Source organism: Rhizobium sp. ARZ01 (assembly GCF_014851675.1).
Lineage (GTDB): Bacteria > Pseudomonadota > Alphaproteobacteria > Rhizobiales > Rhizobiaceae > Mycoplana.
Genome location: NZ_JACVAE010000005.1, coordinates 1 through 57,671 on the forward strand (window position 1 = coordinate 1; position 57,671 = coordinate 57,671).

44 protein-coding genes and 2 pseudogenes (1 of these 46 running past the window's edge) are annotated in these 57,671 nt (G+C 59.6%); 24 read left to right on the forward strand and 22 right to left on the reverse strand.

The window, feature by feature from the left end; translation table 11 throughout:
- The 3 genes and pseudogenes from IB238_RS22465 to nirK all read left to right on the forward strand — a co-directional run.
- A pseudogene (locus IB238_RS22465) lies at nt 1-248 on the forward strand (dihydrolipoyl dehydrogenase); the annotation flags it as partial.
- A gap of 178 nt (nt 249-426) precedes the next feature.
- Nucleotides 427-1,799: pseudogene (locus IB238_RS22470) on the forward strand (ISNCY family transposase).
- Between the two features lie 466 nt (nt 1,800-2,265).
- On the forward strand, nt 2,266-3,342 hold the full coding sequence (gene nirK / locus IB238_RS22475) for a copper-containing nitrite reductase (RefSeq protein WP_192252561.1): 1,077 nt from the start codon (nt 2,266-2,268) through the stop codon (nt 3,340-3,342).
- A 134-nt stretch (nt 3,343-3,476) separates the two neighbouring features.
- Here nirK and IB238_RS22480 read toward each other — a convergent pair whose 3' ends face one another.
- The 7 genes from IB238_RS22480 to IB238_RS24995 form a co-directional block, all read right to left on the reverse strand.
- Nucleotides 3,477-3,836 (reverse strand): EF-hand domain-containing protein, encoded by a 360-nt coding sequence (locus tag IB238_RS22480; protein ID WP_192252564.1) that lies wholly within the window; start codon nt 3,834-3,836, stop codon nt 3,477-3,479.
- A gap of 112 nt (nt 3,837-3,948) precedes the next feature.
- Complete coding sequence (locus IB238_RS22485; protein WP_192252566.1) at nt 3,949-4,446, reverse strand: SRPBCC family protein; 498 nt, start codon at nt 4,444-4,446, stop codon at nt 3,949-3,951.
- Nucleotides 4,443-4,640 carry a DUF2933 domain-containing protein gene (locus tag IB238_RS22490; RefSeq protein ID WP_192252568.1) on the reverse strand — a complete coding sequence of 66 codons (198 nt, stop codon included), beginning with the start codon at nt 4,638-4,640 and terminating at the stop codon, nt 4,443-4,445. The genes IB238_RS22485 and IB238_RS22490 overlap by 4 nt, the downstream gene beginning before the upstream one ends.
- A complete protein-coding gene (locus tag IB238_RS22495; protein WP_192252571.1) occupies nt 4,637-6,874 on the reverse strand; it encodes a copper-translocating P-type ATPase in 2,238 nt (745 codons plus the stop codon). The genes IB238_RS22490 and IB238_RS22495 overlap by 4 nt, the downstream gene beginning before the upstream one ends.
- Nucleotides 6,875-6,887: 13 nt before the next feature.
- Nucleotides 6,888-8,360 (reverse strand): multicopper oxidase domain-containing protein, encoded by a 1,473-nt coding sequence (locus tag IB238_RS22500; RefSeq protein WP_192252574.1) that lies wholly within the window; start codon nt 8,358-8,360, stop codon nt 6,888-6,890.
- A gap of 564 nt (nt 8,361-8,924) precedes the next feature.
- Nucleotides 8,925-9,146 (reverse strand): heavy-metal-associated domain-containing protein, encoded by a 222-nt coding sequence (locus tag IB238_RS22505; protein WP_192252577.1) that lies wholly within the window; start codon nt 9,144-9,146, stop codon nt 8,925-8,927.
- Between the two features lie 627 nt (nt 9,147-9,773).
- The gene (locus IB238_RS24995; protein WP_192252580.1) at nt 9,774-14,678 is read right to left on the reverse strand and encodes a hypothetical protein; all 4,905 of its coding nucleotides are present in this window, start codon (nt 14,676-14,678) and stop codon (nt 9,774-9,776) included.
- 400 nt (nt 14,679-15,078) lie between these two features.
- On the opposite strand from IB238_RS24995, the gene IB238_RS22515 reads away from it, so the two are divergent.
- The gene (locus IB238_RS22515; protein WP_192252582.1) at nt 15,079-15,951 is read left to right on the forward strand and encodes a hypothetical protein; all 873 of its coding nucleotides are present in this window, start codon (nt 15,079-15,081) and stop codon (nt 15,949-15,951) included.
- Between the two features lie 526 nt (nt 15,952-16,477).
- On the opposite strand, the gene IB238_RS22520 is transcribed toward IB238_RS22515, so the two are convergent.
- From IB238_RS22520 to IB238_RS22570, 11 genes are all read right to left on the reverse strand, one after another.
- Complete coding sequence (locus tag IB238_RS22520; protein ID WP_192252585.1) at nt 16,478-18,097, reverse strand: AMP-binding protein; 1,620 nt, start codon at nt 18,095-18,097, stop codon at nt 16,478-16,480.
- A gap of 505 nt (nt 18,098-18,602) precedes the next feature.
- Nucleotides 18,603-19,805, reverse strand: a complete 1,203-nt coding sequence (pcaF, locus tag IB238_RS22525; RefSeq protein WP_192252587.1) for a 3-oxoadipyl-CoA thiolase — start codon at nt 19,803-19,805, stop codon at nt 18,603-18,605.
- 5 nt (nt 19,806-19,810) lie between these two features.
- Nucleotides 19,811-21,772, reverse strand: a complete 1,962-nt coding sequence (locus IB238_RS22530) for a 3-hydroxyacyl-CoA dehydrogenase NAD-binding domain-containing protein (protein WP_192252590.1) — start codon at nt 21,770-21,772, stop codon at nt 19,811-19,813.
- 9 nt (nt 21,773-21,781) lie between these two features.
- Entirely contained in the window at nt 21,782-22,177 is a 396-nt protein-coding gene (locus tag IB238_RS22535; protein ID WP_192252593.1) for a RidA family protein, read from the reverse strand.
- Entirely contained in the window at nt 22,155-22,583 is a 429-nt protein-coding gene (locus IB238_RS22540) for a thioesterase family protein (RefSeq protein WP_192252596.1), read from the reverse strand. The genes IB238_RS22535 and IB238_RS22540 overlap by 23 nt, the downstream gene beginning before the upstream one ends.
- Nucleotides 22,584-22,592: 9 nt before the next feature.
- Entirely contained in the window at nt 22,593-23,780 is a 1,188-nt protein-coding gene (locus IB238_RS22545; RefSeq protein ID WP_192252599.1) for an acyl-CoA dehydrogenase, read from the reverse strand.
- 14 nt (nt 23,781-23,794) lie between these two features.
- The gene (locus IB238_RS22550) at nt 23,795-24,976 is read right to left on the reverse strand and encodes an acyl-CoA dehydrogenase family protein (protein ID WP_192252602.1); all 1,182 of its coding nucleotides are present in this window, start codon (nt 24,974-24,976) and stop codon (nt 23,795-23,797) included.
- A gap of 2 nt (nt 24,977-24,978) precedes the next feature.
- Nucleotides 24,979-25,827 (reverse strand): enoyl-CoA hydratase family protein, encoded by an 849-nt coding sequence (locus tag IB238_RS22555; RefSeq protein WP_192252605.1) that lies wholly within the window; start codon nt 25,825-25,827, stop codon nt 24,979-24,981.
- Nucleotides 25,824-26,600 (reverse strand): SDR family NAD(P)-dependent oxidoreductase, encoded by a 777-nt coding sequence (locus IB238_RS22560; RefSeq protein ID WP_192252608.1) that lies wholly within the window; start codon nt 26,598-26,600, stop codon nt 25,824-25,826. The genes IB238_RS22555 and IB238_RS22560 overlap by 4 nt, the downstream gene beginning before the upstream one ends.
- A complete protein-coding gene (locus IB238_RS22565) occupies nt 26,597-28,924 on the reverse strand; it encodes a bifunctional salicylyl-CoA 5-hydroxylase/oxidoreductase (RefSeq protein ID WP_192252611.1) in 2,328 nt (775 codons plus the stop codon). Before IB238_RS22565 ends, IB238_RS22560 begins: the two co-directional genes overlap by 4 nt.
- A gap of 218 nt (nt 28,925-29,142) precedes the next feature.
- Nucleotides 29,143-29,667 (reverse strand): MarR family transcriptional regulator, encoded by a 525-nt coding sequence (locus IB238_RS22570; protein ID WP_246723795.1) that lies wholly within the window; start codon nt 29,665-29,667, stop codon nt 29,143-29,145.
- 825 nt (nt 29,668-30,492) lie between these two features.
- Between IB238_RS22570 and IB238_RS22575 the strand changes: the two genes are divergently transcribed.
- The 12 genes from IB238_RS22575 to IB238_RS22630 all read left to right on the forward strand — a co-directional run bounded on the left by IB238_RS22575 (nt 30,493) and on the right by IB238_RS22630 (nt 42,975).
- Nucleotides 30,493-31,617, forward strand: a complete 1,125-nt coding sequence (locus IB238_RS22575; RefSeq protein WP_192252614.1) for a porin — start codon at nt 30,493-30,495, stop codon at nt 31,615-31,617.
- Between the two features lie 259 nt (nt 31,618-31,876).
- Nucleotides 31,877-32,254, forward strand: a complete 378-nt coding sequence (locus IB238_RS22580) for a cupin domain-containing protein (RefSeq protein ID WP_192252617.1) — start codon at nt 31,877-31,879, stop codon at nt 32,252-32,254.
- Entirely contained in the window at nt 32,254-33,678 is a 1,425-nt protein-coding gene (locus tag IB238_RS22585) for an aldehyde dehydrogenase family protein (protein ID WP_246723796.1), read from the forward strand. Before IB238_RS22580 ends, IB238_RS22585 begins: the two co-directional genes overlap by 1 nt.
- Before the next feature lie 4 nt (nt 33,679-33,682).
- On the forward strand, nt 33,683-34,888 hold the full coding sequence (locus IB238_RS22590; protein WP_192252623.1) for a hypothetical protein: 1,206 nt from the start codon (nt 33,683-33,685) through the stop codon (nt 34,886-34,888).
- A gap of 2 nt (nt 34,889-34,890) precedes the next feature.
- Nucleotides 34,891-36,318: an FAD-dependent oxidoreductase gene (locus tag IB238_RS22595; RefSeq protein ID WP_192252626.1), complete on the forward strand. Its 1,428-nt coding sequence runs from the start codon at nt 34,891-34,893 to the stop codon at nt 36,316-36,318.
- Nucleotides 36,319-36,516: 198 nt separating this feature from the next.
- Nucleotides 36,517-37,599, forward strand: coding sequence for an ABC transporter ATP-binding protein (locus IB238_RS22600; protein WP_192252629.1), 1,083 nt, complete (start codon nt 36,517-36,519; stop codon nt 37,597-37,599).
- Between the two features lie 2 nt (nt 37,600-37,601).
- The gene (locus tag IB238_RS22605) at nt 37,602-38,528 is read left to right on the forward strand and encodes an ABC transporter permease (protein ID WP_192252632.1); all 927 of its coding nucleotides are present in this window, start codon (nt 37,602-37,604) and stop codon (nt 38,526-38,528) included.
- Nucleotides 38,521-39,318, forward strand: coding sequence for an ABC transporter permease (locus tag IB238_RS22610; protein ID WP_192252635.1), 798 nt, complete (start codon nt 38,521-38,523; stop codon nt 39,316-39,318). Before IB238_RS22605 ends, IB238_RS22610 begins: the two co-directional genes overlap by 8 nt.
- Before the next feature lie 44 nt (nt 39,319-39,362).
- Nucleotides 39,363-40,382: an extracellular solute-binding protein gene (locus IB238_RS22615; RefSeq protein WP_246723821.1), complete on the forward strand. Its 1,020-nt coding sequence runs from the start codon at nt 39,363-39,365 to the stop codon at nt 40,380-40,382.
- 160 nt (nt 40,383-40,542) lie between these two features.
- Nucleotides 40,543-41,244 carry a TetR/AcrR family transcriptional regulator gene (locus tag IB238_RS22620; protein WP_246723797.1) on the forward strand — a complete coding sequence of 234 codons (702 nt, stop codon included), beginning with the start codon at nt 40,543-40,545 and terminating at the stop codon, nt 41,242-41,244.
- A 567-nt stretch (nt 41,245-41,811) separates the two neighbouring features.
- The gene (locus tag IB238_RS22625) at nt 41,812-42,366 is read left to right on the forward strand and encodes a helix-turn-helix transcriptional regulator (RefSeq protein ID WP_192252642.1); all 555 of its coding nucleotides are present in this window, start codon (nt 41,812-41,814) and stop codon (nt 42,364-42,366) included.
- Nucleotides 42,367-42,369: 3 nt separating this feature from the next.
- On the forward strand, nt 42,370-42,975 hold the full coding sequence (locus IB238_RS22630; protein WP_192252645.1) for an XRE family transcriptional regulator: 606 nt from the start codon (nt 42,370-42,372) through the stop codon (nt 42,973-42,975).
- Nucleotides 42,976-43,154: 179 nt separating this feature from the next.
- On the opposite strand, the gene IB238_RS22635 is transcribed toward IB238_RS22630, so the two are convergent.
- Entirely contained in the window at nt 43,155-44,090 is a 936-nt protein-coding gene (locus tag IB238_RS22635) for a LysR family transcriptional regulator (RefSeq protein WP_192252647.1), read from the reverse strand.
- 290 nt (nt 44,091-44,380) lie between these two features.
- Between IB238_RS22635 and IB238_RS22640 the strand changes: the two genes are divergently transcribed.
- From IB238_RS22640 to IB238_RS22680, 8 genes are all read left to right on the forward strand, one after another.
- Nucleotides 44,381-45,145 (forward strand): ABC transporter ATP-binding protein, encoded by a 765-nt coding sequence (locus IB238_RS22640; RefSeq protein ID WP_192252650.1) that lies wholly within the window; start codon nt 44,381-44,383, stop codon nt 45,143-45,145.
- Entirely contained in the window at nt 45,142-45,984 is an 843-nt protein-coding gene (locus tag IB238_RS22645; RefSeq protein WP_192252653.1) for an ABC transporter permease, read from the forward strand. The genes IB238_RS22640 and IB238_RS22645 overlap by 4 nt, the downstream gene beginning before the upstream one ends.
- Nucleotides 45,985-46,003: 19 nt before the next feature.
- Nucleotides 46,004-47,116, forward strand: a complete 1,113-nt coding sequence (locus IB238_RS22650) for an ABC transporter substrate-binding protein (protein ID WP_192252656.1) — start codon at nt 46,004-46,006, stop codon at nt 47,114-47,116.
- A gap of 229 nt (nt 47,117-47,345) precedes the next feature.
- Nucleotides 47,346-48,335, forward strand: coding sequence for an MDR family oxidoreductase (locus IB238_RS22655; protein WP_192252659.1), 990 nt, complete (start codon nt 47,346-47,348; stop codon nt 48,333-48,335).
- A 135-nt stretch (nt 48,336-48,470) separates the two neighbouring features.
- Nucleotides 48,471-49,283: an enoyl-CoA hydratase/isomerase family protein gene (locus IB238_RS22660; RefSeq protein ID WP_192252661.1), complete on the forward strand. Its 813-nt coding sequence runs from the start codon at nt 48,471-48,473 to the stop codon at nt 49,281-49,283.
- Between the two features lie 53 nt (nt 49,284-49,336).
- The gene (locus IB238_RS22665) at nt 49,337-50,818 is read left to right on the forward strand and encodes an AMP-binding protein (RefSeq protein ID WP_246723823.1); all 1,482 of its coding nucleotides are present in this window, start codon (nt 49,337-49,339) and stop codon (nt 50,816-50,818) included.
- Nucleotides 50,819-51,328: 510 nt separating this feature from the next.
- Nucleotides 51,329-54,751, forward strand: coding sequence for a molybdopterin cofactor-binding domain-containing protein (locus IB238_RS22675; RefSeq protein ID WP_192252667.1), 3,423 nt, complete (start codon nt 51,329-51,331; stop codon nt 54,749-54,751).
- 154 nt (nt 54,752-54,905) lie between these two features.
- Complete coding sequence (locus IB238_RS22680) at nt 54,906-56,318, forward strand: aldehyde dehydrogenase family protein (protein WP_192252669.1); 1,413 nt, start codon at nt 54,906-54,908, stop codon at nt 56,316-56,318.
- 248 nt (nt 56,319-56,566) lie between these two features.
- Here IB238_RS22680 and IB238_RS22685 read toward each other — a convergent pair whose 3' ends face one another.
- From IB238_RS22685 to IB238_RS22695, 3 genes are all read right to left on the reverse strand, one after another.
- Complete coding sequence (locus IB238_RS22685; protein WP_192252672.1) at nt 56,567-56,950, reverse strand: cytochrome c; 384 nt, start codon at nt 56,948-56,950, stop codon at nt 56,567-56,569.
- A gap of 73 nt (nt 56,951-57,023) precedes the next feature.
- Nucleotides 57,024-57,464 (reverse strand): cytochrome c, encoded by a 441-nt coding sequence (locus IB238_RS22690; protein ID WP_192252675.1) that lies wholly within the window; start codon nt 57,462-57,464, stop codon nt 57,024-57,026.
- Nucleotides 57,457-57,671, reverse strand: partial view of a methylamine dehydrogenase light chain gene (locus IB238_RS22695; RefSeq protein ID WP_192252678.1) — the end only. The gene runs 328 nt beyond the window's last position; 215 of the gene's 543 nt are visible here — the last part of the coding sequence; its start codon lies off the right edge, out of view — the gene reads right to left on this strand; it ends in the stop codon at nt 57,457-57,459. Before IB238_RS22695 ends, IB238_RS22690 begins: the two co-directional genes overlap by 8 nt.

Genomic DNA, 57,671 nt, shown 5'->3' on the forward strand with positions numbered 1-57,671 from the left:
GCAAGGCGATCGCGCTCGGCGAGGACCAGGGCATGGTCAAGACGATCTTCGACAGGAAGACCGGCGAACTGCTCGGCGCCCATCTCGTCGGCGCGGAAGTAACCGAATTGATCCAGGGCTTCGTCGTGGCGATGAACCTGGAGACGACCGAAGAAGAGCTGATGCACACGATCTTCCCGCATCCGACGATCTCGGAAACGCTGAAGGAAAGCGTACTCGACGCCTATGGGCGTGCGTTAAATGCCTGAGGCTGAGGACGGTTGGCTCAACAGACCGATTGCTGATGAGCATCGACTGGTGGAACGTCTTGGTTCCATAAATAAAGCTTATCCAATTTAGGTAATGTAGCCGCAAAGTTAGAATGTCCTGATTCTGTAAAGTAAGAATGTCACTCTCCCCGGGCTTTGATGACCTGGGAGATTGCGGATGGGATTGATTGCGATGAGCGAACGCGACCTGCAGCGGATCGAGGTTTTGTCGAAAGTGACCGCCGGGCGCATGACGTTGGCGTCGGCGGCGCATGTCCTGGGCTTAAGCACGCGCCAGGTGCGTCGTCTGCTGGATCGGATCAGCACTGGCGGTGCAGCGTCGATCCGGCACAAGGCGATCGGCCGGCCATCGAACAATCGGATTTGTCACGGCATGCGCGATTATGCCATGGCGATCGTGCGCGAGCGCTATGTGGACTTTGGTCCGACGCTGGCGGCCGAGAAGCTTGCCGAGCGTGATGGTCTGACGGTGTCGCGCGAGACCCTGCGCCAATGGATGGCGGATGCCGGCCTGTGGCTGTCGCGCAAGCAGCGGCGGACGTTTCATCAGCCACGATTGCGGCGCGAGGCCTATGGTGAACTGGTGCAGATCGACGGGTCGGAACATCACTGGTTTGAGGATCGCGGGCCGCCGTGCTCGCTTCTGGTGTTCGTCGATGACGCGACCGGCAAGCTGATGCAGTTGCGGTTTGTACGATCGGAAAGTGCGTTCAGCTATTTCGAGGCGCTCGAGCTCTATCTGAAGGCGCATGGGGCTCCAGTCGCCTTCTACTCCGACAAGCATTCGGTGTTTCGGGTTGCGAAGAAGGATGCCAAGGGCGGCCAGGGCATGACCCAGTTCGGGCGTGCACTCTCAGAGCTAAACATCGAGATTCTTTGCGCAAATTCTAGTCAGGCCAAAGGCCGGGTTGAGCGGATGAACCGGACGCTACAGGACCGGTTGATCAAGGATCTGCGCCTCGAGGGCATCTGCGGCATGGACGAGGCAACGCTTTCCTGCCTCGGTACATGGAGCGCTATAACCGCCAGTTTGCCATTACCCCTGCCCGATCTGATGATCTGCATCGGCCGCTGAACCTTGCCCCGGATCGGCTGCGCGACGTCCTGTGCAAACGTGAGCAGCGTTATGTCGGTGCCCAGTTGACGTTTTCGTTCGAGCGCCAGCGGATCATGCTGGAGGAGACCGAGGTGACGCGCGGGCTGGTCGGTCGCTATGTCGAGACCTACGCGCTTGCCGACGGCAGGCTGGATGTGCGCTGGAAGGGGCATTCCCTGCCCTACAGAATATTCGACAAGGACCAGCGGGTGACGCATGCGGCGATCACCGAGAACAAGCGGCTCGGTGATGTCCTGGCCTACATCAAGGAGCGTCAGGAGCAGCAGAAGCAGCCGGCCGTGAAGACGAACAGCGAGAAGATTGGCTATAAACCGCGGGGCCGCAAGCCGGGCAAGAGGACGGATTTCATGAACGACCCCGTGGTGATCGCACGACGCGAGAAGGCACTTTCCCGAATTGATGCTGCGGAATGATCCGCGGCGCGAAGTCTCAAAGCTAGAGCCGAAGGGGTGCCGTTCACGCCCCGATCTGATCTTGCAACCGGATCAGCCGGTCAGATCGGGGCTGGTCATCGTGCCATGCGACGGCTCAAAGTGACATTTCTACTTTGCGCCAACGCGGACAGTTCAACTTCGCCGCCACAACATATTGATTTAAAAGAATAAAGTTGACGATGCGCTTTCCCTTCTAACTAGGAATTTGTAGATCAGAGCAGATGGCCGCTTATGCCCGGAAGCTGCCGTTGGCGGTCTAGACGCGAATGAGCGCTTTGCGCCCCATGTCGGCCGTAGAGACAAGCTTGGCCGCTGCCCGAAAGCAGACGTCGCCAGCGACAAGGCTTCGTATTCGCGAGTACTTGCCCTACTTGCGGTAACTCAAAGAAGGCGACATCGCGGAGCTGTTGAACTGCGCAGTACACGCAACGTTTAGGGATTTCCGATGACCAACTTCCGTAGATATTCACCTTTGGGCGTGACACTGGCGCTTCTCTCGGCGACGGTTGCCCCGGCCTTCGCCGGAGGCTCCCACGACCATCCGGCCGAAAACGGGACTGCCGCTGCTCCGCTTGACATTGTCCGGGCGGCCACTGACCTGGCGCGGCCAGTGGAGAGGAGCGCCCCCGAAACAATCAAGGTCAATCTAGACACCGTCGAGGTGACCGGCAGGCTGGCCGACGGAGCAAGCTATCACTTCTGGACATTCAACAAGAAAGTCCCTGGCCCATTTGTTCGCGCACGGGTGGGCGACACGATCCAGGTGGAACTCACGAACCTGGCTGATAGCAGCGAACGCCATAGCGTCGACTTCCATGCCGTGACCGGCCCCGGCGGTGGGGCCGTAGCGACGGATGCCGCACCAGGAGAAACGAAGGGATTTTCGTTCAAGGCGCTGAAACCAGGCCTTTACGTTTATCACTGTGCGGTGCCGCTTGCGGCGCAGCACATCGCCAACGGCATGTACGGATTGATCCTCATCGAGCCGGAGGAGGGCCTCCCGCCTGTCGATCGGGAGTTCTACGTCATGCAGGGCGAGGTCTACACGTCACAGGCATACGGCTCAAAGGGGAAATTGACCGAGAACCTCGACAAGCTGATGGCGGAAGTCCCGGAGTACTATGTGTTTAACGGAGCCGCCAACGCGCTGACCGGCGACAACGCTTTGACGGCCAAGGTCGGCGAGACGATCCGCATCTACTTCGGGGTCGGCGGGCCGAACAAGACATCGAGTTTCCACGTGATCGGTGAAATCTTTGACAAGGCCTACCAGCTCGCGTCGCTGACGACGGAGCCATTGACAGACGTGCAAACGATCACCGTGCCGCCAGGCGGCGCATCGGTGGTCGACATGACCTTGGACGTTCCCGGTGAATACGTACTGGTTGACCATGCCTTGTCGCGGGCGGCGCGCGGTTTGGTAGGCAAGCTGGTTGTGGAGGGCGAAAGCCAGCCAGCACTGTTCCAGGCCGCGTCGTTTACGCCCGACGAAACGCAGCCCACCACGCATAGCTCCCACTGATAATGGGGCTGGGGTAGGAGGACCGCCTCCTACCCCGCTACACGGGTCACAGACATCTCCGCCGCCAAAGTGCGGCGCGTGTTTCCGATGGTTGGTTCGAAAGCCTGGCGGTCCTCACGTGGCCGCGCCAATTCTCATTGACCCTGCATAAAGGTCTGCATCTCTTCCAGCGTCACCTTGCCGTCCTTGTTGGCGTCCACGCTGTCGAAAATGCGTTTGTGGACTGCGGTGACCTCTTCAAACGACAATGCACCGTCGCCGTCCGTGTCCGCTACAGCAAACATGATTTTCATCATGTGACCGCGCATCGGACCCATGGGCATCCCGCCCATCATACCCTGCATTCTGCCGCCCATCCCCATTCCGGGCATCTGGCTTTGCCCTGCCTGCGTTCCCTGGCTCTGAGTGGTGTCATCGCCTGACTGGGCGGAAACGGGACCAATCGATAGAAGAATGGCAGCTACTGCCATGCATGCCAGTTTTCCCGGGGCCATTTGCGTTCTCCTTTTGCGTCCACAATTTGGTCGGCGTACACACGGCAATGCGGCGGAACACGCCGACAAGGGCGAATATACCACCGCCGTGGGAAGGCTGGTTTGTGTTTGGTCAAAGACCCTGCTGTTGGAAACGGATGGCGGCATCCGAAGCTATTCGGTCCACGCACCACCGTGCATACGTCGGGCCAAGGAAACGGCCGATCAGACGCCCGGTCGTTGTCGGTGGAAGCTCGTAGTCGATAAACACCCTCAGATCGCAACCTACCTGCGTCGCTTCGATGTCAAAACCCATCCGGTATGAACCGATGACCAGGAGGAGGGGCTTGTTCGTCGTTTCCCAGACTTTGCGAACAGGTGGCCGCCGCTCGACGATCGTCTCTTCTACGTAGAGCCTCATGCCGAGGAAGGCCCCGGTCATGCGTATCCGCCCGCCGATTTCCCGACCTTCGGTGAGATCGAACTCGTACGACATTCGGCCGCCGAGCATCATCATCGATGGTCGCGACATATGGCCGGCGAGGCGGCGATGATCGTCAAGATAGTCGAAGAGGGCCTCGGCCGAGGCCTGGATGCGAACCCCGCAGTTGGCCGAGTACCCGTAGCTCATTTTTCTTCGCCCGAAGCACCTCGGTGATGGCCATGCCCACCATGCCCGTGGAAGAGGTGCATGACGGGGCAAGCCAGCAGAACGAGATATGGCAGGAACCCAAGTGCGTGTCCCCAATGCTCCCGAAGGACGAAGAACAGGACGATGACGACCAAAGATGCGGCCATCAGTGTCCAGGTCCGTGGCGAAGTCATAGCTTGACGCTCCTCAATCTCAGCGAGTTGCCGATGACGCTCACAGACGACAGCGCCATGGCGGCAGCAGCGATGATGGGGGACAGGAGGAGGCCTAAGGCCGGATAGAGGACCCCGGCCGCCACGGGAACACCCAAGGCATTGTAGATGAAGGCGAAGAACAGGTTCTGGCGGATGTTCGACATAGTCGCGTGGCTCAGTTGCCGTGCGCGAACGATGCCCTGGAGATCGCCCTTGAGGAGCGTCACCCCGGCGCTTTCGATCGCCACGTCAGTCCCCGTACCCATCGCGATGCCGACATCGGCAGCCGCAAGCGCGGGCGCGTCGTTGACCCCATCCCCGGCCATGCCGACGATCCGCCCCTCGCTTCGCAAGCGCGTGACGATCTTGCTTTTGTCCTCCGGAAGGACTTCCGCCTCGACTTCGGAAATGCCGAGGCGGCGGGCCACGGCGTGCGCCGTTGTCTTGTTGTCACCTGTGAGCATGACGACGCGAATACCTGCCTCGACAAGTGCCTTTACGGCGTCCGGCGTCGTTGCCTTGATCGGGTCGGCGATGGCGAAGAGACCTGCGACCTGACCATCCATGGCCATGAAGATGACCGTCGCCCCTTCGTCGCGCAGTTCCTCGGCCTTGTTCGTCATGGAGGAGACGTCGATCTGCTCCTCTTCCATTATCCGGTGGCTCCCAAGGATGATGGCGTGGCCATCAACTTTGCCGGTGACGCCTTTGCCGACCGGACTGTCGAAATCCTGTGCGTTTCCAATCGGAACGTCGCGTTCTCTGGCGGCGTTGACGATCGCAAGCGCAAGCGGGTGCTCGCTGGGGTTTTCCAGTGTCGCGGCAAGGCGGAGCAGTTCGGCCTCGGACAGTCGATCGCTCGGGATGATGGCCGTGACCTTGGGCCGCCCCTCGGTAAGCGTTCCGGTCTTGTCGACGACCAGGGTATCGACCTTCTCGAACCGCTCGAGGGCTTCGGCGTTCTTGATCAGTACGCCAAGTCGCGCGCCACGGCCGACGCCGACCATGATCGACATCGGCGTCGCCAGGCCCAATGCGCAGGGGCATGCGATGATGAGCACGGCGACGGCGGCCACCAGTCCATGCGCGAACCGCGGCTCCGGGCCGAACAGCATCCAGCTCGCAAAGGACACGATCGCGACGACGATCACGACCGGAACGAACCAGCCCGACACTTCATCCGCCAGGCGCTGGATCGGCGCGCGGGACCGTTGGGCATCGGCAACCATCTGGACGATCTGCGAAAGCATCGTGTCCCGGCCGACCTTCCCGGCCTCCATAACGAAGGCTCCGGTCTGGTTCATCGTGCCGCCGATCAGTTTTGACCCGGCGTCCTTGGTCACCGGCATGGATTCGCCGGTGATCATCGATTCGTCCACCGAACTGCGGCCTTCGAGAAGGATGCCGTCCACGGGAACCTTCTCTCCCGGACGAACCCTCAGCCGATCTCCAACCATCACGACATCGAGGCCGACATCTTCCTCCGAGCCGTCCGCATTCACCCTGCGGGCGGTCTTGGGAGCCAGGTCGAGCAGCGCGCGGATTGCCCCGCCCGTCTGTTCGCGGGCCCGCAGTTCCAGCACCTGTCCAAGCAGGACGAGAACGGTGATGACGGCCGCGGCCTCGAAGTAGACTGCAACGGAGCCTTCGGCGGCACGGAAGGTGGCGGGAAAGATTCCCGGCGAGACAGTGGCGACAACGCTGTAAAGCCATGCGACCCCAGTGCCCATCGCGATCAGCGTGAACATGTTGAGGTGGCGCGTCACCAGGGACTGCCGACCCCTCTGGAAGAAGGGCCAGCCCGCCCAGAGAACGACCGGGGTCGCCAGTATCATCTGCAGCCAGTTCGACGTCTGCGGACCCAGCAGCATGTGCAGGTTTGTCAGATGGGCTCCCATCTCCAGAACAAGGACCGGCAGGGAAAGCACGAGACCGACCCAGAAGCGGCGGCGCATGTCCAGGTACTCTTCGCTGGGTCCCGACTCGGCCGTGGCGATCACCGGCTCCAGCGCCATGCCGCAGATCGGGCAATTGCCTGGGCCGATCTGCCTGATCTGCGGATGCATGGGGCAGGTGTAGACCGTGCCTTCCGGCACGGTCTGCGTATAAATCGAACTGGGCTGGCCGGACTCAGGATGGTGTCCGTGGTGATCATGGCCGTGATGATCGTGTCCGGAGTGTTCGTGCCCATGTTTGTGGTGTTCATGTGCCATCGCAAGTCTCCGACTAGATCGCGTTTTGATAGGCTACGAACGACATCATGCCCGTCGCCATGTGATAGAGGTGGTGGCAGTGGAACGGCCAGTGTCCGGGGTTTGCCGCGTCGAACTGGACAGCCACTGTCGCCATGGGCGGCACGAGCACCGTGTCGCGCACCGCTCCGTTGATGCGTCTGCCGTTGATGCCCACGACCTGAAAGTGATGTCCGTGCAAGTGCATCGGATGCGCCATCATCGACATGTTCCGCATCGCCAATTCGACGCGGTTCCCGGTCGTCACCTTCATCGGCCCATCCGCACTTCCGATTTCCCAGACGTAGGAGGCCATGTCTCCGCTCAGTGTCAGCGAATATGTCCTGTCCGGGGTGTGTCGGGCGAGCGGGGTTGCGGCTAGCAGCGCTTCCTCCAAGGCAAGATCGAGTATCGGGCCGCTGTCGGCTGCGATCGTACTGACCTTCGAGATGCTGGCGTCCGCGGTGGCCAGGATGACGCCCGTCCGTTCCTTTGCGCCCTCGCGCAGCGCGAGAATGGGGAACGCTCCAGGCCCTGCCGGAAGCCGTAGGCGGATGTCGATCCTCTGTCCCATTGAGACGGGAAAGCGGCTTCCTTGTAGCGGGACGACGTCAATCCCATCGACTGCGATCAGATCGCCCGAAAGGGTCCCGGTGTCGATGGTGAAGGCGGTCGCCGTCGCCCCGTTGATGATGCGAAGGCGAACGCGTCCTCCTTTTTCAACGGTGACGACCTCGGGATCATCCAGTGTACGGTCGTTGGCAAGGTAGGCGTCGTATTCGATGTCGTTCAGGTCCATGGCTGGCATGCCCGGCATCGCCATGCCGGGCATTTGCTGTTGGTGCATCCCCTCCATGCCGTGCATCGCGGTCCCCATTTGCCCGGCGGCCATGCGCCCGGCCATGGCGTGGCCAGAGCCCGGGGCCTTCAATCCGGCCAACAACTCCTCCGGGGTCTTGAAGGAAAAGTCATGGAGCAGGATGACGACTTCCTGTTCGTCCCGCGCTTGGTCGGCCGCGGTCCGTACGATCAGCGGGGCCGCTAGGAGCGCCTGCTCCTGAAGTGTATGCGCGTGCATCCAGTGCGTGCCTCCCTGGCCGACGGGAAAGCGGTAATGGCGGTTTTCGCCCGCGGCCAGGAGTTTGGCTGGATTGTCAGGCACCCCGTCCATGCCCCATGGGGGCGTCAACCCATGCCAGTGGACCAGCGTGTCTTCTCCCGACTGGTTCAACAGGTTGACGTCGAAGTCGCCTCCGGCGTTGAGGACCAATCCGGGCTTTCCATCCGCCGTGCCAAGTTGAAATACGGTCGCGGCTTTCCCGTTCACCTCGAGGACGCGCTTGGAGATGGACAGATCGGTTGTTCCGCTGGTCGCCGCCCGGGCGGTGTTTGACCAGGGATAGTTTGCGATTGGTGCGATGGCCGCTGCGCCAATGGCCAGCGTCTTGAGGAATTGTCGGCGGTACATGTTTGATATCTCTCTCGATCCTGGTCGGGCATCCCGACCTGCTGATATTTCGACCCGAGACGGCTCGGGCCAGGTTCATCAAAACAGGATGGATCGAGGTGGCTCGAAGACGTCAGGCGCGGCCTGACCTGACAGGCCGACAAGCGCGTCGGGAAAATATGACGGCGTGATTTTGTTACTCCACGCCACCGAAGCGGGAGAAGGGATGGCGGCAACACAGACGGCGCACGCCTTCGCGCAACAGAGCGTGCCCTTGAACACCTTTCCGTGGTGATGGTCTGCGTCGACGGACGCCTGTTGTGGCGATGCGAGAAGGACCTGAACGGTCACGTCCGCAGTGTGGCAATCAGCCGGCATGGCCTGCGCAGGCGTGTTGAGGTGGAGGCCCGCAACGACTGCGGCCAAAACCAACCTCAACAATGTCAGAAACCGATTTCGGCTTACCATCATACTGACTCAAATGTCGGCGTTGACCGCAAAGTAGTGTTTCGCTTCCCCTGCGCCTTGACTTTCATCAGTATAGACCATTACGCCCCGGCGCGGGTAATTGAGATGGATGGCGGGTCACGCTCCGTGGCCGCAGCACGATTTCATGAAGGTGGCCCCGTAACCGGCTTCCGCGATCGCGGCGATGAACCTGTCAGCCACGACCTGGGACTCGATGGACGCCGTTTTTGACTCGAGATCGATTGCGACCTCGGCCCCTGGATCGACCGATTTCACGGCCTTCGTTACCGCGCCGACGCAGTGGCCGCAGGTCATGTCCGGAACATTGAGACGGAACATTGGAATATCTCCTGATGGTTTTCGCTAGAACCAAAATGGGGCTTCCCACGGCGGGAAGGTCAAGAGCGCTCAGGAGATTATTTGTAAGTGGCGTTTCGGAAGGCACGTGCTTCCGTTCGCCGCAACTACGTCAGTTCGGCCATGCCCAAAGAGTTGCCAGAACTCGACGATCCCTGCCGGAATCGTCTCAAGTCCACTCGCTCGCCATCGGCGCGAGAATGGTTTAGCGCAACCTTGGCAAGGGATGCTGGTCAAATTTGAAGGCCCCTTCGGGCCAATCCCAGACCTCGGTGGCAAGAGATCAGATGTCCGCTTTTCGTGTTGGGTGTCCTGGCAGCGGACGGTCGGCCATCGGCCCCAAGACTGACCGGCCGGTTCCGGCTTGAGCAGCCTGTCCGCAACGCGCCCCCATGTCGGCCGTAAAGACCAACTTGGCCGCCGCCCGAAAGCAGACGTCGCCGGCGACAAGTCCGTGCGACTTGTGCGCCATTGGCGGAAGTCGCGGATTCCGCATTTCAACAAGCGCCAGTCGGGCGAACAATGTCGTTCCGAGGACATCCTTGATATTGCAATGGCCACTTCGCAAGGTGGGATTTAGTGACGATGACAGGTCGGGTAACTGCCCACTTACAACAGGAAATCACCTGCCTTGAAGGCAAGCGCGGCATCGATATGCAGCACGAAATCAGCTTTGCCGTTACCATCGATGTCGCCATAGACGTAAGTGTTAGCCTTCGTCTTTTCGTAGCGAAGTTCGCCAGCGGTATTGGAGAACTTGGCTGTGCCGATGAAGGCGAAGGCATGATCTCCCGCCTTTCTCAGGTTCGCATCGATCGCGGTGAAATCGATCAAATCCTTCTCCTTCTGCGAGAAGTCGAAGATCGTGTCCGTCGCCGTTTTCGATGTGCCGAGTTCCTTCGCTGACCGGAAGACGAATCGATCGCTGCCTGCGCCGCCATGGAGGTCGTCGAAGCCGAGCCCGCCGATGAGCCGGTCATTTCCCGCTCCGGCAGACAGCATATCGTCGCCCGCGCCGCCGTCGAGTACATTGGCTTTCGCATCGCCCGTGAGCTTGTCGGCATAGGAGGAGCCTGTGATGTTCTCTATCGACGAATACGTGTCGCCTTTGGCATCGCCCGTATTGATGGAGGACTTGGTGAGGCTGGCCGTTACGCCAGCGGTCGCGCCGGCATAGGAGGCCGTGTCCGTCCCGTTGCCGCCGACGAGACGATCACCGCCTGCACCGCCGACCAGCAGGTCATTGCCATCGCCGCCGTCGAGGATATCGCTGCCGGCATAACCGTAGAGCGTGTCGTTTCCGGCGAGCCCAAGGATCTTGTCCATGCCGATGCCACCCTTCAGCACGTCGCCCTTTGCCGTGCCGGTGATCGTCTCGAGGATATCGGCAATGGTGATGGTGAAGACTTTCGTCACCTTGTTGATACCGTCGGAGATATTGATTGTAACCGTATCCTTCTGCACCTTGTCGAAATCGATAGGCTTTGTCGTGACGAGCTTCGTTCCCGAGAGCTTGAAGAGACCGCCCGCCGTATCCGTGAGCTTGTAGGTGAGAGCTTTGCCCTCCGGGTCTTTGGAAGAGAAAATGCCGACAAGAGTCCCAGCGGCAACGTTTTCCTTCACCGACGTGCCGGAAAGGGTTGGGGGCGTCGGAGCTTCGTTGACGTTCTTCACCGTCACCTGCAGGGCCTGCATGTCGATCAGCTTGCCGTCGCTGACCTGAACGATCAGATCGTAGGCATTGTTCTTGCCGCTGTCCTTCGGGTTCTCGAAGTCGGGTGCGGCCTTGAAGGCGAGCGCGCCGGTGCGGGTATCGATGGTGAAGAGCGCCTTGTCCGCGCCGCCGATGATGGAATAGGTCAGCTTCGATCCGGCATTCTGGTCCGTGGCCCGGATGGTGGTGACGGTCTTGGTGTTTTCCAGAAGGGTGATCGAGGCCGAGGAACTGCCGCCATTCGAGGTGATCACGGGCTTGTAGTTGGCGGTGTGGTTGACGAGGTCGTAGGTGACGTCGTTGAAGACCAGCTCGGTCAGGTCGTTGATGCCATCGACGCCGGCGGCGACAAGGGCCTTCAGCTGATTGAAGGTAAGCGAGGCCAGTTCCTTGGCCGTCATCTCGACTTCGATGCGGTCGACGCCCGCCGAATGGAGGGCATCGCCCGTTGCCTTGACGAGCGTCTGAGCCTCGGCATAGCCCATTTTGACGGCAACGGCGTCGGAGGCAGTGAAGCCGATCCCGGCGTTCACATATGTCCGGGCAGCGGCAAGCGTGAGCGTTAGCGTATTATCCGACGCATCGATCCTGTCGATGTTGATGGCCGTCAACCCATTGAGGTCATGCGCATCGGGGTCGATGAATGTCGCCGACAATGCGCTGACCGAAACCATATCCGCATCGTCGAAGACGATTTGACGTGCGGCGAATTCTTTCGCCAGTGCAAGACTGAGTGTGATGGCACCGTTCGTGACATCGACCTCGCTGACACCCTTGTTGGAGAGGGCCGTAATATTGGCGATGGAAAGGCCCGCGATGACGCTACCGGTATCGGCCAGCCGGATGACATCAATCCCAAAGGGCCGGTAGGTAGAAAGATCAGCATAAGAAGCGGCGAGGAGATTTGAGGCCGTATCAGCGAGACGTGCAATGAAATCCGAATCCAACGGCAAGTCGGCGCTTCTAACCTTCTCTGCAGTCGCGACAGTGAGGTCCAGAACGGATTCAGCTGTCGTAATAGCGGCCGTTCCAAAAACTTTCGCTCTGAGCAGATCGTCGGAACTCGTTGCCGACAGGGACGCGGTCGTCACACCGAGCAAGACTCGGTCTTCGCTGGAGAAGCGGGCATTCGCAAGATGGTATGCCTTGATTGCAGCCGTGGAGAGCACGACCTTGTTGTCGGTCGCGTCGAGCGTCGTGAGGCCAAAGATGGAAAGCTTGGCGATTTGACCAGCCTCAAGCGCTGCGAAGTTTGCACCGGTGTCACGGATCGAAACCGTGGCGTTGGCGGGGACCTCAATGCGCACACCGTGTTGCGCAAAGGCAGCGAACTGCGCGGTGGTAATCGCGAATCCCTGCTCGGCGATCACCTTGGAAACGCCGACAGTCGCGAGATCGGCGATGTCGCCGGCGCTGAGGCCGGACAGCGCCGTGACGCTGTCGGAGAGATGAACCAGTTCGTCCGCGGCGAAGCTGATCCCGCCGGCAGCGAAAGCCTTCACCTGCGCCAATGAGAGAACGGCCGGTTCCGTTTCCGCGACATTGGTATCGATTTTCGTGATGCCCCATTCGGCCAATTCGGCGATTTGCGCCACGGTCAGATTGACGATGTTGAACTTGTAGTCGGTCAGCGTCAGCACATCCGATGCCGCAAAGCGCACGCCGATACTGTCGAGATAGCGGTATCCACCCAGAGGGAGTGTGATCTCATTCTCTAAGAGGTCGATGATCTTCATGCCGAAGGCGGCCAACGCGGCAAGATTGCTGTCCAGCGTCACCAACTGAAGGAATGTCATCTCGACCGTTGCCGCATCGCCGCTGGCCAGCGTGATGCCCGCGCCGACATAGGCCATGGCCTGGTCGAGCGACAGCGTGACCTTGTTGTCGCTGGCGTCTAGACCGGTCACGCCAAGGGTCTTGAGCTTGGCGATGTCGGCAACGGAAAAGTCGTCCAGCGCCGCGCCCGTGCCGCCAACCACAACGCCGCTGGCACCGGTGATCTGGAAGCCGGAAATATCGATGAGGTCGGCCGCGACTGCCTTCGAAAGCGTGACACCGCCACCATCGGAAATCGTTATGGTGTCAATATGCAGCTCACGAAGGTGCGCCACCTCGGAAACGGTGAGTGCAGAAATCGCCGACGCCGTGCCGTTCAGGGTCGCCTGCTCTGTGTCGTGTTGAAAGGTCCGTGTGTAGTATTTTCCGTCGTTGTTGTCGTACCACGTGATGGCAAAGCCGCCGCCGGCCAATGCTGTGATTTTCTGGAACCACTGGATATTGGCTTCGTTGGCGTTGATTTCCAGTTCCTGGCCGACCTTGCTGCCATCGGCGCTGAAAACCTGCGCGTTGATCTCGTATAGATCACCGCTGGTATCGACGTGCTCCGACCAGACGACCACATATCCGCCCCCGGCGAGCGCGACGATCTGCGGGTCGAATTGATCGCCGACAACCGTCGTGTTGACAAGCGAGACCGCGCCGATCTTCGTGCCGTCGGCATCGATAATCTGCGAATAGACGCCGCCGTGCTGACCGGATGTCGCATTCGGATTGTCCTGACCAAACCATGCCCAGGTAATGACATAACGACCGTTTTCCAGCGCGGTTATCTTCGGAGGATCCTGCGCTAAATTGCTGGAATTGATGGTTATTTCGGAGCCGAACTTGTTGCCCTCACCGTCGAAGAGTTGGACGGCGATCGCATCTTCGGAGGATTGGCTGATCCACGTCACGGCAAAACGCCCGTCTGCAAGAGAGGCGATGGAGGGCATCTGCTGGGGCATTTCCGTCTGGGTGGTAATGAAGAAGGCGTCTCCCACCTTCGCACCGTTGGCGTCGATGATCTGCGCGGCAAGCCCACGCCCACCGCTGTCCGACGCGCTCCAGATGATCATGACCCGGCCATCGGACATCTCCACGCTGTCCGCGAGCTTCACCCCCTCTTCGTAAGGGGAAATATACAGATCGACTACGGGTGTGAGGCTCTGGAGACTGCCGAGCGGCTGGCCATTGGCATCGTAGCGCATAGACGTAAGCGCGTAGCCAGACCCGTTATTTTGATAGGCGGTGATCAGGTAGCCGCCATCGGTAAGACCGATCACGTTCGGTACGTAGTTCCGCAAGGCTGTCGACAACTGGGTTGGCCCGCCGAGGGCATCGCCGTCCGCATCGAACCTTTGCGCGTAAATCGACGTGCTGCTGTGTGACCAGACGACGACATATCCTCCGTCGGCTAGCCTAGCCACGGTCGCCTGCGATTCGTTCGTCAGCTCCGTCCCGCTCACGCGCGTAACGGCTCCTAGTGCTTTGCCATAGGCGTCGAAGTGCTGGGCATAGATATTGCGACCGACGCCTTCGTCCGTGGGTGCCCGGAAGACGACGACGTAGGACCCATCGGCCAGCGCCACGATGGATTCGCCTATGCCCATTCCGAATCCGCGGCCGACCAGCACATCACCGGACGTTGCTGCGCTCATCGTTTCGTATTGAGACCCGACGGTGATGTCGCTTGCAGCAAGGGCATTGATCTGATCCAGGCTGAGGGAAAGGACGCCGCCCGTCGCCATAACATGCGATGCCCCCAGCGATTTAAGCGCGGCGATGCGCGCAGTGCTCAGTTCCTCGATGCTGCCTGCGAGGTCCTTGATCGAAATCACGTCGTTACCGGCGAACACCACGCCCTGCGAAACGAGAAGCTCCGCCTGTGCGAGGGTAAGGCTTGCCCTGTTGTCGCCCAGATTGATTTCCTGCGAGGGCAGGCCGGGTTGGATCTTGGACTGGATTTCGGCAAACGTGCTCATGTCAGTGCCTCCTAAGATTCTTATCGAATGCGCGGCACGAGCGTTTGCAGGCCACGCGGCATCGAAGGCGGACGTCGCAGTCGCGTCGCCGCCTGAAGAGTGGGGATTTTTCTGTCAGGTGCCCGAATGATGAGGGTGTGCTTTGCCCGTCGACATTCGGGGCTGCTTCACATCAGCAATGCGATGGCGGTGCCCGAAGGCGGTAAATAGCTGATTTCATGGAATGTCCTCAGAACCTGTTTCCTCATAACCAGTGGATGCAGGCAGGATCAACACAAGAACCGGACCGTGAGCGGATGGACCCAAAATTGATTCACATTCATGATGCCGCGACATAACGATGCGATGGTGGACCGGTAGAAATACCCGAAAGATTAGATGGCGCATGGCGCGAGAGAGAATGACAATTCGGCCTTTGGCACGAAAAGATGAATCCAATACCCTGATCCTGGGCGAGGGAGCCGCATCCATTGCAGTCATTCGCGATGCGGCGGTCGAGCTGCTCGCAATGCACGACATAGCGCCGCGCGTGGTGCGCTACGTCGCTAGCATGCAAAAGTGGTTGATCACGCAAGCGATCGTCGCCCTTCATTTCAAGCGGGAGAATGACGTGTCATGCCCACCCCTGACTGCGGGGGCGTTGATCGATATCTTCGCGGGACAGCCGGTCTTCAGCAAGAACACGCTGACCGCGCATCTGGCGGAAATGCGCGCTTACGGATTGCTCGTAGCGCAGGAAAGCCGGGACAGGCGCGTCAAGCCTCTCCAACTGAGCGCTTATGGCCAAACCCTGATCCGCCATTGGCTGGAAAGCCACCTTGCCGCCCTGGACCGACTGGACGGCGGCGTCCGTGCAGCCCGGCTAGCCGATGAACCGAGCCTCCTCGCCCGCATCCATCCGATGGCGATCCAGTCTCTCATTTTCGATCCCGCCTGGGCCTGCCCGCCGGCGAGCGTGGATCTTTTCGTTCGTACGGAATCGGGAAGCAATATCCTCCATGAACTGATCTGCCGATTACCCACGGACTTGCAGAACGCGGACGAACCGGTTTGCCTTGGACCGCTTCATGCCAGCGAGGTATCCACCCGGCACACGCTGTCACGGGGGCATGTCCAGAGGGTTTTTGCCCGTGCACGCGCGCAGGGTTTGCTCACCTGGGGGCTTCCCGGCAATCGCGGTGACCTTTTCGTATCGCCGACGCTGCTGTGGGACTACGCGCGTTGGCAAGCCGTCAAGTTTGAAGCCATCTCCGCCGCATACCAGCGTGCGTGAGCGGCGAGAAGACGAAAGACAGAAGGTACTGGAGTGGCTGGTGATGGGTGGGGCGGCTCCGACAGGATTCGAACATGCTGGCTATTTCGAACGCAAACGTATGTGTGCTTTCCTGATGTCGCTCTCGAGAAGCTGCCAGTCCGCTGCCGGCCCCAAATCGGTCCACCACTCAAGCCAAGGCTAGCGTCCGTTGATGGCGCAAATCCGTGTTCTCTCGCATGGATGTTCTGGTTTTGGTCTTCGAAAGTCGCATAATGGATCGAAGGGAACTGCCGGTGCCGGCGAGCAACGAAGATAGAATAATTGGTGGGGACATAGCTATTCACTGCGGGTGGTCCGCAGCTCGAATCCCTTCAAGGCGAAAGATCGCCGGCAAGATACAAAATACCTAGAAAGAAATTGCATCTGCCGTGCGATCTCGGCCCAGAGCCTGGCCCACAGGGTCAGTTCTCGGACCCGCATAGCCCCACCATCACGGATCGAAATCCGGCTGCTTCGACCGATGCACCAGCGCTCGGTGCCCTTCTCAGTTCGCTGACCGCAACCGGAACCGCTGTATTTTGCCCGTTACTGTCTTTGGGAGCCTGTCCAAGAACTTCACCGAGCGCGGGTATTTATATGGCGCGATCGTCGCCTTCACGTGATCCTGCAAGCGCTTGATCGTCACTTCGTCTGCTGGTACGCCCGATGCCAACACGACGTAAGCCTCAACGATTTGGCCGCGTTCGACATCGGGTGCGCCGACTACGGCACATTCGTTGACTTCGGGATGTGCGATCAGGGCGGCTTCGACCTCCGGGCCGGCGATGTTGTAGCCGGCGCTGACGATCATGTCGTCCAACCGGGCGGCAAAATGGAAGAATCCGTCCTCGTCTTGCAGGAAGGCGTCGCCGCTGAGGTTCCAGCCATCCCGCACATATTCGCGCTGGCGGGCATCGGCCATGTAACGGCAGCCTGTGGGCCCCCGCACTGCAAGCCGGCCGACCGTGCCGCGCGGCACTTCGCGCATCTCGTCATCGACGATCCGCGCCTCGTAGCCGTTGACGGGTTTGCCGGTCGAGGCAGCCTTGCGATCCTCGAAACGATTGGAGATGAAGATGTGCAGCATTTCCGTGGCGCCGATGCCGTCGAGGATCGGCTTGCCTGTCTTTTCCGTCCACTCCTCGAAAATGGGGCCGGGCAATGTCTCGCCCGCCGAGATGGCAACGCGTAGCGAAGAGAGGTCCGCGCCCGCATCCATCGCTTTCAGCATGGCACGGTAGGCGGTTGGCGCCGTAAACGAGATCGTCGCCTTGTAGGTCTCGATGATCTCCACCATCATCGTCGGTGACGCCTGTTCGAGAAGCGTGGCGGCCGCACCGAAGCGCAAAGGGAAGACAGCAAGCCCGCCGAGGCCGAAGGTAAAGGCGAGCGGCGGCGAGCCGACGAAGACATCGTCCGGCGTCACGCCGAGGACCTCCTTCGCATAGCCATCAGCAATCGCCATCAAGTCGCGGTGAAAATGCATGGTGGCCTTCGGCTCACCGGTCGTGCCCGAAGTGAAGCCGAGCAGCGCCACGTCATCGCGACCTGTCCGCACGGCCTCAAAGGTGACCGGCTTGTTGAGCGCGACGCGGTCGAGTTCAGCGTCGTGGTTGGCGGTGCCGTCGAAGCCGACGACCTGCTTGAGATAGCGGCTGTCCTTGGCGCAGGTGACCATTTCGTCCATCAGCCGAGTATCGCAAAGCGCCAGGCTGATTTCAGCCTTGTCGACAATCTTGGTCAATTCCCCGGCGCGCAGCATCGGCATGGTGTTGACAACAACGGCGCCCACCTTCGTGGCGGCGAGCCAGCAGGCGACCATGGCCGGATTGTTGGCCGAGCGGATGAGGACGCGGTTACCCGGCTGGACACCGTAGTTCTCAACGAGCGCGTGCGCCAACCGGTTCGTCCAGTCGGAGAGTTCCTTGTAGGTCCGCCGGCGCCCATTGCCTATCAGAGCCGTGTGGTCGCTGAAGCCCTTGGCTACCATGGCGTCCGTCAGTTCGACGGCGGCATTCAGATGTTCGGGATAGTCGAAACCGTCGAGCAGGAAATCCGGCCATTCTTCCGGTGGCGGCAGGTTGTCGCGGGTGAACGTATCGATATGTGCGGTTTTTCCAAGCATGTGGCGGCTATTCCCCTATTGCGTGCTGCCTGTTGTCCAGGCGTTTTAAAAGCCGGCGAGATTCGTTGCAGACGCGCATGCGCCGACCGTCAAACTGGTCGCGCGGGCGGTGTCATCTGTCGTGATGGGCACAGCGAAGACCTCCACCGCCGCGCTGAACATAGGAAGCATTGCATCAGTCAAAAATTATTTCAAGCCTAAAGTTGTTCTGTCGGCATTGCCGTTGCCTGCGCGACCACTGTGACGCGCGGACCGAATTCTATCGCGAGGAAGGTCCGCGCTGAACTTCCAAAAACCGGCCAAAAGTTGTGTGGAGCAAGAGGCCGTCCAGATGCGGAGTATGATCGCCTGGATGCCCGTCGAGCTCGGATTCTCGTTTGCGCCGGTCGGCCGAGCGTAGCCTTGTGCGGGGCGTTTGCCCCGCGCCCGCAGCCGGCGAAGACGCGCCGCCCGCGTGGCGCGCCTCGTCCGGCTCGCCACGTGAGCTGCCCTGGCTGCGGGAAGGCTAAGGCCGCGTCAGTAGCAGCGAGATGCCCTGTCCGACGCCGATGCACATTGTGGCAAGCGCCCGGCGAGCACCGGTCACATCGAGTTCCAGCGCCGCCGTCAGCGCAAGACGCGCACCGGACATGCCGAGCGGATGGCCAAGCGCGATGGCACCACCATTGGGGTTGACGTGCGCGGCGTCGTCAGCAAGCCCAAGCTGCCGCAAGCAGGCAAGCGCCTGCGCTGCAAAGGCTTCGTTCAGTTCCACAATGTCGATGTCGCCGATAAGGAGGCCGTGGCGCTCCAGCAGCTTTTGGGTGGCGGAGACCGGCCCGATGCCCATGATGCGGGGCGGAACGCCGGTCGTCGCGAGCCCCTCGACCCGGGCGAGCGGTGCGAGGCCATGGCGCTGGACCGCCCGTCCGGACGCCAGAATGAGGGCCGCTGCCCCGTCATTGACCCCTGAGGCGTTGCCAGCTGTAACCGAGCCATCGGCGCGGAAGGGCGTCGGCAGGCTCGCGAGCTTCTCGATGGTGGTCTCGCGCGGATGCTCGTCCTTTTCGACCAGTGTCGTCTCGCCCTTGCGTCCCTTGATCGCGTAGGGGGCGATCTCGCGGGCGAGGCGTCCGTTCCTCTGCGCCGCCGCTGCCCGGGCCTGGCTGCGCAGGGCAAAGGCATCCTGATCGGCGCGCGAGATGGCAAACTCGGCTGCGACGTTCTCGGCCGTCTCCGGCATCGAGTCGATGCCATAGCGCTGTTCCATCAGCGGGTTGACGAAGCGCCAGCCGATCGTCGTGTCATGGATTTCGGCGCTGCGCTGGAAGGGGGTCGTCGATTTCGGCAGGACGAAGGGCGCGCGCGACATGCTCTCGACGCCGCCGGCGATCACGATATCCGCCTCGCCAAGCCGGATGGCGCGGGCCGCATAACCGACCGCATCGAGCCCTGAACCGCAGAGCCGGTTGATCGTGGTGCCGGGCACGGTTTCCGGCAGGCCGGCAAGCAGCGCCGCCATGCGGGCTACATTGCGATTGTCCTCGCCCGCTTGGTTGGCGCAGCCGAGAACGACTTCATCGATCGCGTCAGCGGGCAAGGAGGCGACACGGGCCATAGCTTCGCGGATGGCATGGGCGGCGAGGTCGTCAGGCCGTACGGTCGCAAGCGCGCCGGCGTAGCGGCCGATCGGCGTGCGGACGCCGCCGATGATATAGGCTTCGTTCATGCCGTCTATTCCTTGTTTCGTTGCGCGGCGAACATCGGCCCGCCCTTGTGCGCAGGAAAACCGTAGCCGTTGATCATCACCAGATCGATATCGCCGGGACGCGCGGCAATGCCCTCGGCAAGCAGTGCCGCTCCCTCGTCGACCATCGCCTTGAGCAGCCGGTCGGCGATCTCCTCGGCCGTGAAACTGCGGGGGACGATGCCTTTCGCCGCGCGTGCCGCCTCGATGATCGCCGTAACTTCGGGATCGACCGTGCGGGCGCCATCGGGATAGGCATACCAGCCACGACCGGTCTTGCGGCCGAGGCGACCGGCCTCGCAAAGCCTGTCGGCAATCTCGACATAGCGTTCGCCGGGGTTACGGGTTGCTGCCTGCCGCTTGCGGCGCGCCCAGGCGATCTCCAGCCCCGCCATGTCGTTGACGGCGAAGATGCCCATCGGGAAGCCATAGGCTTCCAGGGCCGCGTCGACTTCGTGCGGCAGGGCGCCATCCTCGACCATGAACTCCGCCTCCCGCCGATAGGCGGAGAAGATGCGGTTGCCGATAAAGCCTTCGGTGACGCCGCTGACGACAGGAAGCTTGCCGAGCCGTTTGACGAAGGCAAGTGCGCTTGCCAGCACGTCGGGCGCGGTCTTCGCGCAGTCGACGACTTCCACCAGTCGCATGACATTGGCGGGCGAGAAGAAATGCAGGCCCACCACGCGGGAGGGATCGGCCGTCGCTGCGGCGATCGCATCGGGATCGAGATAGCTTGTGTTGGTCGCGAGAATGGTGGTGGGCGGGACGATGCCGTCGAGCCTGCGGAAGAGGTCGGTCTTGACAGCAAGATCGTCGAAGACGGCCTCGATGACGAGGTCGGTGGCAGCCATGTCCGCCGCTTCGGCAGTCGTTTCGAGCCGGGCGAGGCAGGCAGACTGCGCCTCCTCGGTCAGGCGCTTCGACTGGACCGCCTTGTCGAGAAGGCCAGCGATGCGGCTGCGTCCAGCGGCGGCGGCCTCCGGCGTCTGTTCGAGCGCGATGACGCGGTGGCCGCTCGTCAGCGCAGAAACGGCAATGCCGGAGCCCATCAAGCCGGTGCCGACGATGCCGACGGTCTCGATCCGCCGCGACGCGACACCGTCGAGCGTGTCGACCTTGCCGGCAGAACGCTCGGCGAAGAAAACGTGCCGCAGGGCGGCGGATTCCGCGGAATCGCGCAGTCGCAGGAAGGTGGCGCGTTCCTCCGCCAGTCCTGCTTCGAGACCGAGCCGGCCTGCCGCCCGGACGAGGCGGACGGCCTCGGCGGGTGCGGACTGGCCGCGGCTTTTCGCCAGCACCTTTGCCTCTGCCGCGCCGACCGCATCTTCGTCCGCCGGCGGAGCCTCGAGCGATCCGGTCCGGCGAAGCGTCTGCCCGACGGACCGCTGCACCGCGGCAACGCCCGCAGCAAGAGGATCGGCCGCAACAGCATCTGCAAGACCGAGCGTAACGGCTTCAGGGGCCTTGATAATGCGGCCGGTACCGATGAGGTCGATGGCGGCGACCAGACCGATGAGGCGCGGCAGACGCTGGGTGCCGCCCGCGCCGGGAACGAGGCCCAGTTTCACCTCCGGCAGGCCGAAGGAGGCGGTCTCGCCGGCAATGCGACCGTGGCAGGCAAGCGCGACCTCGCAGCCGCCGCCAAGGGCGGCGCCGTTCACCGCGCAAATCACCGGCTTGGCGAAAGCCTCGATCCGGTCGATCACCTCGGGAAGCAACGGCTCGACCGGGGGCGCGCCGAATTCCCTGATGTCGGCCCCGCCGATAAAGGTGCGGCCCGTACCCGCGATCACGAGCCCGGCGACTTCAGAAGCATCGGCGGCATGGTTCAGCGCGGCGATCAGCCCGGACCGCACATGCGCCGACAGCGCATTGACCGGCGGGTTATCGATGGTGACGACGAGCACGCCGTCTTCCAGGCGGGCGGAAACGCTCTCGGAAAATCGCATCGCTAGCGCCTATTCGGGAACGACCGCGGTGGCCTGGATTTCGATCTTGGCGCGATCCTCGACCAGCGCCACCACCTGCATCGCCGCCATGGCGGGATAGTGCCGGCCGATGGTTTCGCGATAGGCCTGGCCGATGCCACGGAGGTTCTCGAGATATTCCTGCTTGTCGGTGAAGTACCAGGTCATGGTGGTGATGTGGTGCGGTTCTGCGCCGCCGGCGGCGAGCACGGCGACGACGTTCTTCAGCGTCTGGCGCACCTGCTCGACGAAATCATCGGTCTCGAACTCGGAGTTTTCGTTCCAGCCGATCTGGCCGCCGACGAAGAACGTGCGGCCACTCGCCGCCACGCCGTTGGAATAGCCAATGGGCTTCGCCCAGCCTTCAGGTTGCAGGATCGTGTGCATGTGGCGTCTCCAGATGTTGGGTGAGGGCGTCGCGAATGTCGTCCGGCCAGGCAAGCGAAGTATTCGTGTCGAGCGAGGTGGCGACGATGCGGTGCTTTGCCGCCCAGAGCAGGGTGTCGCCGCGCGAAACGGTATGCTCCAGATCGAGCGACGAACGGCCGATGGCGCGCACAGCCAGCGCGAAGTCTAGTTCGTCGCCCTGAATGCCGGGGTTTTTGAAGGTGAGGTCGAGGCGCACCGTTGGCACGCTCATCCGCCGCACATCGTTCATCGCCCGCCACGGAAAGCCGAGCGTGGTGAAGAACTCTTCCAGCACCCCGACGAGAATGTGGAGATAAGAAGGGAAATAGGCGATGCCGGAAGGATCGCAATCTCCGAACCGCAGCGGCTTTTTCGTCTTGAACACCGCTGCACCTCAATTCGCGAAAGCGGCGATGCCGGTGATGGCGCGGCCGAGGATCAGCGCATGGATGTCGTGCGTGCCCTCATAGGTGTTGACCACTTCGAGGTTGACGAGGTGGCGGGCGATCGGGAATTCGTCCGATATGCCGTTGCCGCCGAGCATGTCGCGAGCGGCGCGGGCGATGTCCAGCGCCTTGCCGCAGGAGTTGCGCTTGACGATCGAGGTCAGCTCGACCGGTGGATTGCCCTCGTCCTTCATGCGGCCGAGGCGTAGGCAGGCCTGCAGGCCGAGGCTGATTTCCGTCGCCATGTCGGCGAGCTTCTTCTGGATCAGCTGGTTGGCCGCGAGCGGTCGGCCGAACTGTTTGCGGTCGATGACATATTGGCGCGCCGTCTGATAGCAGGATTCGGCAGCTCCCAGCGCGCCCCAGGCGATACCGAAGCGGGCGGAGTTGAGGCAGGTGAACGGGCCCTTCAGTCCGCTGACATCAGGCAGCAGGTTTTCTTCCGGCACGAAGACGTCGTCCATGACGATCTGGCCGGTGATCGAGGCGCGCAGGCCCACTTTGCCGTGGATCGCCGGTGCGCTCAGTCCCTTCCATCCCTTTTCGAGGATGAAGCCGCGGATCAGGCCATCCGGCGTCTTTGCCCAGACGACGAAGATATCGGCGATCGGCGAATTGGAAATCCAGGTCTTGGAGCCGCTGAGGAGATAGCCGCCATCAACCTTCTTGGCGCGGGTCAGCATCGAGCCGGGATCGGAGCCATGGTCGGGCTCGGTCAGACCGAAGCAGCCGATCTTCGTTCCGGCGATCAGCGGCGGCAGGTATTTGCGCTTCTGCGCCTCGCTGCCGAAGGTGTAGATCGGCACGATCACCAGCGAGGACTGCACGCTCATCATCGAGCGATAACCGCTGTCGATGCGCTCGATTTCGCGGGCGATCAGGCCGTAGGAAACGTAGTTCAGCCCTGCGCCGCCATACTCTTCGCTGACGGTCGGGCCGAGCAGGCCGAGTTCGCCCATCTCGGCGAAGATCGAGGGATCGGTCTTTTCGTGCCGGAAAGCCTCCTGCACGCGGGGCTGCAGCCGGTCCTCGGCATAGCCGCGGGCGGTGTGGCGCACCATGCGCTCCTCTTCCGTCAGCTGCGCATCCAGATCGAATGGGTCCTGCCAATCGAACGACGCTTTCGAACCATGCATCACGAACTCTCCCGTTATCGTGCCTTCATCAGCTCGCGGCCGATGATGAGTTTCTGAACTTCCGTCGCGCCCTCGTAGATGCGTAGCGCGCGGATCTCGCGATAGAGCCGCTCGGTGATCTCGCCGCAGCGAACGCCCCGTCCGCCGAAGAGCTGCAGGGCCTGGTCGATGACCCATTGCGCGTTTTCCGTCGCCGTCATCTTGGCCATGGCGGCTTCTCGCGTCGTCGGTTGCTTCTGCACATCGCGCGACCACGCCGTGCGGCAGGTCAGCAGCGCCGCGGCGTCGATAGCGGTCGCCATCTCGCCGAGCGTGCTTTGCGCGGTCGGCAGGTCGGAAAGCGTCGCGCCGAACATCTTCCGGCTTTTGGCGTGGGCGACGGCTTCGTCCAGCGCCCGGCGGGCAAAGCCGGTGGCGGCGGCGGCGACCGAGGGGCGGAAAATGTCGAGCGTGCGCATGGCGATCTTAAAACCTTCGCCCGGGCTGCCGAGAAGCTGCGAAGCCGGAACGCGGCAATTATCGAAACGGATGCGGGCAAGCGGGTGCGGCGCAATCGTTTCGATCCGTTCGGCGATCGTGAAGCCGGGCGTATCGGCAAAGACGACGAAAGCCGAGATGCCGCGCGTGCCGGGCGCTTCGCCGGTGCGGGCAAAGACGGTGTAGATATCGGCGATGCCGCCGTTCGAAATCCAGGTTTTTTCGCCGTCGAGAATGAAATCGTCGCCGTCGCGCCGGGCAGCGCAGGCCATGGCTGCGACATCCGATCCGGCATCGGGTTCGGAAAGGGCGAAGGCTGATATCCATTCGCCGCTGGCGACCTTCGGCAGGGCCATCTCCTTCAGCGCCTGCGAACCGGAAAGGCTGATCGCGCCCGTGCCGAGCCCCTGCATGGCGAAGGCGAAATCCGCAAGGCCGTCGGCATAGGCGAGCGTTTCGCGCAGCAGGCAAAGCGCCCGGCTGTCGATCTCCTCGCTGGCACCGCCGAACGCCTTCGGCACGCAATGGCGGAGCAGGCCGGCCTTGCCGAGGGCGGAAACCAGCTGCCGGCAGGCGGCATCGACATTGTCGTGATCGACGTCGCCAAGACCGCCGCCGGCGATGAAGGCGTCGATTTCGGCCGCAAGCGTGCGGTGGCTTTCGTCGAAGAACGGCCAGTCGAGATGGTCGCGGGTCGGCGCCTGCGCTGTGGTGTGCATGGTCAGTTCCCCTCGAAGACGGGTTTCGTCTTGGCGGCAAACGCCTCGAAGGCGCGACGGAAATCGCCGGTCGCCATGCAGATCGCCTGGGCCTGCGCTTCCGCCTCGATCAACTGGTCAATGCCCATCGCCCATTCCTGGTCGAGCATTTTTTTCGTCATGGCATGGGCGAACCAGGGACCATCGGCGATGGTGCGGGCGAATTTCTGGGCTTCGGCCAGCAGCGCCTCGCGTTCGTGCAGGGCATTGTAGAAGCCCCAGGCATGGCCCTCGGACGAAGTCATGACGCGGCCGGTGAACAGCAGTTCGCTCGCGCGGCCCTGGCCAATGATGCGCGGAAGGATGCCGCAGGCACCCATGTCGGCGCCGGCGAGGCCGACGCGGGTGAACAGGAAGGCGGTCTTGGATTCGGGGGTGGCGACGCGGAAATCCGCCGCCATGGCCAGAATCGCGCCGGCACCGGCGCAGATGCCGTCAATGGCGGCGATGACCGGCTGCGGGCAGGCGCGGATCTGGCGCACCAGGTCGCCGGTCATGCGAGTGAAGTCGAGCAGGTCGGGCATCGACATGCGCGTCAGCGGCTCGATGATCTCGAACACGTCGCCGCCCGACGAGAAGTTATTCTCGGCACCGGTGAGGACCACGGCGCGCACGTCGCTGGCGCGGCCGAGGGAGCGAAACAGGTCGGTCAGCTCCTCGTAGCTCTCGAAGGTCAGCGGGTTCTTCTTGTCGGGGCGATTGAGCGTGATGGTGGCGACGCGGCCGTCGGCATCCGCATCGAACAGGAAGTGCTTCGCCTTGTGGTTCTTGAACGGACGCTTCTTCGCCTGCATGGGGTTCGTCATCGTCATCCTCCCAAAACTTCGCCGCCGGCGACGGGGATCGCCTGACCTGTGATTGCGGTTGCCCGTTCCGAGGCGAGCCAGAGCACGGTGTCGGCCACTTCCTGTGGCGTCACCAGCCGCCCCTGCGGGTTGGCGCGGGCGAGCGCGGCGCGCGCCTCGTCGGCCGAACGGCCGGTCTTGCCGGTGATAGTCTCGACGGCGCCGTCGAGCAGCGGCGTGTCGGTGAAGCCGGGGCAGACCGCATTGACGGTGACGTCGGTGCGGGCGAGCTCCAGCGCCAGCGCGCGGGTCAACCCGACGACACCATGCTTGGAGGCGCAATAGGCAGACACATAGGCATAGCCGGTGAGGCCGGCAGTGCTCGCAACATTGACGATGCGGCCGTTGCCGGCGCGCTTGACCGAGGCAAGCGCTGCCTGGGTGACCAGAAAGGCGCCGGTCAGGTTGATGCCGATGGCCCTGTTCCAAAGCGCGAGGTCGGTCTTCTCGAACGGCGCCGAGGGGGCCTCGCCCGCGCAGTTTACCAGCACGGCGATGTCGCCGAAGCGTTTGATCGCCCTGGCGATGCCAGACTCGACCGAGGCGGGATCGGTGACGTCGAACCCGTCTAGCACGACGGCTTCGCCGCCCGAGCTGGCGATTTCCTCACGCACGGCCTCGAGCGGGCCGACCCGCCGGCCGCACAGGCTGACGCGGCGGCCGTTGGCCGCAAGCGCAAGTGCGATGGCTTTGCCGATGCCGCTGCCGGCACCGGTGACGAGAGCGTGGCGCATGCTCATGCCTTGCCGGTGGGCGCAGGTACCGCAGCGCGGGCGAGGTTGTTCACATATTGCGCCCTGGCCGAGTGATACTGCTTCGGCCAGACTTGTTCGGCATAACCGATCTTTGCCGCCTCATGCATGACGAAGGACGGGTCGGCCAGATGCGGACGGGCGACGGCGCAGAGATCGGCGCGCCCGGCGGCGATGATCGAGTTGGCGTGGTCGGCCTCCGAGATCGCGCCCACGGCAATCGTCGGCACCTGGATCTCGTTGCGGATCTTGTCGGAGAAGGGCGTCTGGAACAGGCGGCCGTAGACCGGCTTTTCCTCCTTTACCACCTGGCCCGACGAGCAGTCGATCATGTCGGCGCCGGTATCCTTGAACATCTGGGCGAAAATCGCTGCATCCTCGGGCGTATTGCCGCCCTCATACCAGTCATGCGTCGACAGGCGCACCGAGATCGGCCGGTCCTGTGGCCAGACGGCGCGGATGGTGCGAAACACCTCGAGTGGATAGCGGGCTCGGTTCTCGTGGCTGCCGCCATATTCGTCGTCGCGCAGATTGGTCAGCGGCGATAGGAAGGACGAAAGCAGATAGCCGTGGGCGGCGTGCAGTTCGAGGATGTCGAAGTCGAGATCGCGGGCGCGCTCCGTGGCGCTGACGAAATCGGCGAGCACGCGGTCCATGTCCTCGCGGGTCATGGCGCGCGGAGTGTCGGAATTCTTGAGATAGGGCAGCGCCGAGGCCGAGATCAGCGGCCAACCGCCTTCGGTGACCGGCTGGTCGACGCCTTCCCAGGCAACCTTGGTCGAGCCCTTGCGGCCGGCATGGCCGAGCTGGATGCCGATCTTGGCCGGTGTCTGGTGGTGGACGAAATCGACCAGGCGCTTGAAAGCGGTGGCCTGTTCGTCGTTCCAGAGGCCGAGGCAGCCGGGGGTGATCCGCGCATCGGGTGACACGCAGGTCATCTCGGGGAAGACCAGCGCTGCACCGCCCATGGCGCGCGAGCCGATATGGACGAGGTGGAAATCGTTCGGCAGGCCGTCGGTCGCCGAATACATTGCCATCGGCGACATCACGATGCGGTTTTTCAGTGTCAGCCCGCGAATGGTATAGGGCGTGAACATCGGTGGCGGCACGGCGCCGTTGGGCGCAGGCTCCACGCCGGCGCGCTCGGCGAACCAGCGTTCGAAGCCTTCCAGCCAGTCCTTGTCGCGCAGGCGAAGGTTCTCGTGGCTGATGCGCTGCGAGCGGGTTAGCATCGAATACATGAACTGTTCCGGCTCCAGCGTGTCGGCATAGCGGGTGCCGACCACCTCGAACCACTCCATGGCGTTGCGCGCCGCGTTCTGGATGCGGGCGACATCGACGCGGCGCACTTCCTCATAGGCCTCGAGCACGGCGGGGATGTTGGCCTTGTCGTGGCCGATGAGGTCGAACTGGCGGGTCAGCTCGATGGCGTCGTCGATGGCGAGCTTGGTGCCCGAGCCGATGGCGAAATGGGCGGTATGCGCACTGTCGCCCATCAGCACGACATGGCTGTTGCCGTTGAAGTGGCTCCACTTGTCGCAGATCAGGCGGTTAAAGTTCAGCCAGGCCGAGCCGCGCAGGTGGCCGGCATTGGTCATCAGCTTGTGGCCGTCTAGCGTTCCGGCAAACAGCTTCTCGCAAAATGCGATGGACTGCTCCTGATCCATCTCGTCGATGCCGTGCGCCCTGAATATGTCTTCGGTCGTTTCGACGATGAAGGTCGAGGTATTGTCGTCGAAACGGTAGATATGGGCCTGGAACCAGCCGTGCTCGGTGCGCTGGAAATCGAAGGTGAACGCGTCGAAGCGCTTGTCGGTGCCGAGCCAGATGTAGCGGTTGGGCCGCACCACCAAGTCGGGCTTGAAGACGTCAGCGTATTTGTTGCGGATGCGCGAATTGATACCGTCGGAGGAGATGATCAGGTCGGCGTCGGGGAATTCCTCGTCGCCCTGCACCTCGCGCTCGAACACCAGCGCGACGCCGAGTTCGATGCAGCGCTCCTGCAGGATGTTGAGCATCTTCTTGCGGCCGATGCCGACGAAGCCGTGGCCAGTGGTGCGGATCTTGCGGCCTTTGAACACCAGCTCGATGTCGTCCCAGTGATTGAAGGCGATCTCGATCGCCTCGGCCGTCGCCGGATCCCACTGGCGCATTGATTGCATGGTCGCATCCGAGAAGACGACGCCCCAGCCGAACGTGTCGAAGGGGCGGTTACGCTCGACAACCGTGATGTGATGCTCAGGGTGCTGGCGCTTCATGAGTAGCGCAAAATAAAGGCCGGCTGCCCCGCCACCGATACAGACGATCCGCATGTTGTTCTCCTCCCGACGTCCAGTTGCGTATGCCGCGGTCAGGGTGGCCGCGAGCGCGTGCCCCAGACTGTAGGTCCAGGGTGGACTCGTTTGGGAGAAATTTCAAGCTTAAAATTGTTTTGCGTGAGGAAGGCCAAACCTGCGCATTGGACCTGTTTGAAGCTGGCAAAGCGCGCCGCGCGGAAGACCGGGAAAAAGCTGAGGGCGGAGGCGTGGCCTCAGGTTCCATGCGCGATTGTGGCGATGATGGAGCGCTTGAGCTTGGCAAGCTCATCCATTAGCACGCCGCCGTCGTTCGGCAGAAAGCCGGCAAAAAGTTCTGAAATCCAGTCGGCATGACGTGCTGCCATCTTCTCGAATTCGGCGCGGCCGAAGGGGGTAAGAGCGATGATCTGCACGCGGCGGTCGGTCGGGAGGGTCGAGCGATTGAGGTGTCCGCTCTCGGTCAGCCGTCCCACAAGAACCGTGATGTTGCCGGGGGAGACCATCATGCGTTTGGAGACTTCGCCCAGCACCATCCCGTCCGGCGCGCGCTCAAGCTGCGCCATCAGATCAAATCGGGGGAGGGTGGAATCGAACTCTTCCCGGAGTCGCCGCCGAACCTCGCTCTCTATCAGCGTCGAGCAGGTCAGGAGCCGCAGCCACAGGCGCAACTCGGCACGATGGTCCTGTGGTGCCTCAAGGGCTTTGGTTTCGCCATCCACCCAGTCCGACGCAATCTCGTACTTGTCGTCACCCATCATTCCAAACGCCCGCTCGTTATGCTGCATCCCGCGCCGCGAACTGCGGGCGCCTCTTGTTTTAGAGGCGTTCCCGGCTTTTGGACAGGCTGCGCGACGGTATTGTCACACAAACTAGATGCCAGTGGTGGAACACAGAGGTGTAGTGAAGAAAAATTCTGCCGTCAGCTAGAAATAGCACCATTATCCGCAACATTGCGTCGCCCAACGGTCCGCCTCGGCTTCGACGCGAGAACGTTGCGGCAGGCATCCTTGAATTGCAGACTAAGGCCGATCGGCCGACTAGCGCAGCCGTTTGCTCGGCGTCAGCGCGGAGTTTTGCGGGTTCTGATCCGCAGCGCACGCGCCGATTTGAGGAGGAAGAGGGCGGAACCCAATCGAGGCTCGCTGCGCCAATCATCCAGCCGCTGCCATAACTGCCGCAATCAGGCGGGTCATCTCATCAATACAGCAATTTCATTTATTTCCGGAAAGAGGACTTGACAGAAAATTCGATTAGATTCTTATTGCGGACCTAAATGAATTGCCCAAATGCAAAAAAAGAGGGGAGGGAGTTCATGCAGGCTACTCAGCTACTCGGACGCAGGGGGCTGTACGAGATCGGCCGAGTGTCCGTCGTGAGCACAAGAAGGTCAGACTCACCCAAACATACATAAGTGCGTTCTGAAAACCGCGCCACAAGGCTTTGCCAGCGTCAAGGCCGCGCCCTAGTCGACGGCAAGGCCAACCACACCACGCAACAGACAGTAATACATGGAAACGCGACGGCGTCTCGATGCGAGAGCACTTGCGCATGCGTGACGCCATACATTCGGGGGGATGGAGCCCATGAACATTAAACGCTTTTTGCTGAGCGCTGCCACGACGTTCGTTGCCTTGAACGATACTTGCGCTGCGGACTCCTCAATACTCATAAGTGAACCGGAAACATCGGGATACCTACGGGTCTGTGATACTTACGGGACGGGGTACTTTTACATTCCTGGAACCGAAACCTGCCTGAAGCTGGAGGGCTATGTCTGGGGTCAGGTCGGAGCTGACAGCTATTCCGGGCCAGGATCGTCACCCGACTACCTTACCTACGGCTCATTTCCTGGCGATCAAACCCATATGTCAACTTCTGTTCGCCTGCAGTTGGACGCGCGGTCCGAAACGGAATTGGGAACGCTCCACGGTCGCATGCGCGTGGTGGCGGACATACCAAGTATCGATCCAGCCTCGGGTTCAGACATCAATCTTGAACAGGGTTTTGTGGATCTCGGTGGCTTTCGCATTGGTTATCTGGAAACTGCCTGGGTTGATACAAAGAACGGCGGCGTTTCTTCGTGGGGCTCGCACAGCTGGGGAGGGTTATCATATGGGTACTTTTTCCGAAATCTGATCAGCTATTCAATCGGCTCGGACGAGAGCTTCGCCGCAACGCTGTCCCTGGAGGATGGCGACTCTTCAAACTATGTCCCTGATGCCGTTGGCCTCCTCAGCTATAATCAAGCCTGGGGCGGGGTCTGGGCGAAGTTCGGGTTTGACGAAGACTATGACTATGATGGCGCAAGCGGATGGGGTGCGTCGGCAGGCCTCCAATTGAATACGCCGGGTGGAAACGGCTCGTTGCGCCTCATCACCTACTATTCTGATGCGGACGTAGTCTATGGCGTCGGGGCACCCTATTTGGCCATTACCGGTGGGAACGGCGCGGCTGAGTGGTCAGTTCTGGCATCCTACTACCATCAGTTCACGCCAATCTTCGGCGCATCGTTGGGTGGCCAGTACTTCAGTGATTTTTATGAAGGCTTGTCGGACCGCAAGACGGGGGTCTCCGCCTACGAGGCCGAAATCTCGCTCGTACTTACGCCTGTCAACAACCTCGAGATTCGCTCGGAAATCTACTACGACAAGGTCGAAGACCTTGACGGCACGGTCTCCGGCTTCTTGCGCCTCACTTCCTTCTTCTGAATATGTGAGTCGCTTGACAGGATTTTCAATTATGCGTATACGAGGGACGTAAATGAAAATTCCTTGGGAGGGGAATTGCCGCGACGCAGCCAGCTTTTCGAACAGAAGCCGCGGACGCCGCCGTTTCTCTCCAAAAGCAAGCTGCAATTGAAGCCTGCCGCCCTTTGAAGGGCCGGGTTAGCAAGCCGTCATCTGCGAATCCCTCGAGTAACTCAACTAGCAGGCGGGACCCGTGTTCCTCTGCTGAGGATAATTTTTCATGCAAAAAACCGAGAATCCTAAGCTCGTAGAACCGTCTGCGTTGTCATATAGCGAAGAAAACGAACTCCCGGCCGGCCTAATGTCCGGCAACCAGATGTGTGAAATCTGGTCCGGGGAACCGCTGCAGGGGAATGCGGGCGCTCACTATGGAATTTGGCTCGGGCAGCCCGGCTTCATCAATATTAGTCGCTACCCCGCTGATGAACTGTTCACGGTTCTTGAAGGGCATATTCGACTGGATAGCCCAGACGGTGAAATCCTCGACGTCAAATCCGGTCAGACATGCCTCGTGCCGCGCAATTGGCGCGGTGTCTGGAATACGATGGAAATAACCCGAAAGATCTTCGTGACGATGCTCTCCGCGGAGGAGGCGTGATGTCTTTCTGTCGGTCGGAAACAGTCGACGCCGTGAGCCCGACTGACTACCGCATCCTTGCTCAGATCCGCTCGGCCTCGTCGGCCGATATAGCGTCTGCCATCTCCGCCGCGCGGGAGGCATTTCCTCGTTGGGCCGCCATCAGTCCTTTCGAGCGTGCGAACATGCTGCAGAATTGCGCCGCAAAAATGCGTTCGCAGTTGGACGCTGTGGCACGAACGCTGACGCTGGAGAGCGGTAAACCAATCGGTGAATCGCTATTCGAGGTCGGGGCAACGGCCGACGTGTTCGATTATTACGCAAGTCTGGCGCGCACTAGAGGCGGGCGAGTTGCGCCGCAGATGACGGGCAATGCAACCAGCTTGGTCCTTAAAGAGCCGATTGGCGTTGTGGGCGCAATTTTGCCGTGGAACTTTCCATTGCTGTTGTGGGCGTGGAAAGCTGCCCCGGCACTGGCTGCAGGCAACTGTCTCATCGCCAAGACGGCACCGCAGACGATGCTGTCCCTTCCGCAGCTCCTGGAGCCTTTTGAACTGCCGGAAGGAGTCCACCAAGTGGTGCAGGGCGGTGCGGCGGTTGGCGAAGCGCTTGTATGCAGCCCCGGCGTGGACAAGATCGCCTTTACCGGAAGTTCTGCTATCGGAAAGCGGATTTTGGAGCTGTGCGCCAAGGACGCAAAGCGGTGCTCCGTGGAGATGTCAGGCCACGACGCTATGATAGTCTGGGATGATGTCGATCTGGAGCTGGCCGTGGAAGCCGCTCTGTTCGCCAAGTTCACGAATAATGGCCAAGTGTGCACCGCGGCAGAGCGCTTTTTCGTCCGCGATACAATCATAGACCGCTTCATGGAGCGCCTGGCCGCTCGAATGGCAGAGCTTCGCGTCGGCGATCCGCTCGATCCTGAGACTGACATCGGCCCATTGGCAAGCGCTACCCATCGCAACCGGATCGTTGACTATTGTCGACGTGCGCGAGCGGAAGGCGCGGAGATCCTGCTCGGCGGCGAAACAATAGATGGCTCCGGAGCATACTTTCAACCCACCCTCATCCGTGGGCTTGGCCACGAAGCACTCAATCGGCTAGGTGAAGTGTTTGGCCCGGTGGCGCCGGTCGCACCCATCTCAACTTTTGAGGAAGGCATAGCTCTGGCGAATGACAATCGTTTCGGGCTCAGCGCGCATGTTCTTGTGGCCGATCTTGGATTGGCCATGAAAGCGTCGAGGGAACTGAGGGCCGGGACAGTGTGGATCAACAATCCGCTACCGGACAATCTGGCAGCTCCGTTCGGTGGATATCGCGAGGCCGGGATTGGGAGGGAACTCGGCGAGGAGGGGTTCGACGCATACACGGAGAGCAAGCACGTCTGGATCGAACACGGCATGCTCAATCAGCCATATTGGTACAACAGCCGTAGGCAAGAGTAAAATAATGACGAATTATGCCCAGGAGGAGAAAATCGCGATCCTTCGCGGCGGTGACGCAGAATTCGTTTCCGCCATCCCTGGTGTCGCGCTCTTTACGATGAGCGCTATGAGCTCGTTTCTATTTCCCGTTTTGACGGCAATGGTGAACGAGCGAATGCCTATCGACGCAAGCACCTTTTCCATCCTTGCAGGGATCGAAGGTGCCGGTGGCATCCTGGCTGCGGGGACCGCCCCTTTTTGGATCAGGCGCGTTGCGTGGAGGCCTGTTGCGATCTTATCCATGGTTGTGCTCGCTCTGGGCACCATTATGACCCTGTTTATCGGGTCGGTGACGCAACTCATGGCCGTTCGACTTGTAATGTCGGTACTTGGATCCGGCCCTGCCGCATCTCTCGGTATTGCTGCACTTGTTCGATCGCGCAATCCTGACAAGTCGTTTGGCTATGGCGCGGCGGGACAGTCGATTATTCCGTCCATATTCATGTTCGCAGCATCCTTGTCTTGGCTACAGAATCCCAATCGATTGATGCCTATACTCGCGGTGGTCTTTGCTGCCACAAGTCTTCTTCTTTTGAGACTCCCTAGCAAGCCGTCGCAGCCAACTGACGGTGATCAAGTTACATCAGGCCGCATCTCGTTGCCAGGAATGACCATCGTCGCATGTGCGGCATGTATAGTAGCGGCATATATGGCGTATTGGGCGTTTTCGGAGCGCATCGGGCGCGATGCACAACTAGATCCCGATAATGTTTCGCTGCTATTGAGCTTGTCGTTCTTCATGTCGTTCATTGCCGGCTTGGGAGTGGCTGCTGTAGCCGGACGATGGTCGCGGGCTTGGAATTTCTACATCGGGGTTACGTTGCTGACCGGTTCACTGGTTCCCGTGGCGATTGTCAACAATCCGTGGACGTTCGCCCTTTCGGTGTTTGGCTTGAACTTCTTCATAAATGTGCTCAACGCCGTAGGTTTGCCCGCATTGGCCGATATCGATAAATCGGGAAGGATAGCTTCTGCGACACCCGCTTTCCAGTTCATCGGAGCAACCGGCGGACCGCTGCTGGCAGGCCCTGTGGTCGTGGCGGTTGGGTACAACTCCTCAGCACTTGTCGCGATTGGTTTTGGATTTGCGGCCCTGGCAACATTCATATTTGCCATTCGTCGTGCCGGACGACTGGAGATAAGTGGGCCATCCATTGGATATAAGGTGTAACGATGCGCAGCGAGATTGTTGCAAAGGGTTTCGGTGAAGCCAATGAAAGTTTTTGGCTTCGATCGGTTCCGCAAGTGCAGAAAGATGTGCCAGTTTCCGACATCAGCGAGTGCTATGATGTCGCGATCATCGGCGCGGGTTTGACGGGTATCTGGACCGCCTGGTATCTACATCATCAAAATCCTAAACTACGGATCGGGCTTTTCGAAGCCAACCACATCGCGTTCGGCGCGTCCGGACGCAATGGTGGGTGGGTCTCTGGACTATTGGACAATCAGGCCGGTCTATTGGCCGACCTGTCCGAGCCGTCGAAGAAGGAACTGCGGCGCCTCATTGCCGGTCTGGTCGACGAGGTGGGAGCGGTGATCGCTGCTCAGGGCATCGATTGCGGTTACCACAAGGGGGGCATGTTACGCATCGCCGCACGCCATAGCTATGCACTTGCCGAGCTGGAAAAAGAGAAGCATGACATGTCGGCCGAATGCGGAGACAATGTCTATCAAGTGCTCGATGCGGCACAGGCGTCGGCTCAAGTAGGAATGCGGAACGTCATGGGCGGAATCTTTTATCCGCACTGTGCCGTGGTCAATCCTGCCGCATTGGCCTATGGCTTGGCCACTATCCTTCGGCAGAAGGGTGTTGCCATCCACGAAAACACGATCGTTCGACAGGCGGTACCCGGCCGTCTCGAAACCAGCCGCGGCTCGTGTTCGACCGGGACGATCGTGATCGCCACCGAGGCCTACAGTTCTTCGTTGCCTGGATTGGGAAACCGGATCGTTGGTGCCTACTCCCATATTGTCACGACCGATCCCCTGCCTCCATCACTAAGGAAGGCCATTGGCCTCGCCGACCGTCAGGCGTTTGCGGATACGTCGGGGGCGATTACGTATGGCCAGGTCACACAAGACGGACGTCTGGTCTTCGGCGGAACCGCGAACTACCCGTTTGCTGGCAAGCCCGGTGGATTGAGCAAACGGAAAATGGCTCAAGGGCAGGCGTCGGCGCACAAGATCATGGTCGACGCCTTTCCGGCATTGCGCGATGTCGGTATCGCGCATGCCTGGTCGGGTCCGCTAGGCTTGGCGCGAAAATGGCATCCCACAGTCATCGCTGAGCCCAGCAACAAGATAATCTTCGCCGGTGGTTACGGTGGGCAAGGTGTGGGAGCCTCGAATCTTTTCGGCCGCACGGTAGCCGACCTGATCCTGGGTGTGGACAGCCAGCTTGTCCGCGCTCCTTGGACTCTACGAGATACGACCATAAAGAGCGGACTGGCCGCTTGGGAACCAGAACCACTCCGGACTCTGGGCGCGAATTTGTCCATATTGCCGGGAATTTGGAAAGATCGGGTCGCTCGCAGCGGGTTGCCTCTTCTGGTCAAAAAACCAATCATCGCAGCTTTGGCATGCGTGCCCAAGTTTAAATGATCTCACACAGAGTTCTGAAACGGCTTATGGTCGAGCATCGCTCGCCATTCTAGTTCGCAAGCAGGCCCCGTGGGACCAAGCCGCCTGCGATGCAAATGAAACTAACTGACTAAATGTTCAGTTAAAATTTCGATTTAGTTCAAAGCGACGTCGGCAGGTGGTGTCCGGCGTATATGGATCAGCAGGGAGGAGACGCGCTTGCCAGATGAGAAGTCCGCAATTGAAATCCGAGACGTTACGAAACTGTTCGGGGCATTCAAGGCGCTGGAAGGCGTTTCCGTCTCGATCCGAGAAAACGAGTTCTTCACGCTTCTCGGTCCATCGGGCTGCGGAAAGACGACACTTCTGCGGCTGATCGCTGGATTCGAATATCCGACCGACGGCGCAATCCTTCTGCACGGGGAGGATATTGCGGCGCTGCCGCCCTATCAGCGGCCGATCAACACGGTGTTCCAGAATTACGCCCTGTTTCCGCACATGACCGTCAGTGAAAATATCGGGTTCGGCCTGGAGATGCTGGGCAAGCCGAAGGCAGTGATCGCCGCGCGCGTCGAGGAGATGCTGCGCCTCGTGCGGATGGAGAGCCTGAAGCACCGCAGGACAACCGAGCTTTCCGGTGGCCAGCAACAGCGTGTAGCCTTGGCGCGTGCGCTGGCGCCTGCGCCGAAGGTGCTTCTTCTGGACGAGCCGCTGAGCGCGCTCGACTATAAGCTGCGCAAGGAAATGCAGATCGAACTGAAGCGTCTTCAGCTCGAAACCGGTATCACCTTCATCTTCGTCACTCACGACCAGGAAGAAGCGTTGGCCATGTCGGACCGCATCGCGGTTCTTTCCAGCGGCCGTATCCTGCAAGTGGGCAACCCACGCGAGATCTACGACAGTCCTGGAGACCGGTTCGTCGCCGACTTCATCGGTGAAGCGAATTTCCTGAATGGCGAGATCGTCGGCGCGGATGCGGGTCGGGCGCGGGTTCGGCTTGCGTCCGGCGCCGAGATCGTTGCCCGGCTGCCGGCGTCAGCGCCGCAGCAGGGGAAGGTGACGGTGATTGTCCGTCCCGAACATGCCCAGATCCACGCCAATGAGGGGCCCTCATCTCTGAGCGGAACGCTGGAAAGCGTCGTGTATTTCGGTACGGATACCCACCTGCATGTTCGCCTCAACGATGGGGACCAGTTCGTGGTGCGCCGGCAGAACAGCCCGTTGCAGGACGCGGCCCTTGTGGCCGGCTGCACGGTCGGCGTGGCTTTCGACCCGATCGCCGCTCAAGTTCTGAGAGGTTGACCATGACGAATGCTGCGCAATTCGCTCTCGCCGCTGCTCGTGAGGACGTGCGAAACCGCTGGTGGCTCGCCTCCCCGGCCCTGCTGATCGTCTTTCTGGCGGCGATCGGGCCGCTTGCCGTGGTCGTACTCTATTCCGTCATGGTCAAGGGCGACTACGGCGACGTCAAATACTGGCAATTCTCGCTCGATGGCTGGTTCAGCGTTTTCTTCGAGCGCGACCTGTTCGATGACACCGTAACACTCGCCGACGCCCATCTGACCATCTTGTGGCGGTCGGTGAAGCTGGCTCTTATCACAACGCTTGTTACGCTGCTCCTTGGCTTTCCCACGGCCTATTTCATCGCCACCCGCGACCAGCAGCGGCGGGACTTCTGGTTGTTTCTGATCACTCTGCCCTTCTGGACCAATCTGCTTATCCGCACATTCGCCATTCAGGAGGTATTCCGCAACGACGGCGTGCTGAACAGCGCGCTTCTCTGGCTCGGCATAATCGAGCGGCCGCTGCAGATCATGTTTACCGAGCTCGGCATCCTTCTGGGCATGGCCTATGTCTATTTGCCGCTGATGGTCCTGCCGCTCTATGCGAGCCTCGAGCGGTTCGATTTCCGTTATGCCGAGGCGGCATCCGATCTGTACGCCAACAACTTCAAGATTTTGCGCCGGATCATCATTCCGATGGTGCGGCCGGGCATCGTCGCCGGATCGATCCTGGTCTTCATACCCTCACTCGGGGCCTATGTTACGCCCCGGCTCATGGGCGGTGGAAAGAGCCTGATGCTCGGCAACCTGATCGAGCTCCAGTTCGGTCAGGGACGCAACTGGCCGCTGGGGGCAGCGCTCTCCATTACACTCACTGGCATCGTCATGCTGGCCCTCTTGGTCTATGTGCGTGCCGCGTCGAAATCCGGGAGCGAACACCATGGCTAGGCATTCGGTCAGACTTCAGCGCGGGTTTACCCCCATCGCCCTTCTCTGCTTTGTTCTCCTCTACTTGCCGGTTGCAACAATGGTGGTTTACGCCTTCAACGCGGGAACCACGGTCGGTACGCTCGACGGTCTGTCGATGCGGTGGTTTGCGACGGCGTGGAACAATGAACGCATCATCGATGCAACACTTAGGTCCCTTACGGTCGCCCTGATTGCCGCACCTGTCGCAACCATAGCTGCGACGATGGCCGCCCTCGCCACCACCCGCACCGCGGCCTACCGTGGGCTGACCTTCAAGATCGCCTTCATCAATCAGCCGCTCATGATTCCCGAGATCGTCATCGCGGTGGCGCTGCTCGTAATCTTTTCGCGGGTTAAGGTCTGGACCGGCTATACCGGGATTGGCTACCTGATCATCGCACATATCGCCTTCTGCATTCCCTTAGCCTTCCTGCCGATCCGCGCGCGTCTGCAGACGATGGACCTCTCGCTCGAGCGAGCGGCGGCGGACCTCTATGCCAGACCGTCGGTGGCCTTCCGCCGCGTGACTCTACCTCTGCTGTGGCCGGCCATCCTCGCCGGACTCATGCTGGCCTTTGTTGGTTCACTCGACGATGTGGTGATTTCGGAATTCATCAAATCGGCCGGACAGGAGACACTGCCCACCTACATGCTGGGCCAGTTGCGGCGCGGCGTGACCCCAGAGATGAACGCCATCTCGACGATGTTTCTGGCTCTGTCGGTCATCATCGTCACCCTCTTCTTCTTCCTCAGCCGCAAAAAAGACTGACCCTTCCACCAACCAACCAGGAGTTTTCCATGCGATCGCTTGTTATGACTGCTGCATCAATCTTCGCGCTCTTGCCCATCGGGACCGCTCATGCGGAAGGCGTCTTGAACATCTTCAACTATGGAAATTACACCAGTCCCGATCTGATCAAGAAGTTCGAGGAGAAATACGACGTCAAAGTGACGATTACCGACTATGACTCCAACGAAACGGCGCTGGCTAAGGCGCGTCAGGGCGGCAATGATTTCGATATCGTTGTGCCGAGTTCCAGCTTCCTCAATGTCTGGATCGACGAGGGACTTCTGCTGGAAACCCGCCCCGACCAGATGGAGAACTTTAAGAACGTCGATCCGCGCTGGGTTAACGTCTATTTCGATCCCGGTCGCCGTTACTCGGTGCCGTGGCAATGGGGAACCACCGGCGTAATAGTGAATAAAGCTGTCTATTCCGGAGATCCGAACACCTCAGCGATCTTTCTCGATCCGCCTGCCGAGTTGAAGGGCAAAGTCGCTGTCTTGCCCGAGATGATCGCTATCATAACCCTCGCCATCAGCTACGAAGGCGGCAAGGACATTTGTACCGACGACAAGAAGCTACTGCGCAAGGTCCGCGACCGGCTGCTCGCGGCGCGAGAGTCATGGGTGGCAGTGGATTTCCCCACCGACGAGAAATATACGTCCGGCGACTACGCGGCTGGCGTCGCCTGGAATGGAGGCGCGCTGAAGGTGCGTTTGCTCGATCCGAACTTCGTCTACGGCTACCCGAAAGAAGGCTACTCGTACTGGATGGACAATGTGGCGGTGCTGAAGTCGGCGCCGAACGCCGAGAATGCCAAGCTGTTCCAGAACTTCATCATGGATCCGGAGAATGCCGCGCTGATCTCTGGGTATGCGGGCTACGCCAATGGCATTGCGGGGTCGGAGAAATACATGCCTGAATACATGAAGGACGCGCCGGAGATCGTGGTGCCGGCCGAGTTTGTCGACAAAGGCAGTTTTGCGCCAGCCTGCTCGCCGGAAATAAATGATATGTACACGAAGATCTGGACCGAAGTCTTGAAGTGAGCTCAAGATGGCGGATCGCCTCAACCGGCTCCGGTGTCTGTGCGGTGGCTGGATGGCCGTACGTCGACGGCGGATCCGCCGTTGGCCGAAGCGGCTCGTCGGTCAGTAAGCACGTATGGGCGACGAGCCGCATTTACTCGGTCATCAGGGAAGCACTCCGTTGAAGACGAAACCCTCGATCATGGAAACGGCGGAGGAGAGTCCTGTCGCCGCTTCTGTGCCGATGACCAAGGCGGGAAAAAAGGACCGCCGCCACCTGCGGGGGCTGGCGAGCGCACAACGGATTATCGACACGACCATCCGGCTGATCGCAGAAGACGGAATCGCGGGCATGACCATGCAGCGGATCGCCGAACAGATCGGCTCCTCAAACGCCCTAGTCGTGTTCCACTTCGGCACCAAGGAAAAGCTGTATCGCGCCGTGCTGGAGTACCTCAACGACCAGTTTGCCCGGCTCTGGCAGGAGACGGTGCTGCTGCCTGAGCACTCGGCGGCGGAGCGTATTGTCGCCGCCATTGACTGTGCGCGAGACTTCAGGCGCCAGCATCCTGACTGGGTCACTGTCTGGGTGCTCTTCAGCAGCGACCGCCAGACGGGGCAACTTGACCGCATGATCAGTCTACCCAGCGATCACGCCTATCTGGCTCAGACACGCGAATTTCTAGCCGAGGTGGCACGGGACGGAGGCTACGAGGGCGTGGATGTGGACACGCTGTCCGAGGGGCTGAACTACCTAGTGCAAGGCGCCTGGTATTGGGACACATTCAACCCCGACAGGATCTGGTCCGATGCGCTGCACAAAAATGCCATGACCCTGTTGAGTCAGTCATTTCCGCGCAGTTTCCCCGCGACCGACAGCTGACTCAATGCGACGCATCGCTCAGTGGCTTGCCCTCCCAAGGATCGATCTCGGTGGACGATCTGTGGTTCTCGGGCAATGCGACGACCACGTCGACTCTCAATTCTGTGTACATTCTCCAATCCGGCAAGAATGTCATCGCGAACAGCTACGTTCTTTGGCTCGCGGGCATTGACGCCTCGATGCCGCAGCTGTGAGGCTGGGTGAGCAGTTAGCCAAGGACATGATCTCAGTGCGCATGAGCCCCGGATGTTCCAATGTCGATGCCCCTTCTGACGATAGGGGGCCTGAACGCATCGCGATTCAACGAGAGAGGGCGCTAGGTAAGGGTGCGAGTTGATGGGCCACCCGCCTTCAATATGATCGGCCTGATCCTCGATGCGGCAATTGATGGACTTGGGCTTGCTCACATGCCTCTTGGCAGGTTCAGGAGCACCTGACCGAGGGACGACTTTGTCTGGAAGCGCGTACAACCCTAAGGGTCGCTCCCAAAAGCGGTGCTTGCGCTTGACTGGAATTTCAATGGGATTTAACAGTGTGATTTAATTGAAATTTCCGGTGGAGGGCTAATTGCCGCGCGAAACCCGTCTTTTCGGTGAGAGAGAACTACGACAGTTGGGTCGCAGTGTTCGTTCTGCTCGGAAAGAGGCAGGAATTACTCAATCCCAACTTTCTGAAAGATCCGGACTTTCTCCGCGCGTAGTACGTGAGCTCGAGGCTGGCCGGTCAAATCCAACATTAGCAACGATCGTCGCTATCGTTGATGTGCTATCGATTACGCTTGATGATTTGATAGGCGCCGCCCGCTCAAATCGGGTGATATTCGATGTGCTGCCTGCGGCGGAACTCAGGCATGGCGACAATGAGTTGACTCGGTTGCTTCCGCGACCTCGTCTCAAGGCGCGGTTACTGGATTTAGACGTAGCAGAGCCGGTAAGCTTGCCGGAAGGCTCGGCTTTCGCACATGTTCTGAGCGGCTCAGTAGGGGCGTTGCTCGACGATGAGAACTTGTTGCTTCGCCAAGGCGATAGCCTTCACTCGCGCCCTGGTGTGCTGAAAGATTTAGCCGTGCGCAGTCGCGCCCGCATCCTGCTGGTCGAGGCCGTTGAGAGCATTGTGGAGTAACTCGTGGCCGGCAGAAGAGACAAAGCCGAACAGGTGAGGCAATCCGAGGAATCCGGAAGCCTGGGCTCGCGCTTGCGCGCGCTCCGCCTTGCCAAGGGCTTGACGATCACGCAGTTGGCCGCACGCTCCGATGTGCCTCCAAGCACGATCAGCAAGATCGAGAACGGCCTCCTCAACCCTAGCCTGGTGAACGCCATAAACCTTGCCTCTGCGCTTGATGCTAATCTGGGCTTCCTGGTTGATCAGTCGCGAAAACGCAACGCGCGGTACGCGATAGTGCGGCGCTCGCTGCGAGGTCGTAGCAATTTCCAAGATATGGCCTTGGTATTGGAAGACCTCAACATCGGTTTCGTCCCCGGTGTCCTGGAGGCGCGTATCGGCACCATCAGCCCGGGAGCGAATTCTGGGTCGGAGTACATGATCCATCCCGGCGAGGAGATCGCGTACGTTCTGTCGGGAGTGCTTACTTACGACATAGACGGAGAGCAATTCGACCTTACGCAAGGCGATTCACTCCATTTTAAATCGGACATTTCGCACCGCTGGATTAATAACTGCGGAGAACCGGTGGAGGTCCTTTGGGTATTCTCGGACGGTCTATCATTTTGATCCCAAAAGAGTGCATTGAGCAAGACAAGCGTGCAATCGCGTGGATCGGAATGTGCGCCGATTTGATGCAATCGCGCTCGGCGTAATGCTCTCGAGAGGGCAGGGGGCTTTCATGTTGCAATCGGTTGCCCAAACTGCGTGAATTACCGAGGCTTTGTTCGCCGCGGATGACGGAATCCTCACACATATTTTCCTGACTTTATGGCCGATGCAATTTTCTCGATAAAAGCCTCTGCGGCCGCGGAAAGGCTGCGATATGGAAGCACGCAACATGACAGTTCGCTGTGGGGTAGGAGTGCATCCTTGATCTCCACATGAACGACGCGGGCCTGGTTTTCTCCCAATTCTATCCGCCCAGCTACTATGCTCACTCCAACACCCCGTTCGACAAGCGAACTTATGAGCGGCAGGGAGTTTGTCTCCAAAATAAGGTTTGCACGGACCTTCGAAGCCCTTAGGGCAACTTCAACTATTTGCTGCAGAATAAATGTTTTGTCGGGAAGCAGAATGTCGGATCCAGAAAGATCAAGTAAAGAAACAGATTTATGCTTGGCAAGAATGTGGTTCTTTGGTGCAATTAGATACATCTTGATTGAATTTACTGCTCTGAATAATAGTCCCTCATTTGAAGGAAAATTATAGCCTACGGCCAAATCAATCTCGCCATCCTTTAATTTCCCCAAAAGCGATCTACTGTTATCAACAGTAATTTTATAGGTGATTTTTGGACCAATTGAGCGAAAATCGCTTATTAACGTTGGCAAGAGATCGTTTGCCAGGACATCGTTTACACCGATATTGACATGCCCGCGTTGCAGGCCTTGCAATGCTACTATTTCTTCATTGGCGATACGCAGTTCATTGATCGCCGATCGCAATCTAAATTGCAGAATTCGCCCGGCCTCTGTGAGGTGCAGCCCGGCCCTACCGCGTGGGCGCTCAAAAAGCTTTACGCCGAGATCGGCCTCCAGGTTCGAGACCTGCCTATTGATTGCCGAGGCGGCGATCCTGAGTGCCTCGGAGGCCCCTCGAAATGAGCCGCATTCCGCGACCTCCGAAAAATAGCGTAGCGCCGTCGAGCGGGCTAGTTTCGGAACTGCTGTTTGTTCCAGCATCGACAGCCTCCCTGTCACAAGTGATAACAAGTTTATGCGCTAATTCTGAGTTCATACGCAAGCAGAAACGGCGCTTTACTACACTATTTCGTCCTGCCTATGGTGGGTCATCGCAACGAAGCCACCGGGAGGAGAGAGGTGGAAAATCGTTGGCATGTGCGCGGTAAGTGCTGCGGCAAGTCTGCCGTCTGCGAGGCGGCGCAACGTGATGGCAGCAAAGGGCGCCAGCACACTTGTTGCCGTGGGCTGCGCGGATGCAGGACTAGGACAGTGGGAGGAGCGTCGCGCGAATGATTTCGGTCAGCAGATTAAACAAGACATATGCGACAAGGGAGGGTGCGCCAATAACCGCCCTGTCGGACATCAACCTCGAGATAGAACAAGGCGAATTTATTACTGTTGTAGGGCCGAGCGGTTGCGGCAAAACTACCCTTCTTAAAATTCTGGCGGGTATCCTGAGGAAAAGTTCAGGTCAGATTCTCGTCAATGGAAATCCTATCGACGGCCCGAGTAGACAGCTTGGCGTCGTCTTTCAAGAGCCGCTCTTGCTGCCTTGGCGCAACATCTTAGAGAATATTTTGGTGCCGGTAGAAGTGCAGAAGCGAGATCGCGCGGCATTCGAGCCTGCTGCACGGCGTTTGCTCCAACTGGTCGGATTGAGTGGTTTTGAGCAGAAGTATCCGCGCGAATTGTCGGGCGGAATGCAGCAGCGAGTAGGCATTGCGCGGGCGTTGATCCACGAGCCGGACTTCCTATTGATGGATGAGCCATTCGGTGCGCTGGATGCAATGACCCGCGAACAAATGAACCTAGAGCTTCTGGATATTTGGGCCGAGCAACAGAAAACGGTTTTGCTCATAACGCACAGCATTGCAGAGGCAGTGTTCCTGGCCGACCGCATCGTCGTCATGAGCCCTCGACCTGGCCGCATTGCGGAAATCATCGACGTTGATCTTCCGCGTCCGCGCGACCTTGCCATGATCAACTCCGACGCCTTCGGCGCTTATGTGAAGCGCGTGCGAGCGCATTTCGGATCGAAAGGTATGGACGCATGACCGACAGCAAGATCGTGTTGTCAAGGGAGCCTAGTAGCGGCGCGATCGCAGCTGCGATCAAGCGTAGGCCGGAGGTTGGGCTTTCGCTTCTGTTGTTGGTGGTATTCCTGGGCGGCTGGGAAGTCATTGTCCGCCTCTTCGCCATCCCCGCAATCGTGGTCCCTGCGCCGACAGCAATAGCTCAGGCACTATGGATCAATCTCAATACAAGCCGATTTTATTATCATATCGGAGTAACACTCTGGGAGATCCTGGCGGGCTTCGCTATCGGGGCAACGGTGGGCCTGATCATCGGCGTTTCGATCGGTCAGTCGAAACTTCTAGAGAAAACCGTCTATCCATACGTGGTAGCGTTTCAGACCGTACCAAAAGTGGCGATCGCTCCCATGATCGTGATCTGGTTCGGCTACGGTATTTCTTCCAAAATCGTCATAACCGCGCTGATCGCTTTCTTTCCAGTTGTGGTGAACTGCATCGTCGGTATGAACGCGGCGCCGCCGCAGCAGATCGATATGCTGCGCTCGTTCACCGCGTCACGCTGGCAGATCTTTCGGATGGTCAAACTTCAGACGGCGCTGCCCTACATCTTTGCAGGGCTGGATGTCGCAGTTGTCCTCGCTGTCATTGGCGCCATCGTTGGTGAGTTCATAGGGGCGCAAGCAGGGCTGGGGTACCTCTTGCTGCAGAGAAATTTTTCCATGGATACGGCGGGGAGTTTCGCAATTCTCATCGTCTTGTCGCTGATTGGAGTCGGGCTCCACCAGGTTATGAGCCTATTGCGTCAGCGTGTCGTGTTCTGGGTCGAACGCGATGATATCCCGGCAAATGAATCGACGTGAAAACTCCGAGGAGTGGAACATGATGCTACATCTACGGAATAAATTAGTAAGGCGAATTATGCTTGCCGGCGCCGCGGTGGCGAGTATTTCTCTGATGGCTACGAATGTTGCACGGGCCGAGTTGAAAGAAGTTAAAATAGGAGCCGGCGGGAGTAATTTCCTGGATCTTAGTTATTACTATCTTCTTTTACCAGGGCCTCTCGGTTACTGGGAGGCGGAAGGGTACAAAGTTGACGTATTTCCTGTCAGCGGATCTTCCGAAGCAGCCCAGCAGCTTGCTGTCGACAATCTCGACTTCGCCCAGATGAGCTCTAGCGCGATAGTTCAGGCCAACACGCAACATGATTTGTCCGTGCGCGCAGTTGTCACAAACACGACCGTGGGTTGGGGAATTGCGGTGAAGAAGGATGGTCCGATCAGAACGGTACATGACTTGAAGGGCAAGAGCGTGGGGATAGTTAGTCTCTCGAGCGGCGGCATCCCCCTGTACAAGTCGTTCCTAGCGGACAATGGACTTGACCCAGACAACGATGCGACATTGGTGGCAACTGGCGTTGGAGCTCAAGCTTTGACGGCTCTCGAAAGTGATCAAGTGCAGGGACTGATGTATTGGTCGTCTGCTCTTGTAGGCTTTCAGAATGCTGGTGCCGAGCTCGACATACTGCGTGATCCATCGTGGTCCAAGCTGCCAGACTACACCTTGGCAACCAGTGAGAAAACATTCGAAGAGAGACCCGAGATGGTCGAGGGGATTGCGCGTGGTGTGGCAAAGGCGATGGTCTTTGCGGCAGCCAATCCGGATTGCGCTCGAAAAATTCAGTGGGAGCACTATCCGGACACCAAGCCAACCGGTGTGAGCGAAGAGGCGGCTGTCGCGGGCGACTTGGCTATAATCTCTACTCTGCTCAGGGAGCAAGCGAACGCGGCTAGCCTGAACCCAAACGGAAACATCGCCGGCGTCAGTGTGACGGCCATGGGGGAGTATCAGGACTTTCTTTTTGATGCCGGAGTGCTGACGAAAAAAGTAGATCCAATTGGTCTTGTGGCGACGGACTCGGCGGTCTTTTGGACGAAGGTCAACAATTTCGACAAGGCGGCGATCGAAGCCCAGGCCAAGGAGTGCAACTTCTGAGGCGAAGACTGCCGCACTTGATCGGTCCGCTCAGTCAAGGTTCGACGATCTCAAACCCATTCATGGGATTGCGGTGCAGCCATTTTTAACAGCGGTGGTGGCCTCTTCTCCGCTGCAGGGACGCTTTGCGCCCATATCAAGCTCAATTCCGAGCACAAGTCTTGGGGGTTTGAACCGTATGAGGGTTTCATCGGTTCAGATCTCCGAATTCAGATGACAGGAGACATATATGAGCGAACACTTCGATGCGATGGTAGTAGAGGATGTTGACGGCAAGCCTCACGCCCAATTGCGCAAGCTGACCCAGGCCGATCTGCCCGATCATGACGTGCTCGTCGAGGTTGCCTATTCCAGCCTGAACTACAAGGACGGACTTGCGATCGCAGGCAAAGGCCGGATTGCAAGGCGAGTGCCAATGGTGGGCGGCATCGATCTTGCGGGCACTGTTGTGGACTCGCGCTCGCCCGATTGGAAGAAGGGCGATTTGGTGGTGGTCAACGGATGGGGACTCTCGGAAACCGAGTGGGGGGGATATTCGAGGTTTCAGCGCGTCAAGCCGGAATGGCTGTTGAAACTGCCGGAAGCATTTTCGTTGCAGGAGGCGATGGCTATCGGGACTGCCGGCTATACCGCGGCCCTCTGCGTCGATGCGTTGGAGGATTGGGGACGTATAGAGCCTGGCACGGGCGAGGTTCTGGTCACTGGTGCGGCCGGCGGAGTGGGGTCCGTTGGCATCAGCCTGCTCGCCGCGAAGGGGTACAATGTCGTTGCGTCGACGGGGCGGCCAGAACTGCATGATTACCTAAAGTCTCTCGGTGCATCTGAGGTCATCGATCGCAGTGTGTTGGGCGGCGAGGTCAAGCCTTTACAGAAAGAACGCTGGACAGGCGGGATCGACACAGTCGGCACGAGCACATTGGCGAATGCGCTGGCGCAGACAGCATATGGCGCAGCGATGACGGCCTGTGGTCTGGCCGGTGCATCAGACCTGCCCGCCACCGTCTTTCCGCACATATTGCGGTCCGTCGCACTGATTGGCGTGGACTCGGTCTACGCACCGTTTGCGAAGCGAAAGAGAGCCTGGGCAACCTTGGCCGAGCACATCGATCGCACGAAATTGGCAGCGATGACACACGTATACTCGATGCGCGACCTTCCCGATCTCGCGAACTCGATCGTATCCGGAAAAATCCAAGGAAGAGTGGTGATCGAGATCTGAGGGTTCGAGCAAGAAAAAGCTATTTTTATTCAATAAGTTAAGCGGCGGCAGTCAAACTTAAAATATCAGCAATGCGCAACAGTGCTGCAGGGATTGACTAAGTGGATCGTCCAGAATGCTGCCGAGGAGGAACTCATGGCATACCAAGATATCGAAGTATCCGAAGATGGGGCGGTCGGTTGGATTACCATTCGACGTGAAGATCGGCTGAACGCACTTCGAATGACAATAACCGACGTCGAAATTGTCTCTGCTCTCAATGAATTCGGCAAACGACGCGACATACGAGCGATCGTCCTGACAGGTGCCGGCGAACGAGCGTTCTGCACGGGTTGGGATATGGGAGAGATCGAGCAGACCTCCCTCACCGACCTGGAGGATATGGTTCGAAACAATATGGCTCTCTTTGACGCCGTGTGGCGCCAACGGCAGCCAGTTATTGCGGCCATTAACGGCCATGCCGTTGCTACTGGAGCAGCGCTGGCAATGGCTTGTGACCTCGTTGTTGCTTCAGAGAACGCAAAGTTGGCCGAACCGGAAATACGGCACGGTGCGCTTTCCCCGTTCCTGGTGATGCCATTTCTGACGCATGCGAAGGTGGTTCACGAATTCTACTACCTCGGCGACCCGATTTCGGCCGACGGCATGTTGAGGCTGGGACTTGCAAACCGTGTGGTTCCCCAGGCTGAACTCGTTACCACGGCTCAGGCCCTGGGTGAACGTCTGTCACTTGTTCCTCGCGAGGCGCTTGAACTGAAGAAACGCAGCTTGAAAGCAGCATACGACGGCATGGGTCTACGCGCGACAACCGAGCGGCATGCACTGTCAGACACGCTAATGATCGGTGCAGACTTGCCGTGGCAAAAGGCTCTGCAAGAAGAACTGCGCGAAGGCGGCATGCGCGCATTTCTGGAAGCGCGAGATGGCCCGTTTCGAAGGAAGCGCTGACGATGGGTTCGCTTAATGCTCCAACACTAGGGCACCTTCTTTCCCGGCGCGCGATGCTTTCCGGGCATAGCGATGCAATAAGAGCTGCGGATGGAGCGACAACCTTCCGCGGCCTAGACCAAGGAGTCGACAGGATTGCCTCTGCCCTAAGTAGCTTGGGGATACGAAAGGGTGACCGCGTCGGCGTGTTGATGCAAAACGGACTTGGGTTTGCTGAAGGCATCCTCGGTATTGTCAGGCTAGGCGCAGTCGCCTGCCCATTAAATACGAGACTCTCGCCCGCAGAGATCGCGGCCATTACCATAGACAGTGGCATGCGGTTGCTGATTAGCGAGAGTTTTTTTGCTGATGTGGCAGCAAGCGCTCTTTTGTCGCTGCCAAGTCTTAAGAGCATCGAAATTGAAGAGCTTCGCAGCGTCGGGGCTGAGCTGCCGCCTCCCGACGGCGCGCTCGATGAGCCTGGTTCCGCAGACTTCGCCCTTCTGGTCTACACCTCCGGCACGACCGGCCGGCCGAAAGGCGTGGTTTTCACGCACGACCAGCTGTTGTGGTCATCGCTGACGATGATTCCGACACTCGATATGCGCGCCGGCGACGTGCATTTGCTGCCGGTGCCGATGTTCCATGTTGGTGGCCTATCATTCATCGTTCACTGCCTGCATCTTGGCATCACTCTTTCAATTCCACCTAGATGGGACGCTTCGGCTATCCTCAATCGCATCGAGATGGAACAGGTCGCACACTTCTTCGCAGTCCCGACCATGCTTACTGATTTGCTTTCGTCTTCTGACTTTGCTCGGGAACGTATGCGCTCCGTGCGCTGGATAATGGGTGGCGGTGCTCCGGTTCCAGTTTCACTTATCCAACGCTTTCACGATCTGGGCATTCCTCTCCTTCAGACATGTGGAGCAACTGAAACCGGCGGCCCCGGTTTGGTCGTTGATGGCACGAGTGCATTACTGAAGGCAGGTTCTGTCGGACGCGGCTTCTTCCATACGGATGTACGGTTGGTCAACGAAGCTGGACTGCTGTCACATGCCAATGAAGCGGGCGAAATTCAATTGATGGGGCGTCACATTGCTTCCGGATACTGGAACGCCCCCGATTTGACGGCCGAAGTGTTTGGTGACGATGGATGGTTTCGCACTGGCGACATCGGCGTTGCCGACGATGATGGCTACATCACGTTGATCGACCGCAAGCGCAATAAGATCATCACTGGTGGAGAGAATGTTTATCCTGCTGAAGTTGAAGCCGCTTTGAGCGACTTGCCGGGTATTGCCGAGATCGCAATAGTCGGATTGCCTGATGAGCGCTTGGGCGAGATCGTCACTGCAGTGGTGGTGTATAAATCCAAAAGTTCAACGCCATCTCTTGAGGATCTGCGGATTGCTTGCGATGGCGTGCTTGCGCGCTACAAGCATCCGCGACGCCTCGTCGTACGCGACGCGTTGCCGCGAAATGCGACGGGCAAGTTGCTTCGAGGCGCCCTCTTAGCCTCCATTTCCGAGGAGGCAAGTAGTAGGCATGACTAAAGCTGCAAGCGCGTCCACGATGGAAGCACCGAGTTCGGCGGCTCGTTCTCATTCTCGCGATGATGACGCCAAGGTCGCGATCACCGTAAACGGAACCACTCATGAAATCGTAGCGGAACCACAATCGGCCTTGCTTGACGTCCTCCGCGATGCTCTAGGATTGACCGGCGCGAAAGATGCATGCCGGCGTGGCGAATGTGGTGCTTGCACTGTGTTAATCGGGGGTAAGGCAGTGCTCTCCTGCCTTACCCTTCTGGCGTTGGTGGAAGAACCGATCGAAACCGTCGAAGGCTTGGTCGAGGAATCGCGGGGATTTCGCGAAGCAATGGCTGATTGCGGTGGGTTCCAGTGCGGATATTGCACGTCCGGCGTGGTCGTCCGCGCTGTGTCGCTGCTTCGGGCGGGACTGCCCGATGGCGAAGGGGCGCTCGCTCACGCAATGGCCGGCAATCTCTGCAGGTGCACCGGCTATCGCGCAATTCTGGAGGCGCTCCGTCGAGCGAATGCATCATGAATTTTCCCCGAATCCGGCACCCGGAATGGATTGAACGCACTGTTGGCGGGCTGAAATACACGCGCGATACGATGCCACCCGGCATGCTGGTCGGGAAATTACTACGTTGCCCGCATCCTGCCGCTCGGTTGGTCTCACTTAACGTGGATGCCGCCCGCGCGACCCCCGGCGTGGTAGCCGTTTTGACCGGCGACATGCTCCCGGACCGCAACTACAAAGACTATGGACAACTGGATCGCGTCGCCATGGCACGTGATCGCGCAGTTTATTTCGGTCAGGAGATTGTCGCGGTTGCGGCGGAGACCGAAGCGGCTGCCGATGCCGCGATAGCCCGCATTCTCGTGAAATGGGAACAGCTACCCCACGTTGCGTCAGTTGATGAGGCTCTCGTGCCTGGCGCACCGGCGGTTCACCCGGATCGCGCTCCTGACAACGTTGCGACGCAGGCCGGGCGCCGCTTTGGAGATGTGGACGCTGCTCGCAAAAGGGCATCTCGGCAAGTGACTGGAAGCTACGGCTGTGGACCGCAGCACCACTCGTGCATGGAGCAACTGTCCGCGGTTGCCCATTGGGACCAAGATAACAGCGTTCTCAATTTGTGGGTGCCCACCCAATCGCCGCGAAATGTTTCCGGCGAGGTCGCCCACATGCTGGGCCTCGATCCCAAGCAGGTCCGACTTCACAGGGTTGGTGTCGGCGGTGACTTTGGCGCGCGGGTCAAGACAAGTGACCTTGAGGTGATCGTGGCTCACCTGTCGATGATGACAGGACGGCCGGTCTCCATCCGACTTTCGCGTGACGAGGAATTCGCCTTCGCAAAGCGGCAGCATGAGACCCGGGTGGATATCACCAGTCACTATGATCGCTCCGGTCAGGTGCTGTGCCAGGACGCCAAAGTGACCGTTGACAATGGAGCCTTCATTCATGGTGGATCGAACCAGATGAACTACTGTTCGATCCTGATCGGCTCGCAATACAAGCTCTCTGGCGCAGAGGTTCAAGGGCGTTCGATTTACACGAACAAACGACCAGGCGGGGCGTTCCGTGGCGCGGGCGGGCCGCAGGCGGTTTTCGCAATTGAATGTCAGATGGACGAGATAGCCGCTGATCTCGGCATAGATCCGATTGATCTACGGTTGATGAATCTTACGCCACCCGGCGAGACGACGATTACCGGCTGGGAAATTACATCATCGGCTGCGTCCGAATGCCTTCAGGAGGTGCGGCGCCGTTTGAACTGGGATGAGGCCCGGTTGAATGGCGGGACGGGCAGGGGGGTCGGCGTCGCCTTTGGCATGCATGTATCGGGGGCGATTGTCAGCAAACCCACCGGAATGGCAGGCATCGCGATCGAGATTGGCCAGAATGGCGGAATCGTACTGAGTTCGGGTTGTTCTGACCCTGGAACCGGAGAGTATGCCGTCATCGCACAATTGGCGGCTGCAGAGCTTGGTGTGAAGCCGGAGCAGGTCGAGCTGGTGACAATGGACACCTTGGCCACACCTTTCGACCCCGGCGCCGGTTCAAGCCGCGCAACAATGGTTACTGGCACCGCTGTTGTCGCAGCCGCCCAAGAGCTGGCAGGCGAAATACGCCTGCAAGCGGCGAAAATGCTGAACTGCGACGTCGGAAGTGTCGAACTGCGCGATGGATTTGCTTGGTGTGGTGGCGGCAAGCAACCACTAGGGGCAATTGCCGCGTCGCACCCAGCGGCTCAGGGGGGGACGTTGCGGATCGAGCGGGAAACTTCGGTAGGATTGGAACCTGTGCCGATCTCTCACGTTGACGCTGGCTATGGCAACATCTCGCCAGCTTACGCTTTCGCAGCCCACGGTGTGGAAGTTGAAGTAGATCTCGATACCGGCGCGGTTCGCATTGTCCGAGTTGTTGCAGTTCATGACGCAGGTACGGTTATCAATCCTACGGGGGCGATCGGACAGGTCGTTGGCGGGGTCGCCATGGGTCTTGGCGCTGCGCTTGGCGAGCAATTGCTCTGGTTTGATGGACGCCCTCACGTAACCAGCTTCGTTGACTATGCGATGCCGCGCGCAGATGGGGTTCCTCCCATTGATGTGGTATTTGTTGGCAAGCCGGATCCGCGAGGACCTGCAGGAGCAAAGTCGATTTCTGAGCTCGCTTTGATGCCGATTGCCGCCGCGGTGGCGAATGCCATTGCGCATGCGACTGGCGCTCGGGTGCGGAACCTGCCTATCACGCCCGACAAAATATGCTCTGCGCTCGATGCGCAGCCATCAGTTACGCCAGCGCCTCTTTGGCGGCGGCCGCGGCGGTGGCGTTCCGAGCTTGTTCGGCGCTCTTACCCGCTTGGCGTTTTCAGCGCGATGGACCGCTTCGGCCCATCAAAGCGCAAAAATGGGCCAGTGCCAGCGATCGAGGCGATTGAGCGGCCAGTCAATGCAGCCGCTGCGATCACAGCCCTCGCGATGCGCGCCGGATCGCGGCCGGTCGCTGGTGGTACAGATCTCCTGCCAGCTCGTGCCGCTGGATTGGCGGCGCCGGCAGCGCTGGTGAGTCTGGCGGGCTGCTCCGATCTCAAGCAGATTGCCGAGGACGATGGCACGCTCATTCTTGGCGCGGGTGAGAAGCTGGCTGACGTGGGTGAGGTTCTCGCTAACGCCAATCTCCCTGGTGATCGCGCTATCGCTCGCACGATTGCGGCTATCGCCACCCCCCAAATTCGAACAATGGCAACGTTGGCAGGCAATCTTTGCCAGACCAACCGGTGCTGGTTCCTAAGAAGCGGTTTTGACTGCTACAAGCGCGGTGGCGCTGGGCGTCCCTGCTATGCGGTTCTTGGCGATCATCGCTATTTTCATGCTGTCGCTGATGCGGGCCGCTGCCAATCCGTGACGCCCTCTGATCTGGCGAGCATGCTCTGCGCGCTTGACGCGGCGCTTGAGGTTCGAGGCCCGGACCAAACTCGCCGGGTACCAGCGACGTCATTCTACACCGGGCCCGGTGAAACTTGCCTCGCTCCCAACGAAATCGTCACAGCCATCAGGATTCCCGCACAAGCGCGTGTTCGCGGAGCGGCTTTTCAAAAGCTGTCGCAAACGTCAGACGGATTTGCGATTGCTTCTGCCGCCGCAAGCATATCACTCGATTTGGATGGCCGTGTGAAAACCGCACGTATCGTCCTCGGCGGTGTTGCCGCCACGCCTTGGCGAGCCAAAGCGTCCGAGACCAATTTGGTGGGGCGTCAACCGACGCCGGAGCTCCTGAATTTGGCTGCCCAGGCATGGATCGCTGATACCCATCCGCTCGACCGCAACCAGTGGAAGCTTAAAGCAGCATCTGCACTTGTCCGTCGGGCTCTTGTTGATGCGATCGAGACGGTGTCAAGCCCGGTTCGGAATGATGGTGTGAAGACTCCGGAACGTTTCAGATATCGCGGATAGCTGTGAAACCATAGGATACTGGGAAAATCTTGGCGTGATCCCGGACGAAAGCTGGTTCTCGGAAGCCGTTCGCCAATTGCGGGGGGCACTTACCGAAATTTACCTGAAGCGTATCCCGTTGATTCGAAGTTGAACTGTGACTGTGGAGGAAATTGTGACTAAGAAATACTCGCTCTTAATCAACGGAAAACTTGTCGATGGCGCTAGAACGATCGACATTTTAAACCCTGCAACGGAGGCCGTCGTTGCCGCGTGCCCGGTTGCTTCGCCTCAACAAGCAGACGAGGCCGTTCAAGCAGCGAAAGCCGCACAGCAAGTGTGGGCCCGCACTTCAATCGATGAGCGGCGACAGGTGCTCAATGCGATTGCGGATCGGATCGAGCAGAACAGCGATAGCTTGGCCCGGCTGCTAACGGCAGAGCAAGGTAAGCCGTTGGGTGACTCCAATTTCGAAGTCGGTTACCTTGCCTACACGCTCCGACAGATTTCGCAACTTAATCTGCCGGTCGAAGTTTCGGAGGACTCCGACAGACGCCGTGTCGAGATTCACTATCGACCGTTGGGCGTTGTGGTCGGGATCATTCCCTGGAATTTTCCCATAGGGTTGATTGGCAACAAGCTACCCGGAGCGCTGCTCACGGGAAACAGTGTGATCATCAAGCCCGCACCGACGACGCCACTTTCTACTCTACTCTTGGGTGAGATCCTTGTCGACGTCGTCCCCCCTGGCTTGGTGAACGTCATTGCAGACGCAAATGATCTCGGTGAGCAGCTTACTCGCCACCCTGACGTCGCGAAGATCTCCTTCACCGGTTCCACGGCCACTGGCAGGAAAGTAATGGAGGCGGCATCTCCAGGGCTAAAGCGCCTGACGTTGGAACTGGGTGGCAACGATCCTGCAATCGTGCTCGACGACGTAGATCCGAAGACAGCGGCTGCCGGGATCTTTCAATACAGCTTCGTCAATAGCGGTCAGATCTGTGTTGCCATCAAGCGGGCATATGTTCACACGGGGGTGTATGATGCCGTGGTGGACGAACTGACTACTTTGGCCAATCAGGCTACTGTAGGCGATGGGAGCCAACAGGGGGTGCAGTTTGGACCGATCCAAAATCAGCGCCAATATGAAAAGGCACTTCATTACCTGGAGATCGGCAAACGCGATGGCCGCGTGACCACCGGTGACCCGGAACTGAAGGGGCCAGGCTACTTCATCAAGCCCACAATTGTTCGTGATATTGATGATGCCTCCCCCTTGGTGAAAGAGGAGCAATTTGCCCCAATTCTTCCGGTTATTCGATATGAGACGGAAGAGGATGCGATTGAGCGCGCAAATAGTTCGGAATTCGGACTAGGCGCGTCCGTGTGGTCGAGGAGTTCTGATCGTGCAGCGGACGTCGCCTCACGTCTCGATGCAGGGACAGTATGGATCAATCAGCATCTTGATCTAGGCCCCACAATTCCGCTGGCGCCAGGGAAACAGTCGGGGCTCGGCGTGGAGATGGGGATCGAAGGCCTCAAGCATTTTTGCCAGATGAAAGTGATCAATATCTCAAAGCAGGTATGATAACATCAACCTTGGAAGTTCGCCGCTAGGTCGGCGCACTTCCGTTCAGTGCGGTACAGAAGCTTTCTTGATCCGGAGCCCAGGTCACCGCGCCGAGAGTCGCGCGTACAAATCAGCGGGCGGTTGCAGCAAAAAAGCGATCTGCACGACGCTTGGATTACTTGGAATTATCTTTGCTCTGCGTTACGAAACGCAGTGCTCTATGGGCCGCGCGCAGGCAGCGCCTTTTCGCGCCGCCCGGAATCCGACTAGGGCCATGGATATTCGGCCACTGGCATACCCTTCTCCTGGAAGCGCTTCACAATAGCGCGCCGATAGCTGACAATGTCGTTGACTGTCGCTCGGCGAAGATCGGCAACTTCGCTGCTGGTAAACGGAGCCACTTGATTGGCTCCGTCCCAGCGGTCGACAATATAGTTGAGAACACGGGCGATTTCACCGTCATCGAGACCAGAGGCTACCACACCTGGAACATGCAACAGATAGACCCTGCCTTCGGGATCGCTTGCAAAACTCGCGATGAAACCCGGAAATGGCGGAACGCCACCAATGTTGGAGCCCATCCCGTCGGAGCCGTGACATCCTGAGCAGTGCAGGAGGTAGTTGGCATGCGGAGTTCTCTCCGCAGCCATAGTTGCTTCACACGCGGCAAAGGTAAGCAGCGTGAGACAGGCAAGTTGGCCGCGACGCGATGTGCTACTCATCCTATTGGCCTTTTCGCATATTGCGCAGTTCCTTGTGGGACAGTGGTTTGGTCTTCATCCCATCGACCAGTGCCTTGTCGGGAGCCGACATGACGCCGTTCAGGGTCTGGAGGACATACCCTGCAATCAAAGCCAGATCCTCACTGGGGACTGACGACATGGGCGGCATAACAAGGCCGATGTAATCCTCACCGTTGGCGGTAATCTTGCCGCTCATGCCGCCGACCATGACGCCAGCAATGTAGTGAGGCGCCTTGTCCCCCAGACGAGACCAGAGTTCTGCGTTCTGCAAAGGCGGTGCAAGGCCTTGCGTTCCGACGCCTTTCTCCCCATGGCAGGTGGCACACGTTTTTGCAAACAGATCAGTCTCGCTGTTTGCCCAAACCGGATTCGAAGCTGCAAGGAAAAGGCTGCAGGAGACTGCCAGCTTCCAACTATTCATCTGCAAGCCCCACGAGCATCGCTACGGTGCAATGGTAGCTCTTGTTTTCGTTTGCCATGCACCAGTTGATGTCGTTGTAAAGACCCATTCGGTATCCAGGGCGTTCTCCCTTGCTGGAGAAACACCATGTGGCGCCATTCACGGGCGCTTTGCCACAGCAGTCGTTGTAGGAAACGAGGTAGTCTTTGCCGTCTTTAGGGTTATGGC

Bases quoted from the DNA above. Each gene is read 5' to 3' on its own strand.
- nirK (WP_192252561.1), top strand. From the start codon at position 2,266: ATGACCAACTTCCGTAGATATTCACCTTTGGGCGTGACACTGGCGCTT.
- IB238_RS22480 (WP_192252564.1), bottom strand. From the start codon at position 3,836: ATGGCCCCGGGAAAACTGGCATGCATGGCAGTAGCTGCCATTCTTCTA.
- IB238_RS22485 (WP_192252566.1), bottom strand. From the start codon at position 4,446: ATGAGCTACGGGTACTCGGCCAACTGCGGGGTTCGCATCCAGGCCTCG.
- IB238_RS22490 (WP_192252568.1), bottom strand. From the start codon at position 4,640: ATGACTTCGCCACGGACCTGGACACTGATGGCCGCATCTTTGGTCGTC.
- IB238_RS22495 (WP_192252571.1), bottom strand. From the start codon at position 6,874: ATGGCACATGAACACCACAAACATGGGCACGAACACTCCGGACACGAT.
- IB238_RS22500 (WP_192252574.1), bottom strand. From the start codon at position 8,360: ATGTACCGCCGACAATTCCTCAAGACGCTGGCCATTGGCGCAGCGGCC.
- IB238_RS22505 (WP_192252577.1), bottom strand. From the start codon at position 9,146: ATGTTCCGTCTCAATGTTCCGGACATGACCTGCGGCCACTGCGTCGGC.
- IB238_RS24995 (WP_192252580.1), bottom strand. From the start codon at position 14,678: ATGAGCACGTTTGCCGAAATCCAGTCCAAGATCCAACCCGGCCTGCCC.
- IB238_RS22515 (WP_192252582.1), top strand. From the start codon at position 15,079: ATGACAATTCGGCCTTTGGCACGAAAAGATGAATCCAATACCCTGATC.
- IB238_RS22520 (WP_192252585.1), bottom strand. From the start codon at position 18,097: ATGCTTGGAAAAACCGCACATATCGATACGTTCACCCGCGACAACCTG.
- pcaF (WP_192252587.1), bottom strand. From the start codon at position 19,805: ATGAACGAAGCCTATATCATCGGCGGCGTCCGCACGCCGATCGGCCGC.
- IB238_RS22530 (WP_192252590.1), bottom strand. From the start codon at position 21,772: ATGCGATTTTCCGAGAGCGTTTCCGCCCGCCTGGAAGACGGCGTGCTC.
- IB238_RS22535 (WP_192252593.1), bottom strand. From the start codon at position 22,177: ATGCACACGATCCTGCAACCTGAAGGCTGGGCGAAGCCCATTGGCTAT.
- IB238_RS22545 (WP_192252599.1), bottom strand. From the start codon at position 23,780: ATGCATGGTTCGAAAGCGTCGTTCGATTGGCAGGACCCATTCGATCTG.
- IB238_RS22550 (WP_192252602.1), bottom strand. From the start codon at position 24,976: ATGCACACCACAGCGCAGGCGCCGACCCGCGACCATCTCGACTGGCCG.
- IB238_RS22555 (WP_192252605.1), bottom strand. From the start codon at position 25,827: ATGACGATGACGAACCCCATGCAGGCGAAGAAGCGTCCGTTCAAGAAC.
- IB238_RS22560 (WP_192252608.1), bottom strand. From the start codon at position 26,600: ATGAGCATGCGCCACGCTCTCGTCACCGGTGCCGGCAGCGGCATCGGC.
- IB238_RS22565 (WP_192252611.1), bottom strand. From the start codon at position 28,924: ATGCGGATCGTCTGTATCGGTGGCGGGGCAGCCGGCCTTTATTTTGCG.
- IB238_RS22570 (WP_246723795.1), bottom strand. From the start codon at position 29,667: ATGATGGGTGACGACAAGTACGAGATTGCGTCGGACTGGGTGGATGGC.
- IB238_RS22575 (WP_192252614.1), top strand. From the start codon at position 30,493: ATGAACATTAAACGCTTTTTGCTGAGCGCTGCCACGACGTTCGTTGCC.
- IB238_RS22580 (WP_192252617.1), top strand. From the start codon at position 31,877: ATGCAAAAAACCGAGAATCCTAAGCTCGTAGAACCGTCTGCGTTGTCA.
- IB238_RS22585 (WP_246723796.1), top strand. From the start codon at position 32,254: ATGTCTTTCTGTCGGTCGGAAACAGTCGACGCCGTGAGCCCGACTGAC.
- IB238_RS22590 (WP_192252623.1), top strand. From the start codon at position 33,683: ATGACGAATTATGCCCAGGAGGAGAAAATCGCGATCCTTCGCGGCGGT.
- IB238_RS22595 (WP_192252626.1), top strand. From the start codon at position 34,891: ATGCGCAGCGAGATTGTTGCAAAGGGTTTCGGTGAAGCCAATGAAAGT.
- IB238_RS22605 (WP_192252632.1), top strand. From the start codon at position 37,602: ATGACGAATGCTGCGCAATTCGCTCTCGCCGCTGCTCGTGAGGACGTG.
- IB238_RS22610 (WP_192252635.1), top strand. From the start codon at position 38,521: ATGGCTAGGCATTCGGTCAGACTTCAGCGCGGGTTTACCCCCATCGCC.
- IB238_RS22615 (WP_246723821.1), top strand. From the start codon at position 39,363: ATGACTGCTGCATCAATCTTCGCGCTCTTGCCCATCGGGACCGCTCAT.
- IB238_RS22635 (WP_192252647.1), bottom strand. From the start codon at position 44,090: ATGCTGGAACAAACAGCAGTTCCGAAACTAGCCCGCTCGACGGCGCTA.
- IB238_RS22640 (WP_192252650.1), top strand. From the start codon at position 44,381: ATGATTTCGGTCAGCAGATTAAACAAGACATATGCGACAAGGGAGGGT.
- IB238_RS22645 (WP_192252653.1), top strand. From the start codon at position 45,142: ATGACCGACAGCAAGATCGTGTTGTCAAGGGAGCCTAGTAGCGGCGCG.
- IB238_RS22650 (WP_192252656.1), top strand. From the start codon at position 46,004: ATGATGCTACATCTACGGAATAAATTAGTAAGGCGAATTATGCTTGCC.
- IB238_RS22655 (WP_192252659.1), top strand. From the start codon at position 47,346: ATGAGCGAACACTTCGATGCGATGGTAGTAGAGGATGTTGACGGCAAG.
- IB238_RS22660 (WP_192252661.1), top strand. From the start codon at position 48,471: ATGGCATACCAAGATATCGAAGTATCCGAAGATGGGGCGGTCGGTTGG.
- IB238_RS22665 (WP_246723823.1), top strand. From the start codon at position 49,337: ATGCTTTCCGGGCATAGCGATGCAATAAGAGCTGCGGATGGAGCGACA.
- IB238_RS22675 (WP_192252667.1), top strand. From the start codon at position 51,329: ATGAATTTTCCCCGAATCCGGCACCCGGAATGGATTGAACGCACTGTT.
- IB238_RS22685 (WP_192252672.1), bottom strand. From the start codon at position 56,950: ATGGCTGCGGAGAGAACTCCGCATGCCAACTACCTCCTGCACTGCTCA.
- IB238_RS22690 (WP_192252675.1), bottom strand. From the start codon at position 57,464: ATGAATAGTTGGAAGCTGGCAGTCTCCTGCAGCCTTTTCCTTGCAGCT.